This is a genomic window from Photobacterium sp. SP02, assembly GCF_038519165.1.
Taxonomy (GTDB): domain Bacteria; phylum Pseudomonadota; class Gammaproteobacteria; order Enterobacterales; family Vibrionaceae; genus Photobacterium; species Photobacterium halotolerans.
In genome coordinates this window covers 1-57,671 of sequence record NZ_JASJOJ010000006.1, presented here as the reverse complement: position 1 = coordinate 57,671, position 57,671 = coordinate 1, and the positions used below count along the sequence as shown (strand labels likewise).

The following is a 57,671-nucleotide window of genomic DNA, read 5'->3' as shown; positions in this document are numbered from 1 at the left end:
CAGCCAGCACAGTGTCGACATGACTAAGACGGAGCAGGGTTAACAATTGTTGCGGCACGCCTTGCAGCACCAGATGACGTCCTGCCTGAGTGAGTTCCCGGTGCAAATGCAGCAGCATAACCATACCCGCAGAGTCTACCCGAGTCAGGTCAGACAGTTCGATCGTGACCTTAGCATCTTGTGGCATCCATTCACGTCTTTGCTGCCAAAAGGCTGGCACTGTGTCACGTTCCAGCACTCCTGACAAGCGGTAATGGCCATTTTCCTGCACCTGCCAATGGACGGCGGGATTCCCCATGGTCATTTTTCCTCAGGTTTGATTGGCTTAGCCGCCAGAGCACGTAAATCCTGCGTGACCTTGTCGACACCCTGCGTGCGCAGTTGCCCGCTCCATTCACTCTGCTTGGTTGAAATCATACTGACCCCTTCGGCCACCATGTCGTAACCTTGCCACTCATTGGTCTGCTTATTCTTACGCAGTTTGAAATCCAGACGAATCGGCGGACGTTGCGCATCCAGAATATCGACACGGATAGACACGATAGAACTGCTGGCTGGCACCGACTTAACCGGCTCCATCCGGATCGCCTGATCCGTGTACTGAGTCAGTACCTGAGCATAAGAGGCGACCAGATAATCAGTAAATGCATTCACAAAGTTATTGCGCTGCTCTTTGGTTGTCTGCTTCAACTGCGGCCCGAGCACTTTATAAGCGGCATAACGGGTGTTGATATAAGGCAGCAGTTCCTGACGGACCACAGTGCGTAAATAATCAGGGTTACGCTGAATCTGGGCCTGCTCAGACTTAAGACGGGCAAATGTCTGTTGCGACACGGCCTGCATCAGTTTATAAGGGTCGGTTTTATCTACGGTAGCGGCGCTGGCAAAGAGCGGTATACACGCTATCGTCAGGCATAAAATCTTCAAAAATTTCATTGTACTCTTCCTTATTTTTCGCCGTCGTTACCGATGCTGTACAGCACCTGGCCAATCATGTCTTCCAGCACCAGTGCCGATTTGGTGTCTTCAATGAAGTCACCGTCATCCAGCATCACAATACCTTCGTCAACAAAGCCCGGAGACAGCCCGAGGTACTGCTCGCCCAGTAAGCCTGAAGTAAGAATGGCAGCGGAACTGGTTTCTGGAAAGTAACCGTATTTTTTCTCAATCGCGAGTGTCACTACGGGGACATAAGACTCTGTATCGAGCGTGATATTGCTCACCGTGCCTATGGTCACACCACCCACTTTGACCGGTGAACGGACCTTCAGCCCGCCAATATTATCAAACCGAGCCTTCAGGTCGTAAGATTCAGAATTACCGAAGCTTTTCACATCCGCCACTTGGAACACCAGCACCAGCAGCGCCACAATCCCTGCTAAGACGAAGCTGCCGACCCAAAGTTCTAATTGTCTGTTCTGTTGCATGATTAATTCCCAAACATGAGTGCTGTCAGCACAAAATCTAAACCTAATACCGCCAATGAAGAATTCACCACTGTCCGGGTGGTTGCCCGGCTGATACCTTCGGATGTCGGTACGGCATCAAAACCATTAAAAATAGCAATCCAGGTGACGGTGACGGCAAAACACAGCGACTTTATCAGGCTGTTGCCTATGTCATAGCCCAGCTCTACCGATGACTGCATCACTGACCAGAAGCTGCCGTAATCAATGCCTTTCCAGTTCACACCCACCAGTTGGCCGCCCCAGATGCCAACCGCAATAAAGAGCATTGTCAGCAGCGGCATCGAAATAACGCCCGCCCAAAAACGTGGCGCGACCACACGGCGCAGCGGGTCAACAGCCATCATTTCCATGCTTGAAATCTGCTCAGTGGCTCTCATCAAGCCAATTTCGGCGGTCAGGGCCGAACCGGCCCGGCCGGCAAACAGCAAGGCAGTCACCACAGGTCCCAGCTCCCGCAACAGCGACAGTGCCACCATCTGGCCCAGACTGGTTTCTGCACCAAAATCCACCAGCACAATAAATCCCTGCAGGCTCAGTACCATACCGATAAATAAGCCTGACACCATAATGATGGCGACGGAGAGCACCCCAACCGAATAAAGCTGCTTTAACAACAATGGAAACATTTTGGCGGGTTGCGGCTTGCTCACCAAGGCGCCGGATAACAGCAAGGTCGCCCGCCCCATGGTACGGCAACTGGACAGCGTACTGTGTCCCATCCGCACGATAAAATCCGTTAACATAATATGGAATTACCTTTCTATTTCGCGAGAGCCCGCAAACTCGTACTGAGTTAGCGGTTACGACGAGAGCTGGCTGAAAAGATCCTGCTCCAGTGCTGGTGCAGGGTAATTGAACGGCACAGGACCGTCAGCGTTTCCATCGAGAAACTGGCGAACTTTCTCATCGGGATTCGCATTGAGCTCATCCGGGGTACCGCTGCCAATGATTTTACCACCGGACAGTAAATACACATGATCAGCAATACTCATCACTTCGGGCACATCGTGTGACACGATCACTGAGGTAATGCTCAGGGCCTCGTTCAGGCTATGGATCAGCTTGACCAGCACCCCCATGGTAATGGGATCCTGCCCGACAAAAGGTTCGTCATACATGATAAGATCGGGATCCAATGCTATCGCCCGTGCCAGCGCTGCGCGACGTGCCATACCACCGGACAGTTCACTGGGCATCAAGTTCGCCGCTCCCCGTAGCCCGACGGCTTCGAGTTTGAGCAGCACTAAAGTACGCAGCAAATCTTCAGGCAGATCGGTGTGCTCGCGCAAAGGAAACGCCACATTGTCAAACACTGTCATGTCGGTAAACAGCGCTCCGGACTGAAAAAGCATACTCATCCGCTTGCGCGCCCGGTACAAGTCGCTGCGCGATAAAGCCGGGATATTTTTATCGTCAAACCAGATCTCCCCCTGATCCGGCATAATTTGCCCGCCGATCAGACGAAGCAGGGTCGTTTTACCAATGCCGGACGGCCCCATGATGGCAGTGATCTTGCCTTTCGGGACCTCCAGTGACACATCATCGAAGATTTTGCGTTCACCCCGGGAAAACGTCAGGTTGTTAATTCGAATTAGCGCTTCGGTTGCTGTCATAACCTTCCTAAATACCCTTGCATCCGTGATTCATCCGGAATGCACGTCGATACAAGCATAATTGAATGTAATTAATTAGTTATATTGCATGTGGTTGATCATAGGTAGATTCCCTGACCAACTCAAGGTAATACCTGTCAGCTCGTTGTGATTTTTCGTTCTTTGCCGTTGCCCGGATGGCACAGACCCGGCTCAGGTTATGAACCTTGTTTTTTATAACATAAAAGTCCTGAATGAAACCAATCCCGCTGTGTATTCAGTGCCACAAACACACTCACTTTGCATCAGTGGCCCATTTCCCATATAAAGATCACAGCAGCCAAAGCAAATACTCTCGGCTTTTCCTTCCATTTTCGTCAGTGAAACGTCAAAATTACCCCCTTAAAAACCAGCTCATTGAAAAATCTATAAGGGTTAATAATGCTTGAAGCCATCTTGTTACTCGGTATCGGACTTGCGTTACTGGTATGGAGTGCGGATCGACTTGTCTTTGGAGCAGCAGCCTTAGCAAGGAATTTAGGGGTTGCCCCGCTCATTATCGGTATGACCATATTGGCGATGGGCTCTTCCGCACCGGAAATGATGGTCTCTGCCACTGCCGCGCTGGCAGGAAAAACGGACACCGCCGTTGGTAACGTGCTGGGCTCGAACATTGCAAATATTGCGTTAATCCTGGGTTTAACCGCTCTTATCAAGCCTTTATCCATCAGTTCCGGCATCATTCGCCGTGAACTCCCGCTAATGATGGTGGTCACACTGATTGCCGGTGTATTGCTGTGGGACAGTTATTTAGGCTTTTTTGAAGGCGTCTTACTGGTTGTTCTGTTTGTTATTTTTATTCTGGCGATGCTGAAAATCAGCCGCAGCGGGAATAATGGCGCTCAGGACATACTGCTGGAAGAGCAGGAATCTGAAATTCCCCAGGGCGTCAGCAATATGGCGGCGTCCGTATGGATTGTGATTGGATTGCTATTGCTGCCTTATGCGGCCAACATGCTGGTTGATTCTGCCGTGACTATTGCCAAATACTTCGGCATGAGCGATCTGGTTATCGGCCTGACGATTATTGCCGTCGGTACCAGCCTGCCGGAACTGGCCGCCTCGATTGCCAGCATCCACAAAGGCGAAGACGACATGGCTGTGGGTAACATCATAGGTTCCAATGTCTTCAATATTCTGGCTGTGATGGGACTGCCTGGCCTGCTCAACCCGTCGGTGATCAGTCCACTGGCGATGGGCCGTGACTTTTATGTGATGCTGGGCATCTCTGTCCTGCTGGTGCTGATGGCACTGGGTAAACGCCGTCGTATCAACCGCCTGGAAGGCTTGATTCTGATTTTATGCTTTGTCGCCTATCAGAGCTATCTGCTTTATAATATGGCGGCTTAACCGAGAGCGAAACTATGCCTGATTCCTTTGACTACGGCCAGATTGGCCGGCGCGTGATTGACATTGAAGCGGCAGCCCTCAGAGGCCTGTCGCAATATATCAATGGCAGTTTCAGTGAAGCCTGTCAGCTCATCAGCCGCTGTCAGGGAAAAGTGATCGTCATGGGGATGGGCAAATCCGGCCATATCGGCTGTAAGATTGCCGCCACCCTTGCCAGCACAGGCACGCCGGCATTTTTTGTCCATCCCGGAGAAGCCAGTCACGGCGATCTGGGCATGCTGGATAAGCGTGATATCGTGCTGGCCATTTCCAATTCCGGTGAAGCCGGTGAAATCCTGACGCTATTGCCTGTGATTAAACGCCAGGGCATTGCTTTAATCAGCATGACAGGCAAGCCCGAATCCACCATGGCACGGCTGGCTCAGGTGCATTTGCAAATCACAGTCAATCAGGAAGCCTGCCCGCTCAACCTTGCCCCCACCTCCAGTACCACGGCCACTCTGGCCATGGGGGATGCGCTGGCCATTGCGCTGATGGAAGCGCGCGGTTTTACTGCTGACGATTTTGCTCTCTCCCACCCCGGCGGCGCGCTGGGTCGTAAATTGCTGCTGCGTATTGCCGATGTGATGCACAGCGGCGAGCGCCTGCCCGTGATCCATCAGGATGCCAGCATCAAAGATGCCCTGCTCGAAGTCTCCCGCCAGGGGCTGGGGATGACGGCCATCGTTGACGATAATCAAAAGCTAAGTGGCATTTTTACCGATGGTGACCTTCGCCGCTTGCTCGACAAACGCATTGATATCCATCAGACACGCATTGGGGAAGTCATGTCTGCGAACCCGGCAACCATTTCCTCTCAGGTACTGGCCGCCGAAGGACTTAAACTGATGGAAGAACGAAAAATTAACGGCCTGCTGGTTGTCGATGACCAACAGCTGGTAGGTGCTCTGAATATGCATGACCTGCTCAGAGCCGGAGTAATGTAATGACAACACAAATGCAATCCACCCTGTACGGCCCGGTCCCGCAGCACCTTTTTCAGCTGGCGAAAGACATACGCCTGCTGATCTGCGATGTTGATGGCGTGTTTTCCGATGGCCGTATTTACATGGGTAACAACGGCGAAGAGCTGAAAACCTTTCATACTCGCGACGGCTATGGCATCAAATCCCTGATGGCCGGCGGGGTCGAGGTGGCCATTATCACTGGCCGCCGCTCGCAGATTGTTGAAAACCGTATGTCGGCGCTGGGCATCCGGCACATTTATCAGGGTCAGGACAACAAACTGGCCGCTTATCAGGATATCGTCGATAAACTGGGCATTGCAGCTGAACATACGGCCTATATTGGCGATGATCTCATTGACTGGCCTGTGATGGCCGAAGTGGGACTGTCCGTTTGCGTCGCCGACGGCCACCCGCTGCTGTCACAGCGTGCCAGCCTGACCACCCGCACCAAAGGCGGCTATGGCGCGGTACGCGAAGTCTGCGATCTGATCCTTGAGGCGCGCGGCGAACTGGATCAGCATAAGGGCCTGAGTATATGACGTTAAACCGGTTACTCTGTGCGCTGCTGGTCATACTGTGTGCATGGACCGGTTACTATCTGCTGCAAAAGCACTGGCAGCAGGACACCCTGACCGCGCCGGATAACGAAAAGCCAATCTTTACCGGAACCGGGGTGAAAAATACCTCGTACAACGAGGCGGGCATTCGCAGCTACCGCATCGAATCAGACACGCTGGAGTATTTCAACCTCAGTGGTAATACCGAATTCAAGCAGCCTGTGATCTGGGTCTACAAAGAGGGTAAAGAAAGTGAATGGCGCATCAGTGCAAATCACGCCACACTAGATAAAGAACACATTCTGCAGATGTCTGGTAATGTGCGGATCTTCAATCTGTTACCTGACTCCGCCATTAATGCGATAAAAACAGATACACTGCGATTAGATTTAATCAGCAAAGATTTCGACACCCCCGATCCGGTCACTATTACCGGCAGTGCCTTTCAGAACGAAGGCATTGGGATGAAAGGGAACATGGAACGCAGTGTGGCGACCCTGATGAATAATGTGAAAGGTAGATATGAAGCTTTGCAAAATTAGCGCCCTGCTGTGCCTGGTAGTCAGCACCTCTGGCTGGGCATTAAGCAACGATACCGAGCAGCCGATATATATCAACTCGGACAGCCAGGAGCTGGACATCCAGAAAAACGTGGTGACCTTCACCGGCAACGTCTCGCTGCGTCAGGGCAGTATTGATATCCGTGCCGACAAAATCATAGTCACTCGCCAGACTCAGAATGGCGATCAGCAGACGATCGATGCCTATGGCTCACCGGCCACGTTTTATCAAAAGATGGATGACGGCAAACCGATCAACGGCTCTGCCATGCAAATGCGCTATGAAACGGCAAGCGAATTTCTCAAGATGACAGACAAAGCCGTGCTGGTTCAGGAAGGCAGCGAAATTAAGGGCAAAACCATCAGTTACAAGATTGATGAGCAGAAGCTGGTGGCGACCAGTGGTGATCAACAACGCGTGACCACCATACTGCAGCCGAACCAGATCAAACAAAAACAATAAATAAGAGAACGAATGTCAAAGTTAACCGCAACCCATCTGGCGAAAAGCTACAACGGCCGCAAAGTCGTTTCCGATGTCAGCCTGGAAGTGGAATCTGGCAAGATTGTCGGTCTGCTTGGCCCGAACGGTGCCGGCAAAACCACGTCGTTTTATATGATTGTTGGTCTGGTCGCCCGTGATGAAGGCCAGATCACCATTGACGGCCACGACATCAGCCTGCAACCCATGCATAACCGCGCCCGGATGGGAATTGGTTATCTGCCGCAGGAAGCGTCTATCTTCCGCAAGCTGAGTGTGCATGACAACCTGATGGCGGTTCTGCAAACCCGCTCAGATCTGAGCAAAGCCGAGCGCCAAGACAAGCTTGAGGAGCTGCTGGATGAGTTCCATATTCAGCATATTCGCAACAGTCAGGGCATGGCATTGTCAGGCGGTGAGCGGCGCCGAGTGGAGATCGCCCGTGCACTGGCGGCAAACCCTAAGTTTATTCTGCTGGATGAACCGTTTGCCGGGGTCGACCCCATCTCAGTGATCGACATCAAGAAGATCATCGAGCACCTCAGAGATCGCGGCCTGGGCGTGTTAATCACAGACCACAACGTACGCGAAACGCTGGACGTTTGTGAGCACGCTTATATCGTCAGCCAGGGACAGCTGATTGCTCACGGTACACCGTCTGATGTCCTCAATGACGAACACGTGAAACGCGTCTATCTGGGAGACCAGTTCCGTCTATAGTTATAGATAAAAGGACACAACCGAGGTAAGCTGCCAAGGCTGGTCGAAGGTTTTGATTCGACTGGCCTAAAGACCCCAAAACAAGCGATTCATACAATAATCACAAGGTGTCTGTACACGCATGAAAACTTCGCTCCAGCTCAAGCTTGGCCAACAATTGGCAATGACGCCGCAACTGCAACAGGCCATTCGTCTGCTGCAACTTTCTACCCTGGATCTGCAACAGGAAATCCAGGAGGCCTTAGATGCCAACCCCCTGCTGGAGCTTGACGAAAGCCACCCGGATGGCGACACCCCGTCGTCTGATGCTGATGACATCCACGCCGACGGCAAAAACGATGCCGCAGAGCAATACGAGGACATCAGCAGCGATTCCTTTGATACTTCCGATGTTATCGAACAGCGCGAAATGCCGGCCGAACTGCCCGTTGATACCACCTGGGACGATGTCTACAGCGCCGGTACCGGCAGTGCCGGGATTGCGCCGGATGACGACATGCCAGTCTATCAGGGTGAGACCACAGAAACCCTGCAGGATTACCTGATGTGGCAGCTGGAACTGGCGCCGTTCAGCGACACCGACCGTGCCATTGCTTTTGCCATCATTGATGCCGTGGATGAGAAAGGCTATCTCACCTGCACCTGCGACGATATTCTGGAAAGCATGGGCGATGAAAATGTCGAGCTTGATGAAGTCGAAGCCGTCCTCAAGCGCGTCCAGCAATTTGATCCGCTGGGCGTGGCGTCACGGGATCTGCGCGAGTGCCTGCTGCTGCAGCTGGCCACCTATCCGGAAGATACGCCCTGGCTTAACGAAGCGAAAATGGTGCTGATTGAGCACCTGGATTTGCTGGGCAACCGCGACTATCGTCAGCTGATGCGCGACACTAAGCTCAAAGAAGATGAGCTGAAAAATGTCATGGCGCTGATCCACACGCTGGAGCCCCGCCCGGGCAACCGCGTGGTGGCCTCGGAAACCGAGTACGTCATTCCTGACGTTTCTGTGTTCAAGGATAAAGGCAAATGGGTGGTGACGATCAACCCGGACAGTGTGCCGCGCCTTCGCGTCAACCAACAATACGCCGCGATGAGCAAACAAACGCGCAACAGTGCCGACAGCCAGTTTATCCGTAGCCACCTTCAGGATGCCAAATGGCTGATCAAGAGCCTGGAGAGCCGCAACGATACCCTGCTGAAAGTGGCACGCTGCATTGTTGAACATCAGCAAGATTTTTTTGAATACGGTGAGGAAGCCATGAAACCTATGGTCCTCAACGATATTGCCCTGGCCGTTGAAATGCACGAATCAACGATCTCCCGGGTGACCACCCAGAAATTTATGCATACCCCACGCGGTATTTTTGAGTTGAAGTACTTCTTCTCAAGCCATGTCAGTACGGATAACGGCGGAGAATGCTCCTCCACGGCTATTCGCGCGCTGGTGAAGAAATTGGTTGCGGCTGAAAATCAGGCCAAACCCTTGAGTGATAGCAAAATTGCGACATTACTGGCGGATCAAGGCATCATGGTGGCTAGACGTACCATAGCCAAATACCGTGAATCGCTGGGTATCCCGCCGTCAAGCCAAAGAAAGCGCCTGCTCTGATTGCCGGCGATTAAGGAGGAAGATGTCTATGCAAATTAATCTCACTGGTCACCACATTGAAATTACCCCTGCCCTGCGTGAGTATGTGACAACAAAGTTCGATAAGCTGGAACGCTTTTTCGACAAAATTAATAACGTCCATGTTGTACTGAATGTAGAAAAAATGCAGCAGATTGCCGAGGCGACACTGCACATTAACGCGGGAGAAATCCACGCGAAAGCAGATTCTGAAAATATGTATGCGGCAATTGATCAATTAACTGATAAACTGGTCCGTCAACTGAACAAACATAAAGACAAACTCAATAGTCATTAACATGCAACTGAGTCGAGTATTAAGCCTGGACTGCACCAAGAGTGCAGTCCACTGCTCCAGTAAAAAACGTGCGCTGGAAATCATCAGCGAAATTGCTGGCCAACATTTAAACCAGAACCCTCAACCACTGTTCGAGTGTATGCTCAACCGTGAAAAAATGGGGAGTACAGGTATTGGTAATGGTATTGCCATTCCCCATGGTCGTGTCACCGACAGCGAACAAGCGATTGCGGTGCTGATCCAGTGTCAGCAGCCTATCCAGTTCGATGCGATTGACAATCAACCCGTCGATCTGCTTTTTGCGCTTCTGGTGCCGGATGCCCAGTGCAAAGAACACCTGAAGACGCTCTCCAGCATGGCAGAAAAGCTCAGCGATAAAGCGGTTCTCAAGCAGCTCAGGGCTGCGAAAAGTGATGAAGAGCTTTACCAGATCATGACCTCAGAGCCGTCATAACAGCCATCAGGAAGGGTTTGTCATGAAATTGATGATAGTCAGCGGCCGCTCAGGCTCAGGTAAATCAGTGGCGCTCAGGGTACTGGAAGATCTCGGCTATTACTGTGTAGATAATCTGCCGGTACATCTGCTTTCTGATCTTATCCAAACCCTGGATCCTCATACCCAGAAAGTGGCGGTCAGCGTTGATGTCCGTAACATGCCGGCCGATCATGATATTACCAGTTCAGTACTGGAAGCTGTCCGCCAGCAGGCTGATGTCAACCTGCTGTTTCTCGATGCCGACGACAACACCCTGGTCAAGCGCTACAGCGAAACACGGCGATTGCATCCGCTCTCACGGCAGAACATGAGCCTGGAAGAAGCAATTCAGGCCGAAAGCGCCTGGCTGGCAAACCTCAAAGAAGCCGCCGATCTGGTGCTGGACACCACTCAACTGTCCATCCATGATCTCAGTGAAACCGTGCGGGCCCGAGTACTGGGACGCCAGGCCCGCGAGCTGGTGATGGTGTTCGAGTCCTTTGGTTTCAAACATGGCTTACCGACTGATGCCGATTACGTGTTTGATGTCCGCTTCTTGCCCAATCCTCACTGGGTGCCTGAACTCAAGCCGCAAACCGGCCTCGACACTGAGGTGCAGGACTATCTGGCGAGTCACCATGAAGTCAGTCAGCTGATTTACCAGATCCGGCACTTTCTGGAAAGCTGGCTGCCTCTGCTTGAGAAAAACAACCGCAGTTACGTCACTGTTGCCATCGGCTGTACCGGCGGTCAGCACCGCTCTGTGTACGTGGCCCAGCAACTGGCGGATTATTTCCGCCTGCGGGGACAACAGGTTCAGGTTCGTCATCGTACCCTGGAAAAGCAAGGTCATCTGAAGCATTGAGCATGAATACTGTCAGCCGGGAACTCTTCATTAAAAACCGCCTTGGCCTGCATGCCAGGGCGGCCATTAAACTGGTCGAACTGGCCCAGAGTTTTGATGCCATTATCACAGTCACTAACCAAGACAAGTCCGCGACTGCCGACAGTGTGATGGGGTTATTGATGCTGGAGTCGGCACAAGGCCAGAAGATCATCGTCAGCGCCGAAGGGGGCGATGCCAGCGTCGCACTGGAAGCGGTCGCCTCGCTGATCGAAAACGGTTTTGATGAAGATAACTGATACCCGGCCCGGGCGCTCAATCGCCCGCCTCCTGAAAGGTTCTGAGCCTATCTTGCCTGTATCCGTCCCGAACAACGACAAAACACCCGGCAACCGACGATAAATCACCGTTTTCGAAGCTCATCCTCCCTTTCTTACAGCCAGGTGAAATCTTAGCAAGATCTCAGATCCAGTGAGACAAAGCCTGCGCTATTACGTTAATATTCAGCTTATTGCGCCATTTCCCGGCTGCCACTGTCGCAACAGAGCTGGGTGTATTCACGAAGCAAGGTAGTTCTCTCTATGGCGGACGTTTTCGAGCAAGATCAAACCCACCAGACACTGCAGCAGGTTAACCAGGCCCTGGATCGAGGGATGTTCGTTCACGTCCGGCGAATGTTGCAGGATATGGAGCCTGAGGATATCGCCCACCTGCTTGAAGCCTGTCCGCCGAAAGAGCGCCAGGTCCTGTGGCAACTGACCGATCCTGAAGAGCAGGGTGAGATCCTCGACGAACTGTCTGAAGATGTAAAAGACGGTATCGTGGCCATGATGGCGCCGGAAAAACTGGCGGCCGTCACCGAAGGCATGGAAAGTGATGACGTGGCTTACGTGCTGCGCAGCCTGCCTGACAACCGTTTCCGTGAAGTACTGGCGCAAATGGATGCCGCGGATCGCCATCGCGTCGAGCTGGCGATGGCCTATCCGGAGGAAAGCGCCGGCGGTATCATGAGTACCGACTTCGTGACCATCCGCGGCGATGTCACCGCCGATGTGGTCCTGCGCTATCTGCGCATGCGCGGCGAGCTTCCAGAAGCCACAGATACCCTCTATGTGGTTGACGAGCACAATGTGCTGATTGGCCACCTTTCACTGGCCACGCTGATCACCACTCAGCCTGACGTACAAATTCATGAGGTGATGGACGATCCGGATGAAGCCATCAATGTCGAGATGGACGACAGTGAAGTGGCCAATCTGTTTGAGCGCCGTAACTGGCTCTCGGCCCCTGTGGTCGATGCCAGCAACCAGCTGGTCGGCCGGATCACCATTGATGATGTGGTCGATATCATCCGGGAAGATGCCGAACACTCCATGATGAGTATGGCCGGTATGGACGACGATGAAGATACCTTCGCGCCTGTCATGAAATCGGCCCGCCGGCGCAGCATCTGGCTGGGCGTGAATGTCCTGGCCGCGCTGGCCGCCGCCTCTGTCTCCAACATGTTTGAAGACACGCTCGATAAAATGGCCGCCATCGCCGTTCTGATGACGATAGTGCCCTCGATGGGCGGGGTTGCCGGCAACCAGACTGTCGCCCTGGTGATCCGCGGTCTGGCCGTCGGCCATATCGGCGATTCGAACACCCGCTGGCTGCTCAGTAAAGAAGCCCGGGTAGGTTTGATCAACGGTCTCTTGTGGGCCGGGATCATTGGCGGCGTGGTGGTTCTGTGGAAAGGCAACCTGATGCTCGGCGCCATTATCGCCGGTGCTATGCTGACCAACCTGCTGATCGCCGGTATCGCGGGGGTCGGAGTGCCTATAATTCTGAAGAAACTCAATGTCGACCCGGCGCTCGCGGGCGGCATGGCGTTAACGACCATTACCGATATTATCGGCCTGTCGGTGTTTCTCGGCTTGGCGACTGTGTTTCTCACCTGATAATGCACAAACAAAAAAGGTCTGGCATCGGGCCTGACCTTTTTTTATCTCTCACACTCTGTGAGTGTAATTACTCACCGGCAATTTTCATCGATTCCAACAGCATAGAGCCGGTCTGAATCTGGCTGCGGGTTTCAGTGTCTGTCCCGATAGCCACAATATTTGCCATCATGTCTTTCAGATTTCCGGCAATGGTTACTTCACTGACCGGGTATTGGATCACGCCATTTTCAACCCAGAAACCGGCAGCACCGCGGGAGTAATCACCGGTCACGATATTCACGCCCTGCCCCATCAGCTCTGTCACCAGGAACCCGGTATCCAGTTTGCGCAGCATGGCATTGAAATCCTCACCGGTACTGGATACCTGCCAGTTGTGGATACCACCGGCATGGCCGGTCGGCTGACGCCCCAGCTTGCGGGCGGCATAACTGGTCATCAGATAGGTTTTCAGTACCCCATCCTGAATGATTTCCCTGTCATGGGTGGCCAGACCTTCGCTGTCAAATGGTGTACTGGCCAGGCCACGCAGCAGGTGCGGGCGCTCGCTGATGTTGAGCCAGGACGGGAAGATCTGCTCATCGAGCATATCCAGCAGGAATGTTGACTTGCGGTATAAATTCGACCCGCTGATCCCCATCACCAGGTGACCGAACAAGCCGGTCGCAACATCGGAGGCAAACATCACAGGGGCCTGACGGGTTGATAGCTTCTGCGGATCAATCCGGCTGACAGTACGTTCTGCCGCCAGCTGGCCGACTTTCTCCGGTGTCCACAAATCGCTGGTACGCCGGGCCAGGGTATAGCTGTAGTCGCGCTCCATGTCGCCATTCTTACCCTCGGCAATCACGCAACAGCTGATACTGTGGCGACTGCTCGGATAGCTGGCCAGCATACCGTGCGTATTACCATACACCCGGATACCGTAGTGACTGTCGTAGCTGGCACCGTCACTCTGCTTGATGCGGCTGTCAGCATCCAGCGCAGCCTGCTCGGCGGCAATCGCGATAGAAGCGGCATGATCCGGCTCAGGTTCATCCGGGTAGAAAAGATCCAAGTCCGGGATGTTTTTGGCCATCAGCTCAGCCGGTCCCGGACCACCGAAGGGATCTTCCGAGGTATGACGCGCGATTTCCAGCGCCGCTGCCACGGTTTGTGCAATCGCCGCTTCACTCAAGTCTGAGGTTGACGCGCTGCCCTTGCGCTGGCCGCGGTAGACAGTAATCCCCATCGCGCCATCGCTGTTAAATTCGACATTCTCAACCTCACACAAGTGAGTAGAGACACTGATCCCTGTGGATTTATTAATCGCCACTTCAGCTGCATCAGCCTGCTGACCAGCAAGCTCAAGTGCACGGGCGACTGCCTGTTCCAGCTCGCTACGCTGCTGGGCGACTTGTTGTTTCACATCCATAGTCATACTTTATTTACACGGTTTCCCTAAGGATAACACTCAAGGCAATTAAAATGCGCCCAAATTCAACTTGAAGCTGATAAAATAGAGACATTGAAGTCTGTCATGAGCCTGATATGAGCCGTAAAAATAAAAAAGCCCCATGGGAAGAGGAAGAAGAAATCATCTGGGTGAGTAAATCCGAGATGAAACGTGACATGGAAGCCCTGCAAAAGCTGGGCGAAGAGCTGGTCAAGCTCAAGCCCGGTGCATTAGCGAAAATCCCGCTGAGCGACGAGCTTCGCATGGCAATCAAAGACGCCCAGCGATTTAAGCAGGAAGCCTATCGCCGCCAGCTGCAGTTTATCGGTAAGCAGATGCGCAACATTGAGCTCGAACCGATTCAGGCGGCGCTGGACAAGCTGAATAACAAACATGCCCAGGTCACGGCTCAGCTGCACAAGCTGGAGTCCTTGCGTGACCGCATGATTGATGACGGCGATAGCGTGATCAATGAAGTGATGGAAGCCCATCCGGATGCTGACCGCCAGCAACTGCGTCAGCTGGTGCGCATGGCCGTTAAAGAAAAAGCCGCCAACAAGCCGGCCAAAGCCTACCGCGAAATCTTTCAGGTACTGAAAGCGCTCTATATCAAAGACTGATCAGCGCTCAATAATCAAAAATGCCAGCAAACGCTGGCATTTTTATTGGCGTCAGTCAGCACAGATGCGCTTACTGAGTGCCGCCGACTGTCATCGACGCCAGCTTCAGGGTTGGCTGCCCGACACCGACAGGTATGCTTTGTCCAGCTTTGCCGCAGACGCCCACCCCACGGTCAAGTTCCAGATCGTTACCGACCATAGAGACTTTCTGCATCGCTTCAATGCCGCTGCCGATTAAGGTCGCACCTTTAATCGGACGGGTAATTTTACCCTTCTCAATCAGATAAGCTTCCGACGCGGAGAACACAAATTTACCGGACGTGATGTCGACCTGACCGCCGCCAAAATTCGGCGCGTAGATCCCGCTCTCAACACTGGCGATGATCTCTTCCGGCGTATGTTCGCCCGGCAGCATGTAGGTATTGGTCATGCGGGGCATCGGCAGGTGCGCATAAGACTCACGACGACCATTACCGGTTGGCGCTACTCCCATCAGGCGGGCATTAAGCTTATCTTGCATATAGCCTTTGAGCTTGCCGCCTTCCACCAGCACATTGTACTGGCCCTGAGTGCCTTCATCATCAATGCTCAGCGAGCCGCGCCGATCTGCCAGCGTGCCGTCATCCACTATGGTACACAGGCTTGAGGTCACCTGCTGCCCCATCTGGCCCGAGAACATGGACGAGCCCTTGCGGTTGAAATCGCCTTCCAGGCCATGGCCGACGGCTTCATGCAGCAAGACGCCCGGCCAGCCTGCCCCGAGCACTACCGGCATAGTACCGGCAGGGGCCGGATCGGCATCTATGTTGACCAGTGCCTGGCGCAGCGCTTCATCAGCATATTGCAAGGCGACTGACTTGCCGTCGTTTTCAGTCATAAAGTACTGATAACCGAACCGGCCACCGCCGCCCGCACTGCCGCTTTCGCGTTTGCCTTTCTTCTCGATCAGCACGCTGACAGAAAAACGCACCAAGGGACGAATATCAGCCGCATAAGTGCCGTCTATCGCGGCGACCAGCACCTGCTCATAGACACCGTTAATACTGACCGAAACTTCTTTCACCAAGGGCTCTTTGGCACGGATATAGGCATCCACTTCCTGCAGCAGGGCAATTTTTTCCTGACGCTCCAGGCTCTCCAGCGGATTGATCCCGGCATAGACAGGTTTTACCGGCGATGAGGCAAAGGCCTGTACCTTGCCAGAGCCGCCACTGCGGGTAATACCGCGCGCCGCTTTGGCGCTCTGAGTCAGTGCCAGCTTACTGATTTGATCTGAGTAGGCAAAACCGGTTTTTTCACCGGATACCGCACGAACGCCCACACCACGGTCGATATTAAAGGAACCGTCTTTGATGATACTGTCTTCCAGCACCAGTGATTCGTGCCAGCTGGACTGAAAATAAATATCGCCATAATCTACGTCCCGGGCGGCCATCAGCCCCAGAATCTGGCTGAGATCGTCACGCTCAAGCCCGGATTGGGCCAGCATGGTCTGTTCTACGGTTTCCAGCATCATTGCCTTACTCTTCTGTGTTGCACTGCTGCACCTGAAAACGGCTATGTTGCAGCAATGGCATATTCATTCGTATCTGTGCGCTCAGACCCAGATCGATATCTGCGGTGATCACACCTGTACCCTGCTCCTGGCAGGCGACGACTTGTCCCCACGGATCAATAATCATCGAGTGACCCCAGGTTTCCCGCCCCTGGTTATGCTCACCCCACTGCGCGGCAGCGACAATCCAGCACTGGGTTTCAATGGCGCGTGCGCGCAGCAGTATGTCCCAGTGCGCTTTGCCGGTGACTTTGGTAAACGCTGCCGGCACCACTATGATATCGGCCCCCTGTGTCCGCAATGCGCTGTACAGCTGTGGGAAGCGGACATCATAACAGATCGACAGTCCAATGTTGCCGAAAGGTGTTTCCACCACCTTAACCGCCTCTCCCGGCCGGAAGGTGTCCGACTCGCGATAGCTGTGGTGACGGTCGGCGACCTCCACATCGAACATGTGCAATTTATCGTAATGGGCCTGCAGCTGGCCCTGATCGTCGAACAGCAAGGCGGTGGTCGACATGCTGCCGTCTTCACGCCGGATAGGCATAGATCCTATCAGTAACCAGATGCCCAGCTGGCGGGACAGTGCGGCGAGCTGGCGTTGCAGTACACCTTCACCCAGGGGTTCGGCATGCTGTTCGTAGTCAGCCCGGGTACCGAAAATCAGGCAGTTTTCGGGCGTGACGATCAGTTTCGCTCCCTGCAGTTGCAGCCCCTTCAACTTCTTTTTCAGCTGTTGCAGATTCAGTTCAGGATCAGGACCGGAATTCATCTGTACTACACCCACTCTAGCCATCACGCACTCCATTACAAATTGATTTTCTTGTTATTATTACCTCAGCTTCACCACTCAGGCAAAGCCGGAAACACCTTGTTTATTATTGCTCAACCTGCTGCTTCAGGGCGGCAGGCACCTTAAACTCACCGGTAAAGCGCGATTGCTCTGTGACTGTGGGTGACTCTATCGGGCCGCTGACGACATAGTTAATCTGGGTAAAGACATCCACCACAGGCGACAGGGCGGTCGAAATCGCAAACACCACTATGGCCGTCTGCGGTGCGACGGCAAACGCTGTCAGCACCGGGATACCGGATGTCAGATCAGGAATAAATTTCACTCTGGCATTCACTGTCTCATTAACCAGATTAGCACTTCCCTGAATGTACATATCGCCCGCCAGTGCTTTCATTTCCACATCGTCCGTTTCAAAGCGGCCATTTTCGATCCGTCCGGACCCTTTGATGTAGTCAAACGCCAGCCCGTCATCAAACACCCCGGTAAAGTCGAGCTGCATCTTGCGCATGATAGAATCGAGGCTGAATAGCCCCAGAATCCGGCCTGCACCGCCCACATCACGGATCACCCCTTTACCGGTTTCGGTCTTGAGCTCACCGGTCAGGGTTTCACGGTGCATCGACCATGGCGCCCCCTGCCACTGAATTGAGGCGTAGCTGGTAAAGCGGGCATCCTGGATCCCGCCTGAGATGCCCAGCCGCCCCATAAGCTCCGAGCTGTCTTCACCGGCGATATCAAAGGCGACCTGAGTTTCATTCTGGTACTGATTCATGGTCCAGTGACCATCCAGGCTCAGTGACGTGGTGCCGGAATCCAGCTGCAGCTCTTCCAGAATCAGCGTCTGGGCATCGCGTCGCAATCGGCCGCTTAATGCGCCCAGCCGGTATCCCTGCAGCCACAAGTCTTTGACCTTGACGTTCATCTGCGGCAGGTAAGCCATCATATTACGGTCAAAATCCGTGACCGGCGGAATGGCTCGCTGCGGCACGTATCTATGCTCAGCCGACAGGGTTTCCAGCGGCTTTTTATCTTCCGGTAAATTGAGGTGAAGCTGCTCTAGGTTCACCGTCAGGGGTTTATAGTCGGGCCAGAAAAGCTCGCCGCTGACTTCGCGGCTGCCGAGCACCGCATGCCACTGCGATGGCTGCTTGCGTACCGCCAAGTCCAGATTGTGCCAGTTGAGCCCTGCCAGCTTAAGCTGCTGGATGCTGGCATTGATCCTTGTGGGTAATGGCAGTTCAATACCGGTTTGGGCTGCCGGTCTGCTCTGCTGCTTGTCAATGATCTCTTGTGCTAGGCTGTCCCATGCATCGGCATCAATGCTGTTGGCCTGAATACGAATCCCGTGCCCTTTTGCCGGCAGTTTGCGTCGTTCGGCCAGGCCGACTGTCAGTTCGCTGCGTACAATCCGCGGTTGTGACTGCAAGGCGATCTCAGCCCGGTACTGGGCATCTGGCACGGTAAGGCTGGCTTCCAGCCGGGAAGTGTTGCCGGAAGCCGTCAGCACCGCACTGGTGGGACTTTGTGGTGTAAAGGCCAGCGGATAAGGCAGCTCACTGCGGACAGCGGCTAACGGCGCCTGAAGAAAGACCTGATATTTCAGTCCGGTATCATGCAGCAGTACCCCGACATTACCGTGCCACCTGGCACTGCCGTGCAGTCTGGCCAGCAGCGGATCCTGCAAGCGATGCTGCAGCGAGGCAAGCTGCCAGAACCCGGCCAGATCCACATTGACCTGGTAACCGGCTTCGGCGTTCTCGCCGTCAAAGCTGACGGTCAGGGGCTGGCCGAGCCAATAGCCGGTTACGCCGTCCGCCGTTATCTGGTCATTATCAAAATGAATGGTGCCTTTAACCTGAGTAAGAGGCAGCGACAGGCTTTCGATGGTCACCCGGTTACTGTCAAGACTGGCCTCTCCCTGCGCTTTCACCTCGCCGCCACTAAAGGGAATATCCAACTGCAGCTTGGCGGCCACAGGTCCGTCAACATTCACCGCCGACAGCGCCGCCCCGACCGAGTCCACCAGTGGCGTTGCCATCATATAATCGCGAACCTGCTCGCCTTCTGCGCTGACATCAATGGCCAGTTTCAGGTGGCCATCCGGGTGCAGCCAGGCATCGCCGACGACCCGATCAGCCACAGCGTCTTTGGTCTTGGCATGGCTGGCATTGATCAGCATGCGATCATTGCGGAAATTCAGCTTCAAATCGATGTCGGTCAGCTCAGGCCAGGCGGTATCGAAACTGAAACGCCCATTCTTAAGCGGCACGCTGATTTCAAAATTACCGTCTTGGCTGGCATAAGGAAATGCAGGCAGATCGCCAAACCACAGTAGCTGAGCATGCTCAGACTGCCCGCCACGAATGGCGGCGGAAAGATAATCCGTCAGTTCCTGCCCCAGCGCCGGGCGGGGCAAATAGCGCCAGGCCGCGCCGGCATCTTTGACTTTGGTTTCGCCGTAAAAAGACAGCCAGGAAGGGGCCGCTTTCGGGAAATCAAGCCGGAACTGCCCGTTCGCACTCAGATGCGGTGTGGTTAGCGACAGCTCATCGCTCCACACACGCCATCCCTGCCCATCCCTTTGCCAGTAAGCCCGGACATCGGCCTGCTCAATCGCCATCGGTGCCTGGAAGACTTTGTCATAGTCCAGGGTTTGCTTGCCGACATTGAGCGCGATCTCGCCCTGCTGCCCGTCACCGGCAATATTGGCATGCAAAGATGCAAAGGCTGGCAGATACATCCACTGCCTGTTCGAGACCCCATCCAGTTCAAAAGAAAAACGGGGGGGCGCCAGTCCCTGTCCGGCCAGACGGAGATCGCGTACCAAACCGGCAGGCTGCAGTGACTCAATGGCTTGTCGGCCTGTGTTGTCTTCCGGCAGCAAACTGGCTAACGGCGCCAGTCTGGCCAGATCAAGACTGCTGACAGCCAGCTGCCAATGGCCCTGGGACACAGTGTCTTGTGGTGATAACGGCTCAGCCGCCGCCTGAGCATTTTGCTGCGGCGCCAGCCAGTTAGCGGAGAAATCAAGACGCGGCCAGGCTTTCTGATCTGTTGCCAGTACCAGTTTATGGCTGTCCAGTCGCCATCCGCTGCCGGCGTCTCGCTGCTCAGGGTTCAGAGTCAGCATGCCACGCAGCAATGCCAGCTCGTGTTTGCGCCCGTTTTCCTGCCAGCGCACATAGGAGTCCAGAAAACGGACTTTACTGTTACTGAGCTGACCATTGTCGAGAGTCAGCCAAGCTTCCGCATTCAGCTGGCTGTCGGTGATTTTTTCCCCGCCCAGCACAGACTGATTGAGCCAGGGGGTCATTGACAGGTTTTTCGCCCGCGCATAAATGGTGCCGGATAAATGCGGCAACCCGTGATTGGCAGACAAATTGGCCATCACATTGAGCTGATTGAGATTTGTGCCGGGAATACTGACAATACCTTCCGCCAGGTGCATGTCGCCCTGACGATCCCACTTCAGCTCTTTCACCGCCACCGGCTGGCGATGACCCGCAGGTGAGCTCACCACAAGGGTGGCATCATGAAGGGAGAATGTCCCCAACTGAACAAACAGCAGTTGTTCCAGCCGGTTGACATCTAAGGGTTTATCCGTCTCAGCAGGACGGTCGCTGGCCGGAAGCTGGGTGAGATCCAGCGTGAGTCCGGTCAGTTTGATATCACGAAAAACCGGCTTGAGGTTCAGCACAGAACGCCACAGATCGACGTCAAAGTCGACCTCGCCGACCTGCACCATATCCTTACTGCTCTGGCCGATACTGACACCGTGCAGCGCCATGACCGGGCCAAGATTATGCCAGCGGCCCTCAACCAGCTCGACACTGATCTGCATATTGGCTTGCGCCGAGAGCCACTGCGTAATCGAAGCGCGGTAATCGTTCAATTGCGGCAGCAGCAAGCGCAACGAGGTGATTAACACTGCGCCGATGACCAGCAGAGTGAGCAACGTCCATTTCAGAACGCGGGTCAGATTTATCAGCACAGATAACACGCCATTGCCTCAGGGTTTACATCATTACGACGTCAAACTGTTCTTGGTTATACAAAGGTTCAATTTTGACCTCAACCTGCTTACCGATGAAGACTTCCAGTTCTGCCAGCGCGTGGTATTCCTCGCCGGCCAGTGTCTCGGCCACCGCAGGGGAAACATAAGCGACAAAACGATCGGCATCATAAGCCCGGTTAACCCGGGTGATCTCACGCAGAATTTCATAGCAGACGCTGTCGACCGTTTTCACCGTCCCGCGCCCTTCACAGGTTGGACAAGTCCCGCACAGCACATGTTCAATGCTTTCACGGGTCCGCTTACGGGTCATTTCCACCAGCCCAAGCTGGGTAAAACCGTTGATATTGGTTTTCACTCTGTCATACGACAGCGCCTGTTCCAGTGCCGTCAGCACCCGGCGCCTGTGCTCTTCAGAGGCCATATCGATAAAATCAATAATGATAATCCCGCCAAGGTTGCGCAGGCGTAACTGGCGGGCAATTGCTTTGGTGGCTTCAATATTGGTATTGAAGATGGTCTCTTCCAGATTACGACGGCCGACAAACGCGCCGGTATTGATATCGACCGTTGTCATGGCTTCGGTCTGATCGATAATCAGATAACCGCCGGATTTCAGCTCCACTTTGCGATCCAGCGAACGCTGAATTTCATTTTCCGTATCGTACAGATCGAAAATCGGCTGATCGCCTGTGTAGCGAACCAGCTTGTTGCTCAGTTCTGGCACGAACTCGTCGGTAAATTCTTTTAAATTCTCGAAAGCCAGGCGGGAATCGACGTAAATAGAATCCAGTTCTGTGCCGACAAAATCGCGCAGAATACGCTGTGCCAGTCCAAGCTCACCGTACAGCATCGACTTACTTTTGTATTTTCCACGACGTTCCAGCACTTTTCGCCACAGATGCTTAAGAAATGCTGCATCCTGCGCCACTTCGACCGATGACGCCCCTTCCGCAGCGGTGCGGATAATAAAGCCGCCCAGCTCATCACAGTGTTTGGTCACCAGATTTTTCAGGCGCTCACGCTCGCGCTCACTTTCAATCCGCTGCGATACGCCGACATGGCTGGCACCTGGCATGAAAACCAGGTAACGGGATGGCAGGGTGACATCCGTCGTCAGGCGGGCGCCTTTGGTTCCCAGCGGATCTTTCACCACCTGCACCACCAGATCCTGCCCCTGGCGCACCAGTTCAGAAATATCCCTTACCTGAAACTGCTGTTTCTCATTTTCAGCCACGCATTCGGTATGGGGAACAATATCGGAGGCATGAAGAAAGGCCGCTTTATCCAGCCCGATATCAACAAAGGCTGCCTGCATGCCAGGCAGTACACGGCTCACTTTCCCTTTATAAATATTGCCAACAATGCCACGCTTGGATTCACGCTCAATATGGATTTCCTGGAGGTTGCCCCCTTCAATCATCGCCACACGGGTTTCACTGGGTGTCACATTGATAAGCAGCTCGGTACTCATGGATGCCTCTGTTAATTTAATTGGCTATAAATTCTCGGATCAGCGCATCGGTTTCCAGCAGCGGCAAGCCGACAACTGCATGGTAACTTCCTTCGATACGGGCAATGAATTTCCCGCCAATCCCCTGAATGGCATAACTGCCGGCTTTGTCTTTGGGTTCACCGCTTTGCCAGTAGTCCTGAATGTCCTGGCTGGTCAGAGACCGGAACCAGACATCCGTCACAACCAGCTCTGTACGCTGACGCGCTTGCGTAGCGACAGTGACAGCCGTCATCACCTGATGGCTTCGTCCGGATAATAACATGAGCATCTCACAGCTGTGCGCGAAATCCCTCGGCTTTTCAAGAATCTGCCCGTCTACTACCACTATAGTGTCTGAACCGAGTACCGGCGTCTGGCCGTCAGTTACCCTCACCCCGGCCATGGCTTTGTCCAGCGACAGCCGCTGAACATAGGCTTCCGGGGTTTCTCCAGCCTGATGCTGTTCTTCGACGTCGAGCGACAGGATATCGAAAGTGTAACCGAGTTGAGAGAGCAGTTCTTTGCGACGGGGTGAACCGGATGCCAGATACAGTGTTGTCATCTTGATCTTACCTAGAAAGACGATAGCACCGGGGCTTGTCATGCGAGCCGTATCACACAGTGCTATCCGAAGGGGACTGACGTCCCCTATCGTATTGAGAACTTACGGCGAATGCGCCGCAAAAACAGGAACAACCACGGCCAGAGGAGGAAGTTGAGTAACACGGCCCACAACCGGGTGGGATCAAATTCAATTTCGACCACCAGGTATTCTGCCCAGAACTCCACCAGCTTGCCGGCCAGCGACAGCAAAGCGACTATCATGGCCTGCTGCCATAAGGATAAATTGCGCATCACCTGAAAGTTCAGGGCCACTATGTAGCACAGCACTGACATGGTCAGGCCGCGAATGCCCAGAGTGGAACCCAGCAGCAGATCCCAGATCAGTCCCAGTATCAATGCCGTGCCGACATTGACCCGGTGTGGCAACGCCAGCACCCAGTAAAACGCCACTAACATGACCCAGGACGGGCGGAAGGCTTCCAGCTGTCCGGGCCAGGGAGCGGCCTGCAAAATCAGCGCAACCACAAACGACAACCAGATCAGCACAATGCCATTGGCTCGACTATCAACCATTGACCGGATCTCCTGTGGTGACGGTATGCCTTTCTCTGTCTGTCGGCCAGACCAGCAGTAAATAGCGCAAGCGGTCAAACTGCACCGTTGGCAAGGCTTTGATTTGCGCAAACGGGCGCTTATTATCGAACGAAAACTCTGTCACCCTGCCGACCGGGTATCCTTCCGGATAGCGGCCACCCAGACCTGAGGTCACCAGTAAGTCGCCCACTTTGATATCGGTACTGCTGGGTACGTGTTCGAGCTGGATCTGATCCTGCTCGCCACTGCCTGAGGCAATTACCCGGATATCGTTGCGCACCACCTGCACCGGAATCGCATGGGTGGGATCAATCAGCAGCAGGACACGGCTGTTATGGGCACCGACATAGGAAATCTGGCCCACGATACCTTTGTCATTGATCACCGGCTGGCCTTCATACACGCCATCGACACGGCCTTTATCTATCATGACCTGATGGCTGTAAGGGTCGGAGTCGACAGCCATCACCTCTGCCACCATTTTACGTTCGTCACGCACAAACGGTGATCCCAGCAGCTCACGAAGACGCTGGTTTTCCTGCTGCAATTGGTCAAGCAACAGCACGTCGCTTTGCAGTACCAGAAGGTCGCGCTTAAGCGCTTTGTTTTCTGCCAGTAATCGCTGATGAGAACTCAGCTGACTGAAAAGGCCATCCAGAATTTCGCGCGGAAGGTTCGCCGCGTATTGCAAAGGGGCAACCGCAGAGTTAAGGACATACCGGACCTGGGCGAAAGCATCAAGACGGCTGTCGGCCAGCATAAGGCCGGCCGACAGTAACATGGCAAGAAACAGGCGCAATTGCAGAGAAGGGCCTCTGCCAAAGATAGGTTTCATGTAACACTATGACCTGTTTGGATGTTTGCCGGGGTAGACATTACTCTTCGCTGAATAAATCGCCACCGTGCATGTCGATCATTTCCAGCGCTTTACCGCCACCGCGCGCCACACAGGTCAGCGGATCTTCAGCAACCACCACAGGGATACCGGTTTCTTCGGTCAGTAAACGGTCCAGATCACGCAGCAGTGCACCACCGCCTGTCAGCACCATACCGCGCTCTGAGATATCCGAAGCCAGTTCCGGCGGACACTGTTCCAGTGCCACCATCACAGCAGACACAATACCTGTCAGCGGCTCTTGCAGGGCTTCTAGAATCTCATTGGAATTCAGGGTAAAGCTGCGTGGCACACCTTCAGCCAGGTTACGGCCGCGCACTTCAATTTCGCGCACTTCATCACCCGGATACGCAGAGCCTATCTCGTGTTTGATGCGCTCAGCGGTTGCTTCACCAATCAGGCTGCCGTAGTTACGGCGAACATAATTGATAATCGCTTCATCGAAACGGTCACCACCGATACGTACGGAAGAGGAATACACCACGCCATTCAGAGAGATAACGGCAACTTCAGTTGTACCACCACCGATATCGATCACCATGGAGCCTGTCGCTTCAGACACCGGCAGACCGGCACCAATGGCCGCCGCCATAGGTTCATCAATCAGGTACACTTCACGGGCACCGGCACCTTGTGCCGATTCACGGATAGCACGACGCTCAACCTGAGTAGAACCACAAGGCACAGCCACCAGCACACGTGGGCTTGGGCGCAGTACACTGTTATCGTGAACTTGCTTGATAAAATGCTGCAGCATTTTCTCTGTGACATAAAAATCTGCAATCACGCCGTCTTTCATCGGGCGGATAGCAGCGATATTACCAGGCGTACGCCCCAGCATTTGTTTTGCTTCGTGGCCAACGGCCGCGACACTTTTAGTGGCACCCGCACGATCCTGGCGAATGGCGACCACTGAAGGTTCATCAAGTACGATACCCTGCCCTTTGACATAAATCAGGGTATTGGCAGTACCCAGGTCAATGGACAGGTCATTGGAAAACATGCCACGAAGTTTTTTAAACATAGTTTTCGGCTAATCCTGCAAGCTCAAATTTCGTAAAAATTGCGCCTAAATGTATCAAGTGGCAGGTAGCGAGACAAGATAAGCTTTGTCAAACCTGCCACAGATCCTCATTTTTAGGGATTGTTACGCTTTCGTGTGTGCTTTTGCTTCGAATTGTGCTCTGCCCGCTCATTACCATGCCCCTGAGACATACCAGACAAATATGAAGTAAGTAGAGCATAAAGCCATGCTGTATCCGTTCAGACTGACTTGGCCGTCACCGTTCCGGTTCCGCATAGTAACGCCAGCTTTCGACGAACTGGTATCGGCTAACTGGTCTCGACGAACCGGTACCGGCTAATTGATACCGATGAACTGGTTCATATTCCTTTCACCGCGGTAAATCACCCTGTCATTGCCACGGTAAACCCCAAAAGTCACCAGCGCTGAGGGATTTTCGTCACCCTGACCCCGCCAGTTGTACAGCAACCAGGACTGGGATTCGCTGCCGGCATGGGTGCCGGATCCTGAGTCAGTGACAGGATTCTCGCCTGTGATGGCAGCAGGCATGTCGGCCACCAGTTTTTGCCAGAAGCGTACCTGTTCACTGGACACGCCCTCAGTGGCATAAAGATCGCCCGACGTCGAGCGCCCATCCTGCACCTTGATATCACCAACAGATGCGGTGATCGCATTCGTGGTCGGATTCGTGATGCCCTGTTTGAAATACAGTTGGCCATTGAATACCGAGTTGTTATCGTCGTCATTGGTGACGAACTGGCCTGCATTCCAGTACTCCAACAGCACAGGAATATTGATTTTTTCACCTTGCCGGCCCACAGCATCTTCCAGCCGCATCCGGCCGTAACGGGCGTGAATATCACCAACCAGCGCGGCGGCGGTTTCCGGCGTGGCGCCGTCCTGCTCATAGACACTCAGCGGTTTAGCTGAAAAATCGCTGCAACCCCGGGTCGCGCAATCATGTCGAGATTCGACAACCAGACCAAAATCCACCGGGTACGGGCCGTCGGGTTCGGTCACGTTGACGCTGCTAACCACACGTAGCAATGCCAGCGTATCGGTCGTGATCGTTTGGAGCGCTTTATCCCAGTTTTGATAGCTCAGTCGCTCGGACAACCGGCTGGTCAGGTTGTTCGCTTCGCTTCCTGCCGCCCCCGCATTCACGGCGCGTAACTGCAGCGATTCTTGATAATCGTCGGCAAAATAGCCGTAGTTTTGGGTTAACTCGCCCTGTCTGTTTTTCGCCTCGACGGTGGCAGACAAGGAGAATGGCTGTCCCATATAGGTAAAGTTGCCGTAAGCATCACTGACCACACTTTCTTTGATCGAGAAATATGCCGGATAGAAGCGTCCCAGCTGTCCGACACCCTGCTCCACTGTCATGCCGAGATAATCGGCATCGGCCTGAAGCCACAGACTGCCGACTTCGCTCCAGCTCAGATCGCCAATAGTCCAGCCCGCAGCCGCTTCTGAGCGTGTAAATTCGTGGTACAGCGTGCCTTCCAGCTTACCCGCAGATACGCCATCGCCCGTTGGCGAAGCCGGTTTATCGGGGATAGAAAGTTGAACTGGTGCCGCCCCCCCTGAAACCGAATAATAATTCGGTGTTGTTAATTGATTGCACCAGGCTGAGGTGGTGGTCCGGATATCATTGATATCATCACCGCTTTGATCCGCCACCACGGCATCTTCCGTCCAGATCACAGGTTTAAAGGTGACTGAGAATTTGTCACCCGCCGCCGCAAAGCCCGGTCCGCCGCTGGCGGTGCCGGAGAAATCTACTTCATCTTCGCTAATGTCACAGAGTGCAAACGTATAAGGTCGGGACAGCAATACCGCTTTGCCGTTTAAGCCGGACCAGTCCCCCTGATGATCGTCGCAGTCCGTTGCTCCGGCCGGACAATCTTCCGGCTGCCACTCGTTATCAACCAGCTCCACACTGATTTCGCCCGCGTCGTTATACTGCACAGGTACTGTCGCCCGGCCCTTGGTAAAACTCAGCGTTGCCGTTACATTGCTGGCCTCAGTCACTGCCTGCCCATTGATCAACAGCGGACGCGTCCCTGTATTCGGCCGGATATAATCCAGGCCGCTAAAGCGCAGCGATTTGGTTTCACTGTCGGCCTTGCCATAATCTTCAATGACCTCACATTGAGCACCATTTGAGGCAACGGCTTCAATCAATAACGAATCCGGTTTACCGGCAATCAGCTCTTTCGCAGTCCCGCCGTTAATGCGAAAACCGTACGGCGCAAAACGATAAGGGCCGGCATCAGCAGTCAGTAATTGATTACCCGGTGTCAGAACCGAGGCCGCAACCTGAATATCACCGACCAAATGACTTTGCAGATACAAAGTCACTGCCCCGCCATTAATAGGAATAGCAGATGAGCTGGCCTCACAGCTGCCGTTTTCGGATGCCGCCCAGCACACCTCACCGTTTGATGTGGAGGCCGGTGACACATTCAGGTTCCCCACAAAAGAGGTATCTATGGTCCCGTTTTTCAGCACAGTGAAATCGACCGGGATACGCTCGCAGGTCAGGCCATAGGCGGTACTCGGAGAAATCACCAGTTCGTAGTTGTCGTTGGGGGTCACATCCTCACAAACCCCCTCCGCAGAGACATTACTGGTTTTGCTCATGAAGACATTTTTCGCGATCACAGCCCCCGTTATGGTTGCAGGAATCTGAGATAGATCGCTGTTCCAGCTAAAATCGGAATCCAACGTGACGTTATTTTCGGAATAAACCAGTCCGTTAAAAGATGCCAAGCCTGTAATATGAATGCTCGCATCACCGCCAACCCCTGCAAGTAAAAAGTCTTCAGGGATGCCGTTATGATTAATAAGCGCCTGATTATTGATTTGAAGTCGATTAACATACAGTTTTACTTTCGCGCCAGTGACAACATCAAGCACAGCCGAACCGTTTAGAGTCAGTTGTTTTATCCAATAAGTACCACTGCTGAAACGTATCACTGTCTGACTACTTCCGGCTTCCATTCCTCCATAATTACCCGGAGCGATATCATGCACTTGATTGTCATAATAAGATTTGTATCCATTCCCGGGATCGGGTTCAGGGAATGAATCAGGCATAGGAATCGGGTCGACAATCAGGTTAGGGTCAATCTGACATTTCCAGCTTTGCCCCTTTGCCGTGCATGAATGGTCAGACAAACCACTGCCATCATTAATGGCTGCAAATCCCAATTTAAAATCTGCCTTATTACCCCGGATAAAAGCATTATTGTAAATATCAATTCTTCCAGACGATGAATGCGATTGTACTGGTGCACCAAAATATTCACACACTGGGTTTGAGGGTTCAGGTAACTCAGGTGCAGCCTCATCAAGCGTACAGGACATTTCCTGAACGGCCGTCCCTTGGACCTGAATCGGGACGCTTTTTATTGATGATAAGTCCGCAGACGTAGTGCTTATTTTGCGCCAAATGACGGGCTTAGTGCCTGCTTCATAAAGATAATAAGTCAGCATCCCCTGTTTATTGCCTGTTTGCTCATACGCCAACCAAATGTAGTAATCACCACCCGCAACTGTTTTCGTGTCTTTGATGATCGAATTTATTGTGGGGTCATTACTCCAGAGCGCCAGTTCACGTGTTCCATTCTTTTTCGCGCCATAAATAGTTTCTTTTAATTGCGCGTTTTCAATTTGGTAAGCGACATTAAATCGGCTGTCTGTTCGAAGTTCACTGCATTGCTCACCAGAAGCCCAGGCATACTGAAATGAAAACAATAACCATAAAATGATTAGCCGCCAGACTTTACTCATGCTCCAAATCCTTCGCCCAAAGTTCCTGAGTTCGAGTCACAGCATGAGGACCGCTGCCGCAACTGGCGGTACTTACCAGCATGTAAGTGTTTACTGACCCGGCATGTGAGGATTGGCAGGTGGTGGCTGCGCGGCAGCCGTTGATCCCGGCAGGTGCGAAGGTGTAAGCCGTACCGGTGTCAGGATGGTGGCGATTGCAGATATCGACCGCGGGATCACTGGCTGTGCCAGCCAGCGGAAAAAGCTGCCTCATCATGTCTTCATTGGCGGAATGGGCGGTAAACCAGGCGCGGGTCGACAGTACTTCGCGGGTGGTGATGTCCTGGCCGGAACCCGCCACCCGCAACATGGCGGCTGCCATGGCGGCCATGACAACGATAACGAAAATGGCGACGATCAGCGCGCTGCCCTGTTGCTTTGAATGCCGTCGGCTATAAGACATTGATCACCTGCACGCTCTGGCTGTAGTCCGACGATTCTTGACTGACAGGATCGCTAAAGGTCAGCGCAAGATGAATCAGACCATTGCTGTTCAGGCCGGCCCCTGACACAGCGACATTGAAATGGCTGAGCGTATTGGTCAGCGTATAGCCGGTACCATTATTTACCCGCCGTACCAGACTATCGCCAACCTGGCAAAAAGCCACCTGGTCGGAAAACAGATACAGGCGCTGTCCCGGTGAGCGATCGCCCAGCCACTGGGACAATTGCAGACTGGCCGTGGGATCTGCCGCGGTCGGGGTTTTCGTCAGCGCTCCAACGACTATGCTTGCGTCTTCATCAGCCTGATAATCACTGGCACTGACAAATCCGACAGCCGCGCGGTTGCCGTTAACACCACTGTTCCATAAAGCAATTTGCTGTGAGTCAGGCGGCACCAGCACCTCAAGCACAAGATCTACAGGATCTACAGGATCAGGCTCATTCAGGTAAGCGGCGGTTAACAGCACAGGATAAAACGACAGACACCCGCTGCTAAAACTGACGCTGTTTGGCGCCGCATGGCGAATTTCCCGGGTAAGACGCTCAATCACAAAGCGCGCCTCAGATTGTAAACGTTCTCTATCTATAGTGTCGGAATAGCCCCGGGCGCCCAGTTGCAAGTAGGCACCGATGCCCAGCGAAATAAATGCCAGAATCACCAGTGCCATGATCATTTCTATCAGGGTGAATCCTTTGGACGGCCGCATCAGTAGTTACTCCTGAACGCAGTGAACGGGTAGTCACCGTAGCGGCTGGTCCTGACCAGCACATCAATGCGTTTCTGGCTGCTGACAGCCGTTGCGGCACCATTGAAAGCGTTGTTTTCATAGCGCACACTGATTTCAAGATAAATATTGCGGTAATCGCTCTGCTCAGCAGCAGACACTGTAACGAGATCCTGCAATGCCCCGCGGCGAGGCAGGCTGCTGCCGTTGCACTGTGTCACACTGCCCCAGCAACCGATAAAGTCATCCACGTCATCGGCAGCGCCGACATTCAGTAAACCGCTGTTAACTTCGCCAGCATCCGCGCCCAGATTGTCCGGCGCGCTGCACACATACACCTCTTCTCCGCAACGGATCACGCTGTCGTTAAAGGGATCCGAAGCTTCATCAAATTTGCGCGATAACACCTCATTCAGCACGCCCTGGCCGATGGCCGCGGCTCTGGCCTGATAATGCGGTACGGCGGACTGTTCAGCCTGAGGAAATAAAAAGCTGGTCAGCGTCACCATAGCAATCGCCATAATGACAATGGCGATAATGCCTTCAATCAGGGTAAAGCCCTGTTGTTGGCGATAGGTTTTCTGATAGCAAATTTTCGAACGGCAGGGCTTACGGGCAGGCATGGATATAACCCTCCCGGTTGATACAGATTGAGGCGCTCTGGACGTTACGCGAGACAAAGGTTATCTGACACTCTGTAGTACAAAGCGGTGTCTTGTTCCCGCTGCCATCCTGCTGATAGGGGCGTCCCAGTAAATCGAACCGCACCTCGCCCGGCAGATCGCCGGTCACCGTAATATCGTCGTCGGCTTCAGTGATAGCACGGCCAGAGAAAGTGGTGTCGGCGCAGGCGGGCGGGCCAAAATAATCCGATGCCACCAGTAAAGACAGGCAGGGATTCAGATCGCCCTGATCATTGATATTGCTCATCGCTCGCAATTGAATCTGACGAGCCAGACTGATGGCCTGATCGCGGGCCAGGTAAGCATCAAAACTGCTGCGGCCAATCAAACGTGACGCGGCCGTCACACTGAGGATCCCCAGCAGTATGATCACCAAAATCAGTTCAATTAACGTAAAGCCACGTTGTCGGCCAGCGCTCAAATGGCGAGCCATGCATTCACCCAAAACGCCCTGTCAAAGAAAGAAAAGGGGCAGGAGTCCGCCCCTCTGAAAGCCTAAATACTTTTATGATTCAGATTTGATTTGTATTAGTCAACTTCGCAACCATCACCATCAACAACTTCGGCCGTTGCTGGGGTATTGGCGTCAGTCGCTTCGGTATACAGAACATAACATCCTTGCGTTTCACGGCCTTCAAACGTATAGATAATCTGAGTATCCGTCAAAGCCTCTTCCGGTACATCGCTGGTATCTGCCGAAGTAATCGCAGTCCAGTCACCCGATTCAAACGCGGCACCAATGCCATTGGCCGCTGCTGTTGGATAACCGAAAATGGCCTGCACACCATCGACATCCACTGCTTCGTCACTAGTTTCATTACCACGCACTGCAGCCTTACCGTAAACAATGCCTGACGCACCTACAATTGCGCCTCGCAGGCCCTGCAGTGCAGAGTTACGTGCATCATCCTGCAGGTTCAAAAAGCGCGGCGCGGCGGTCACAGCCAGAATGCCGAGAATCACGATTACCACTACCAATTCAATCAGGGTAAAACCACCTTGACGTTTCATAACTGACTCCTAAATATTGCGATCAATGTTAATATCAACCCGACCCAAAGCCGGTATGTAAGTAAAATAATGGCCGGCTGTTATGGCTTTCTTACCGGTCCAAAAATCACTGGCCGAAGCCAGCTGGTAATAACGACAAAACCGGTTACCACTGGTTGCACCGACTTCGACGAAATACTGATATTGCCCAGAGCCCGCCTCACTCGCATCAGTGGTTGACGGCGGTGGGTTTTGTAACAGGTTGTCCATTAACGCCAGGCAATCCTGCTCGGATAATTGTTCCAGTTGCGAACTTCCCTGTCCCTGCAGCGCGAAAGGATATCCCTCTCTGCCGCCTGTTTTTGCTGCGGTCAGGTTAAACAGGGTGCCGTCGTAATTGACCCAGTGTCGGTGCTGGGTGCCTGGCTTGCCATCGGCTTCCCATTGCGCACGGGCAGACAATACCGCGGTCGAAAAGCTCCCCGCCATGCCCTGAAGGGCGGCCGCTTTGGCCTCGTCGGCAATATCGATATAACGGGGTACCACCACAACGGCCAGAATACTGACCACCACCACTACAATGACCAGTTCGATCAACGATAAGCCGGTTTGCCTGTTCGGATACTGAGTCATAACCTGCCAAAAACATGACGAACGGGCGTCAAAATGATGTAAGTGGTCATTCTCGCATTATCATAAAAAAATACCAGTGGAAATAATCGGGTTATTGCACATTTTCCTAATATTTACGGTGGTTTAGACTCAGCATATAAAGCATTTAAATGACAAAAATATCACTAAAAAACGTTATTCTCGTACTGAGTGCTAACTCATCAGCCTGCATTAAGCCCCGCGCGCGACATCAAGTAAATTCCACATCGGCAGGAATATTCCCAGCGCCAGAATCAGCACCATGCCGGCGACAACCGCCAATAAAAACGGCTCGATTCTGGCGGTCAGTGTTTTCAGATCGTAATCCACTTCGCGGTCATAAAAATCCGAGACTTCGTGTAACAGTTCATCGACCTGACCAGTTTCTTCACCGACCGCAATCATCTGCAACACCAGTGGGGTAAAAATGCCGCTTTGACTGGCTGTTTGCGTAATACTGCTGCCGCCTTCAATGCCGTTTTTCATTTCGACCAGGCGATTTTCCAGAAAGCGGTTTTCAAGCGCTTCCGCCGATAACTGGATCGCCTGATTCAGGGGCACACCGGCACGAATCATCAGCGCAAAGGTCCGGGCAAAGCGTGACAGCTGGGCCCGGTTAATGATATCGCCCACAACCGGCACTTTCAGGCGCCAGTAGTCCCATTTTTCCTGGCCTTCCGGGGTGCGCTGCCAGGCTTTCAGACCAATCCAGCTCACCACACAGCCGCCAAGCAGCAAGGGCCAGTAGCTCAGCATAAAATCAGAGGTGCCGATTAAAATACGGGTAGGCAATGGCAGTTCGACGCCAAACCGGCTGAACATGGCGGCAAATTGCGGGATCACTTTGGTATTGAGCACTATCATTGCCAGCAAAATCGCACTGAGCACAAAAGACGGGTAACGCATGGCCGATTTGATCCGGCGCCGGGTTTCCAGTTCCTGTTCGTAATACTGCGCCAGTTGCAGCAGGGCATCTTCCAGGCGGCCGGTATTCTCCCCCACATGGATCATCGACACGAACAGCTCGGAAAACACCCTGGGATGCATTTTCATCGCCTGCGACAATGCACGGCCGTTGGTCAGCTCCACCGTCACGGCATCAATGGTCGATTGCAGCAACGGGTGGCTGGTACTCTGCTCCAGCCCTTTCATGGCCCGCAGCAGCGGCACACCGGCTTTGGTCAGGCTGTACAGCTGGCGACACAGGATCACCATAGCTTCCAGCGGCACATTGCGCTGCAACAGGCCGCTGAGGGTCAGCGAACTGTCACTCCGGCCACGGCGGATATCCACAGGAATAATTCCCTGGCGCATCAGCTGATCGGCGGCGGCCTCCGCGGTTGGCGCGTCGAGCTTGCCTTTCTTCAGTTGCCCCTGGCTGCCCCGTCCCCGGTAATCAAACGTCGGCATCAGCGGGGCTCCGTGGACGCCGGTACGGTGTCAAATTCCGGCATCAGGTAATCCCCTTCGCTCAGCTGCAGCACTTCTTCCAGGCTGGTGCGCCCTGCCAGCGCGAGCGCCATGGCGGATTCAATCAGCGGCTGGTAGCCCTCGGAAGCGCGTGCCAGCTGCGCAAACCCCATTGCATCATTGGCGCGCAGGGCATCCATCATTGCCGGGGTCATTTCCAGTAATTCAAACACACCGATACGGCCTTTATAGCCGGTCAGGTTACAGCTCTGACAGCCTCTGCCCTGGCTGAATGTCTGGTCGGCCGAGGACGGAAAACAGGCCTTGAGCCACTGCAGCTCGGCAGCATCCGGCGTCACCTCATGGCTGCAGTCCTGACAGATCCGGCGGACCAGGCGCTGAGCCAGCACCGCCCGCACCGCACTGGCCACCAGATAACCGGGCGCTGCCATGTCCATCATCCTCAGGGCGCTGTCTACCGCATCATTGGTATGCAGTGTCGACAGCACCAGGTGGCCGGTGAGCGCAGAACGCAGACCAATTTCCACCGTTTCCTGATCCCGCATTTCCCCGACCAGAATAATATCCGGATCCTGACGCAGAAAAGTCCGCAGTATGCCGGAAAACGTCAGGCCAATTTTGGTATTCACCTGCACCTGATTCACCCGCGGCAGCCGGTATTCCACCGGATCTTCGGCTGTGATCAGCTTTTTGCCGGGTTTGTTCAGCTCGCTCAGTGCGCCATAAAGGGTGGTCGTTTTACCCGAGCCGGTCGGCCCGGTGACCAAAATCATGCCGTGAGGGCGTTTTAGCTGACGGCGGAAGCGGGCAAGAATATCGGCCGGCATGCCAATCTCATCCAAACTCAAAATACCGGCAGACTGATCCAGCAGACGCATGACGACAGATTCACCGTACTGCACCGGCATGGTAGAGACACGCACATCCACAGAGTGGCCGCGCACCGTCACATTAAAGCGGCCATCCTGCGGCAAGCGTTTTTCAGAAATATCCAGTCCGCTCATCAGTTTAAGGCGCAGCACCAAAGCAGAGGCAATGGCAGATTCGTTCAGCAGGGTTTCATGGAGCACGCCATCGATACGCTGACGAATCCGCAGTACGCTGGCATCGGGTTCAATATGGATATCCGAGGCACCCACCTGAATGGCATCTTCGAACAGGGAATTGATCAGCTTGACGACTGTCACTTCCTCGTTATCGTAATTATCGACACTGAAGCTGAAATCGCTGTTCGCCTGATGCTCGGCATGCAGCTGCTCGGCAAAAGAGGCAATTTCCTTGGTACGACGATAATAACGGTCAAACGAGGCAATCAGCTGGTGTTCCGGGGCAATCACCAGCTCAACCCGGAACTGATGCAGCTGGTTCAGCACCGCTTCCTGGGCCGCCAGGTCGGCCGGATCGCTCATGGCCACCCGTACTGTGTCACCCCGGTGGCTGATCACCAGCGCCCTCAGACGACGGGCATGCACTTCCGGTAACAGGCCAACGGCTTCACTGTCGACCGCCACCCGGTTCAGATCGATCAGCGGGATATCCAGCTGACGGGACAGGAAGGCCAGCAGTTGCTGCTCGCCCAAAAACCCCATGCTGATCAGGGTATCACCCAGTTTACGGCCGGTACTGCGTTGATGATCCAGTGCCAGATCAAGCTGCTCCTGGCGGACTATGCCTTCTTCAACCAGCAGATCGCCCAGACGTTTGCGTAACCTCAGCTGCATCTGTTCAGCCCTCCTGTGTCTTTAATGCGGCAAGACGCTGGCGGATGAACTGCTGTGACTGGCCGGAAACCTGTCCCAGTTTCAGCGCCTGCGTGTAGGCTGCAACGGCTTTGGCGTTGTCCTGACTGCGGTCAAGGGCAATCCCCAGCCCCAGCCACCAGCGTCCGTCGAACGGCTCGGCATCCACCAGGCGTTGATAACTGCTCAGCGCCAGCGGCTGATTGTTGAGCTGCTGAGCCAGCGCACCGCGCAAGGCCAGAAACTCGCTGCCAGGCTGCGGCGGCAATTCGCTGAGCACATCCAGCGCCACTTCCGGTTGCGATTCCTGGGTCAGCAGCTTGGCCATCGTCAGGCGCAAGTCCTGCTGATCGGGCTGTTTGGCCAGTCCCCGCTGCAGTGTCAACATCGCACGTCTGACATCCCCCCGGCCGTAGTACAGTGCTGACAAACGCTGGCGGGCATCAATCCAGGCGGGCTGATATTCCAGCGCCGATTTCAGGTAATTAGTGGCTTTGAGCGTGTCCCCTTCCGCTAAGGCTTTCATGGCCTTATCGTAATCAGTCCGGGCAAGCTGCTCTGGCGACAGGGCAATGCTTTCGATAGACAAGCCGGATTCACCCTCTTCAACGAGTTCGGCCATTGCCGTGGCTGTGCCGGTTGTTTGGCTCTCAGTGTCGTCAGTGACCGCCTTAACCGCCGCCGGTGCCGTTTGCGCAGCACGCACAGGGGCAGCAGCGCGGGAGACGGCTGGCACCGCAGCCGGTTTAACCACAGGTGCGGCATCTGGCTGACTGGCGATCGGCGCCACTGGCGCTTTTTTCACAACGGGCAGTACAGTGGCTTTGGCTGGGCCGGCCGCTGCAGGTTGGCTGTCTGGCTGCTGAGTAACCGGTGCTGTCTCGGCAGCGGGTCTGGCCTTGGCGTGCAGAAAATCCGCGACCGGATCCGGCCCCGGTTTCAAAGCCGCCGAGGAAGATAACTGTTCTGCTTTTACCCGCGTAATCTCAGCCGCTGAGCGGCTCTCGGCGCGACTGTGCCCGAACCACCAGCCTGTGGCGCCTGCCGTTACTGTGATCAGCAATCCGGCAAGCAGCCAGCGCGGCCACAAGGCCTTAGGCAGAGGTTTGACCCGGACAGGCTTCAGCTCTGGTGTCTCCTGCGGTACCTGGCTCTGGCTCAAACTATTGAGCATTTTATTGACTTCACTCATGCTCAGCTCCATCCCCATAACACAGGGTAGTGCCAGCGCGGCTGGCGCGCGGTTTGTGTATCTGTGATCGCTGCCTGCACCGCTTTGCGGCTGACAGCGTCATCACCCGCACTGCAGGCAACGATCAAGGCTTTATGGCACAACTGATTGACCAGCCTGGGGATACCGCCACTGGCGTGCCAGATCTCTTTCTGCCGGGCCAACGGCATTACCCCTGGCTCTCCGCCCGCTTTGCTCAGCCGATGCTCGATATAGGAGGCGGTTTCTGCCATATCCAACGGCCGCAGCACTGCACGAAAGGTAATGCGCTGGCGGAACTGGCGCAGTTGCGGGGAAGCCAGTCGCTCATCCAGCTCAGGCTGGCCAAGTAGCACAATATGCAAGAGTTTTTCCTGTTCCGTTTCCAGATTGCCCAGCAGCCGTAAGGCTTCCAGCGCCTCATCAGGCAGCGCCTGGGCTTCATCTAACAACACCACGACAGTACGTCCGCCGCGCTTGCGTTCGATCAGTGACTGGTGCAGCGATTCGGTCAGTGTCAGGCCGTCACCGTCGGGCTGCAATCCCAGCTCCTTAGCCAGCGCCGCCCGTAGTTCCCGCCCGCTCATGGCCGGGGTCGGCAGATAAGCCAGGTCATACCGGGCAGGCAGCTGCCGGACCAGCATCCGGCAGACCAGGGTTTTCCCTGTCCCGACTTCCCCCGAGATCTGGATAAACCCTTCCCCCATCGCCAGAGCAGACAGGGTCATTTTGATCGCTTCCAAATGCGGCGGCAGTGCATGAAACAGCCCGGTATCCGGCGTTAACCGGAAAGGGAACTGTTCAAATCCGAAGTGCGACAGATACATGGGTTTATCCTTGGTCCGGGAACCATTTCTCAACCAGCGCCCGTGAGCGTTCAATTTCCTGCTGCCAGGTCTGATCGCCCACCACTGTGGGTTTAAGCAAAATCACCAGCTCGGTTTTGGTCTGAACTTTATTGATGTTGCGGAACAAATAGCCAAGGCCGGGAATATCGCCAAGCAAAGGGACTTTGGTCTGCTGATCTTTCAGCGACGATTTCATCAGACCGCCAATCACCACCACATCACCGCTGCTGGCATGAATCACGGAATCAGACTCACGCACTGAGCTTCGGGCCAGCGGCAGGCTGTAGGTGCCAAAGGTGTCACCCAGGGCAATTTCCTTCACTTCCTCCGTGACTTCGACCACAGTGGGGTGAACATGGAGCAGGACGCCGCCGTCATCATCAATCTGGGGTGTCACATCAAGAGAAATACCCGAGAAGAAAGGCGTCAGCACCACTTCCGGCGATGCCACACCGCCATCTGTCACCGCTTCCCCGCCATCCACTTCGGTAACGAAATACTGATCGCCGCCGACTTTGATGACCGCTTTCTGGTTATTGGCGGCAGTCACCCGCGGGCTGGACAGCACATTCAGATCGCCCTGCGTTTGCAGGAAACTCAGTACTGCCGAGAAATTACCATCTGAGATGGTGATATTGGTTTGTCCGCCCAGCAAATTGGCAATCTCGCTGCCACCGGGCAAATTACCTGGCCCGGTGCGGCCGAAAATAATGCCGGTACCGCCTATGGTTTTGGTAATGTTGCTCCAGTTAATACCCTGCTGGTAACTGTCGTTGAGGGTCACTTCCATGATCTTGGCCTCCAGCACCACCTGACGCTGAAGACGCTTTTTCGACACGCCGAGAAACTCACGCACTTCGCGCAGTTCATTCGGAAACGCTTTCACTGTCAGCAGGCTGGCCTGCGGCGACACCACAATACTGCGCCCTTGCCCCGTTCCTATCATGGCCTGAACCGCCTTTTGCAGCTGGCCCCAGAAATCACTGTCGGAACGCGTTTCAATCCGGGTCCCGCCCGTGGAGTACGATGAGCGATCACCGCTATTACTGCCACGGTTACGGTTGTCGTCATAGTCGTCGTTGCTGGTATTGCGGCGATTGTCCGACTGATTGTCGATACTGTTATCCGGGCTGCTGATTGAGCCTGTGGTCAGGGATGTTAGAGAGAGGCCACGCCGCTGCAACTGCAGGTAATCCACCGGGATCACTTCCGTGCGCAATGTGGCTGGGAACACCTGAATAATGTTGCCCTTGCGCTGGATATCATAACCGTAGATATCCGACGCCACGTTCAGTACTTCATCTAAGGTCACATCCTGCAGGCTGAGCGTGACCCGGCCGCTGACCTCAGGATGGATCACCATATTAAACGCCGTGCCCCGTGCCAGACTCGAGAAAAAGGCGCGGGCGTCCACAGCGCGGGCATTGACACGAAAGCGCCGCTCGTAAGCACTGCTGCTGCCATAGCCGGAACGGCTCAAACTGGGCATCAGATCAGCGCTGACTGCCGATGGCAAGTCAGTCAGAGGCCGGCTCTGAGCCTCATTTTTAGCCTGATTCAAGGCTTGCTGCACCTCAACCGGTTTATTGTGCCCCATGTTTGCAGAGCAGGCCGCCAGCAAGGTTGTTGCCATCCCAATTAACAATAAGCGCATGTCAGAATTCACTTTTATTATTCATTGATTGTTATTTCTTCGCTATACAGAGCCAGACGCCACTGCCGGCTACCGCGCTGGAGAATGACGGTATCGCCGTCGACGGCTTTCAGGGTATAACCGCTGATCGCCTCACCCGGCAAAACCACCTGGCTATTTAAAATAACGCTGCACTGATCCTGTTCCGGACAAACGATCCCTTCCAGTGAAGGCAGGCGCTGTGTCACTGTTTTCTTTACCGATGGCGCCTGCCACCCCAGCGGGGCGGTCGGATCGCTTTCGGCCAGGGCTGCTGTGCTGAACAGGGCAAGCAGCAGAGAAATGCATTGTCTAACCACCGATAAAGTCCTTACTTTCACCCAGCGTGTATACATCCAGCTGTATATCGGAGAGCGGGTATTTATCTACCTGATAATCCAGGCTTCGCCAATAATATTTCACCGGCAGCGCTTCTAGCTGCTGCAAATAATTCACCAAATCAAAGTAACGGCCACGCAAGGTCAACCGGACAGGGTGAATGTAATAACCGGCATCCTCACCGTTTATCAGCTGCGCTGGCGGCAGAGATTCCAGCGACACCAGCGTCAGACGCTGAGAGTGCTGCAGCACCTGATCCATCAAAGCGGCCATCTGGACCGGGGTTACCAGGCTGGCAACACGTTCTTTGAGCTCTGTGTCCAGCCGGGCGTTACTGTCTTGCAACTGGCGGATTTGTTCATCCAGCACCTGATCGGGATCAGCGCTCAGCTGCCGCTGAATCCGGATCAGATCACCGTCGTTTTTGATCATGCTGGCCAGTACCGATTGCTGCTGCCTTGTCACCGATGTCAGGGATTGCTGGATGGGCTCCAGTAAAAACTGATAACCGGCCAGTATCAGCATCAGCCAGCCCGTTACGGCCACCAGCCACTGTTCGCGCCGGTTAAGCTGCTCAAACCGGGTAACGAGAGATGCCCAAAGGTTCATGGTCTTGTCTCTGTGCTGCGTTGCGCATGCAACATAAAGGTCACTCTGTTTTCTTCATTTCTGCCAAGCGACATGACTTCAAAGCGGCGATCGGCCAGCTGGGGATATTGTGCAAAACTCTGCAGCCAGCCGGGTACCGCATTGGGATGCCTGGCCACGCCTTCCAGATCCAGTTGCTGGCCCTGTACGTGGATGCGGCTCACTGAAATATCCTGACTGGCAGCCTGCGCCAGTTGCTGCAACATAGTGGCATAGCCGGCTTGCAGGCTGTTATCGTGCATGGCAATTGCCCTGAGCGTGGCCTGTTTGGCCGCGAGGTGCTGTTCCAGCTCGCCGCTCAGTTTGACTTTTAATTCACTCGGCAGATGACGGGCCAGCGCGGCTTTGGCGTTATCCAGTTCAGTCTGTTTTTGCGTCAGCCGGGCTTGCTGCTGTGCCAGCAATTGCATGGCCCTGTATTCCTGCCAGCTTTGCCAACCCGCCAGCGATGCGATCACCACAGCCCCCACCGCCCAGCCAGCGACTAGATTAGGCAGGGTGAGCCAGTTCGATTGCGGTTTCAGGCTGTCACTGTACAGATTGAGCAATGGCTGCTGCAGCTGAGCGGCCCAGGCAACACGGGTATCAAAATCCGTCAGTTCGGCGGGCGCGCCGCTGACTGTCGCGACCGGCACATTGAGCCGCTGCCGCAATGCGTCGGCCAGTTGCTCATTATCATCACTGTCACAGCTGACCAGCACCTGGGCTATCGGGGCATCACGCAGTTGGGCACTCAGGAAATCGAGGGAGCGCTGCAGTTCAAGCGCCAGTCCGTCTATCTGCAGATCAGCCGGTTCCAGGCCGGTCAGAGGCTGAGAAAAACCGCGCAGCTGACGCTGAAAACACATCACCTGCTGTTTGAAGGCGGTCAGGTGCAGACCGGAATGCTGACGGGAATGGAGGATCAGCTGGCTCTGTTTTTCAGCCGTCACCTGACCCAGCACCACTTCATCCACAGTGATCAGCTCAGGCTCACAGCCATTGGCCAGGCAAGCCAGTACCAGTTGCTGTACCACAGAACGCTGTGCCACCAGCACTTGCAGTCTGTCTTTGATTGGCTCTGCAAACCCGTCAGCGACCAGGTTAGCGGGAGGTTCAGTCACCAGATCTTTGACCAGAAACGGTAAGGCACTGGCCAGTTCATGACGGGGTAAGGCCGGCTTATCAATGACCAGGCTTTGATATAAGCCATGGCCGAGTACCAAACGAATTCTGCAGCCGTTTAACTGGTGTGTGTTGATCAATTGCGCGATGGCAGTCGTCCAGCTTTCACGTGAAGCCACCTCCACACTGTCACTGAGCCAACCATTTCCGTCTTCTGTGAGACAGACGAGTGTCAGTTTCCCTTCGAAAACAGCAAAACTGGCCACTTTACTGACAGTTTTCCGGCTTAGGAGCTTTTTCATCAGCATGGTAATAACCCGTTTTACTTTTTTATTAGTTTTAACCCGCTTGTACTTTTACATTCGTTAAAGACATGCTATTGACCATTATTGTCAATAATTTGACCCATGATACTGACAGGAATTTATGGTGTATAGAGAAAATCCTGTAAAAAATGTAAGGATTCCACTTAGATAACATTATCTGCGCTTTTTGCTACTCATTTGACTCACGCTCATCTCCGGGGCAAAAAAGCGCCCCTGCCCGCCATTAATCCCCAGTTGCTGCAGCACCTGCCATTCCCTGTCGTTTTCAACCCCGACAGCAATTACCTCGACACCGGAATTGGCGCAGGCGCCCAGCATACTCCGGACAAATAACTGATTTTCCTGTCGCTGATCTATCTCACGGATCAGGCTTCGGTGCAGCTTGATATACTGGACGTTGACATCCTTGATATAGTGCGTGCTGACTATGGTTCTTCCGGCCTGATCCACCCCCAGCCGGCAGCCAAGGCCCGTCACCATTTTGAGAAAGGTGCGCACGGCATCAATATGGCGTGACAGATTCCGCTCCGGCACTTCAATGCTCAGCCGTTTCAGTACAGGTCTGGGTGTCTGCAGCAGTTCGTCCCGGAACCAGCGGATAAACCCTTTATCCAGCAGAGATTCGATACTGACATTAATCGCAAAGTTATCCAGCGTCGGGCCATTTTTGAGCAGATCCAGCGCCTGGCTGATGACCTGTTTATCCATACGCACATTGAATCCCACCTGCTCAACCGCAGGCAGAAAACGGGAAGCTTTGATCATCTCACCGTTTTCGTCATTGATCCTCGCCAATAATTCACGATGCAGCGGTACTTGCTCCCCGGAGAGATAGGCGGGCTGCTGATACAGGGCAGGGCCGCCCTGACTAAAGACCGCATCCAGCAGCGTCCGCCAGCGCACGCTGCCCCGGGTATCTTCTCCCAGCACATCCTTCTGGAAGGCGTACCAGCTGTTCGTGCCCTGCAATTGCGCACTGCGCAGCGCCATGTCGGCCTCATCCATGATGCGGCCACGCCGCTCGCCACTGGCAAAATAGGTCATGCCGATATGACACCAGTTCTCGCGCTGCAACGGCGCGGACGGTGTCAGCCGCTCCAGCCCTTTCAGCAGCTGATTTACAAACTGATTGACCTCCTTGCTGGGCTGTTGCAGCAGCATGATGGCAAATTCGGCGTCAAAATAGCGCGACAGCACGCTGTCCGGATAGCGCTGGACCATATTCGACAGCACCATGCCGACATCCTGAATCAGTTCATCGGCCACAACCTTGCCCTTCGCCAGCAGCAATTCTTCCCAGTCGGCGATACGGATCAAAATAACTGCGCCATGGTTATCCTGATCCTGAACCACAGATTGCAGACGGCTGTCGAACAATACCCGATTGGCCGAGCCCGTCAGTTGATCCAGGAAGGTGTGGGTGCGAATGAAGGTATCAAAGCGGCTGCGCTCTTGTCTGGCATCTTTCAGCTCTGAGATCAGCTTGTCCAAGGCCAGACTTGCCGTATCCGGCCATTCCAGATCGGTGCCTTTGGCAAAATCATCCAGCTTACCGGCCAGCAGCATTCTTCCGCGCTCTTCGAGAAGCTCTGAGCCCTGTAGCTGCCGCTTGAGCCAGTTTACGCCCCATATCAGGCCGGCAATAATGATCATGATCGCCAGACTGATAGAAGACATCGCCCCCAGCGAATAGGTTAATTCGGTATAAGGTGGCACCGACTGGATACTGACAGAGTAACCGGGGTTCAGGGTCAGCGGATATTCAGAATGATAAAGAATGTTGGGATCATCGATTTTCTGTAATCCCTGAAACTGATAGACAGAGCCGGCATCGTTGCTGACGTCCAGCGACACCACGTTACTGGCTTTGAGTAATTTCGGCAGCCAGCGGGCCAGGGATTGCGATCCTTGCGGATCGGCCATTTCCTGATCGATAACGTCAACCACGCCGCCCAGATAATGATGCAGATAATCCTGCCCGAGCTGACGAAAACTGACAGCACCGCCAATGAAAATGACAAACATGGCGCAAATGACAATTAGGGTCACGAAAGCAACCAGTCGATTGGTCAGCTTCATCCCTGAGGCTTTTCTCATGCAAGGTCCAACTTTATCTGAAAAACAATTCCAAACCGCCTGGCTCTGTGGTCAACTCTGATACAGACAACAATAAAAACCAAAACGCCTGTTTATACTGGAAAATACCATCGGCTCTCAAACACTGCAGTGCTCAGACCGACACTTTCCTTACTTGGCTCACCGCCCAGGCAGCATGCAACCCCCAAAGCGGAGAGATATGGACTGGATCACCTGCACCAAAAGTTTTGTCGCCGTGGTTGAGCAGGGCTCCCTGGCTCAGGCCGCAAGCGCCCTCAACACCTCAAGTTCAGCCCTGTCCAAGCGGCTGTCATGGTTAGAAAAACAACTGGGTGTTCAGCTTCTTAAACGCACGACACGTAACCTGACCGTCACAGACGCCGGCAAGGTGTTTTATCGGCGCAGTGTCCATTTACTTGATGACTGGCATCAGATACTGGCAGAAACCACCTCCACCTACGGTGAAGTTCAGGGTGTGCTGCGCATTGGTGCCCCACTGGCGACAGGCAGCCGGGTCCTGGTCCATTATCTGGCCGAGTTCTTACAGACCTATCCCAATATCCAGGTCGAGCTGCACACTGTGACCCCGGGCCAATTGCCGGATCTCAACCTGGATGTTTTTATCAGCCGCGAGCTGACCGATTTCAACTCCACCAGCTATATTGCCACTAAACTCTTTAGTTTTCAGGCGGGCTTCTACGCCTCACCCAGTTACCTGGAAGACAGGCCCGCTATCGAAACCCCGGAGCAACTGGCGCTGCATAACTGCTTGTTATTCGGCAGTCATGGCCATGAGCAAGAGCATGTCTTTGAAAATAACCGCCGCCTGCGTTTGCGGGGCAATTTTACCACCCAGAACCCGGAAGCCCTGGTCGCGGCTGCAGTGGCTGGAATGGGGTTAATTCTGGTGGGTGAGAATACGGTCAAACGCGAGCTCAGCAATGGCCTGCTGATCCCCGTGTTACCTGAGCTGAAACAACCGTTAAATGCCGCCTATGCCTACTATCCTAAGCTCAACTACAACCACACCAAAACCAAGCTGTTTATTGATTTTATTAAGCAGAAGGCCTCGCCCGGCCATACGCTTCAGTCAGCCAGCCCCCACTCTCTGTAATCCGCATCGTGCCGTTATTGGCTATCAGGCAATAAAAAAGCAGCGTTGAACGCTGCTTTTTTTAAGAAACCGTAAACCATGGATCAGAACGGAATGTCGTCGTCGAAATCCATCGGCGGCTCATTGTACTGAGGCTGGGCTTGTTTAGGCGCAGACTGCTGCTGAGGCGCATAGTTTTGCTGTTGTGACTGCTGAGCCGGTTGCTGAGGTTGTCCCCAACCGCCCTGCTGCTGCTGGCCACCCATAGGGGCACCCTGACCCTGGCCACCGGCACGGCCGCCCAGCATTTGCATCACACCGTTGAAGCCTTGAACAACCACTTCGGTCGTGAAGCGGTCCTGACCGCTTTGATCCTGCCACTTACGGGTTTGCAGCTGACCTTCAATGTAAACTTGAGAGCCTTTACGCAAGTACTCACCAGCCACTTCAGCCAGCTTGCCGAACAAGGCAACACGGTGCCATTCTGTTTTTTCTCGCTGTTCGCCGGTGGCTTTATCACGCCAGCTTTCAGAAGTCGCGATGGTAATATTTGCGACTGCACCGCCGTTCGGCATATAACGGATTTCAGGATCTTGTCCTAAGTTACCTACCAGGATAACTTTATTTACGCCACGACTGGCCATAGTTCACTCCAGGTTTTCGCTGTTGAGGCTGCCAATCATGACACCCTTCACTCATTCAAAGTTTATACTTAATCGCCGAGTTTAACATGGGCTGCCCTCTGAGTCATAGGGCTACGTCATGCTTCCCATGTCTAGACCGGACGCATAAAAGACGATCAAAGCACTGTGTTTTTGTACAGTCAAGTCTTTTAAGCCCCTCAGGGCTATGCAATAATGCCAATCCTATTTATTCAAGCGCTGATGACTGCAACTATGGATAAGATCGAAGTCAGGGGTGCACGCACCCACAACCTTAAAAACATTAACCTGACTATCCCCCGGGATAAGCTGATTGTTATCACAGGTTTATCAGGTTCCGGTAAGTCTTCTCTGGCATTCGACACCCTGTATGCCGAAGGTCAGCGCCGTTACGTCGAATCACTGTCGGCCTACGCCCGCCAGTTTCTGTCGCTGATGGAAAAACCGGACGTCGACCATATTGAAGGCCTGTCGCCTGCCATCTCAATTGAACAGAAATCGACCTCACACAACCCGCGCTCGACGGTCGGTACCATTACCGAAATCTATGACTACCTGCGCTTGCTGTATGCCCGTGTCGGCGAACCACGCTGCCCGACTCACGATGTGCCCCTCGCCGCGCAAACCGTCAGCCAGATGGTCGACAAAGTGCTGACACTGCCGGAAGGCAGTAAGCTGATGCTGCTGGCTCCTATCGTCAAAGAGCGTAAGGGCGAGCACCTGAAAACCTTAGCCAACCTGTCGGCGCAAGGCTATATCCGGGCCCGGATCGACGGCGAAGTCTGCGATCTGTCCGATCCGCCGACACTGGAATTACACAAAAAGCACACCATAGAAGTGGTGGTGGATCGCTTTAAAGTGCGTGATGACCTCCAGCAGCGGCTGGCTGAATCGTTTGAAACCGCGCTGGAGCTGTCAGGCGGCACAGTTGTCGTCAGCGCCATGGATGACAATGACATGGCCGAGCTGATTTTCTCGGCCAACTTCGCCTGCCCGCATTGCGGTTACAGCATGCGTGAGCTGGAACCGCGCCTGTTTTCCTTCAATAACCCGGCCGGTGCCTGCGGCACATGCGACGGACTGGGGGTGCAACAGTATTTCGACCCCTCCCGGGTGATCCAAAACGAGGACCTGAGTCTGGCTGGCGGCGCCATCCGGGGCTGGGACAAGCGCAATTACTACTACTTTCAGATGCTGACGTCGCTGGCTGAACATTACGATTTTGATGTTGAAGCCCCGTTCAGCAGCCTGCCAAAAAAAGTACAGAACGTATTGCTGCAGGGGTCCGGCACCACAAATATTGAATTTAAATACATTAATGATCGCGGTGATGTGACCGTTCGCCGTCACCCGTTTGAAGGCATACTGAATAACATGGAACGCCGCTACCGGGAAACCGAGTCCAATGCGGTACGCGAAGAGCTGGTGAAATACATTTCCACCAAGCCTTGCGCCAGCTGTCACGGTTCGCGGCTGCGCCAAGAAGCACGTCATGTCTTCATCGACAGCACTAACCTGCCGGCGATCAGTGAAATGAGCATCAGCCAGGCGCTGACCTTCTTTACCGAGCTGACACTAGAAGGACAGCGTGCGCAGATTGCCGATAAAATCCTCAAAGAAATCAATGACAGGCTGACCTTCCTGGTCAATGTGGGCCTCAACTATCTCAACCTGTCGCGCAGTGCGGAAACACTGTCCGGCGGTGAAGCTCAGCGCATCCGCCTGGCCAGCCAGATTGGCGCCGGCCTGGTCGGCGTGATGTATGTGCTCGATGAGCCTTCCATCGGCCTCCACCAGCGGGATAACGAACGCCTGCTGAGCACCCTGACCCGGCTGCGCGATCTGGGTAACACTGTACTGGTGGTCGAACACGACGAAGACGCGATCCGCAGTGCCGATTACATCATCGATATCGGCCCGGGTGCCGGTGTGCACGGCGGGCAGATCATCGCCGAAGGCACCATGGAAGATATTCTGAACTCGGAAGATTCCCTGACCGGCCAATACCTGAGTGGCAAGAAACAAATTGCAGTACCTGTTGAACGTGTGCCTGTTGATCCGGCAAAAACGGTGCTGCTCACGGGCGCCACGGGCAATAACCTGAAAAAAGTCGATGTGTCGATTCCGGTTGGCTTGCTGACCTGTGTGACCGGGGTATCCGGCTCAGGCAAGTCCACCCTGATCAACGACACTTTCTTCAAAATTGCTCACCATAAACTCAACGGGGCCACCACAGGCGAACCGTCACCTTATGAGGATATTCAGGGGCTGGAGCACTTCGATAAAGTCATCGACATCGATCAGAGCCCGATTGGCCGAACGCCGCGTTCTAACCCGGCAACTTACACCGGCATTTTCACCCCCATCAGGGAGCTGTTCTCGGGCACTCAGGAGTCTCGCTCACGGGGCTATAAACCGGGCCGCTTCAGCTTCAACGTCAAAGGCGGCCGCTGTGAAGCCTGTCAGGGCGACGGGGTGATCAAAGTGGAAATGCACTTCCTGCCCGATGTTTACGTGCCCTGTGATAGCTGTAAGGGTAAACGCTACAATCGTGAGACCCTGGAAGTGAAATACAAAGGCCAGTCTATTGATGAAGTGCTGGAAATGACAGTGGAAGATGCGCGGGTATTTTTTGATCCTGTGCCAGCCATTGCCCGAAAACTGCAAACCCTGATGGATGTCGGACTATCCTATATCCGCCTGGGGCAAGCGGCGACCACGCTGTCTGGCGGCGAAGCGCAGCGGGTGAAACTGGCGCGCGAACTGTCCAAACGCGATACAGGCAAAACCCTGTATATTCTCGATGAACCGACAACGGGCTTGCACTTCCATGATATCCAGCAGTTACTGAGTGTCCTGCACCGACTGCGTGATCACGGTAATACCATAGTGGTGATTGAGCATAACCTGGACGTCATTAAAACCGCTGACTGGATCATTGATCTGGGGCCGGAAGGTGGCAGCGGTGGCGGCGAGATCATTGCAACAGGTACCCCGGAACAGGTTGCCGGGGTCGCCGGCTCGCATACGGCCCGCTTCCTCAAACCCCTGCTGCCCGCATTAACAGCAAAGCAGCAGGCATAATTACACACATGCGCTCTGTCAGGCTGAATGCTCAGCCTGACTTTTTGTCTATTTGCCGAGGGACCGGACACCGTGACCGTCATTCAACTAAGGGGCACCAGACTGGCCGCTGCCACCATCAGTAAACCACTGACGCGGCCTTTTATTCTGGCGCTGACTTTTCTGTTTCTGCTGTCGATGCATTATTTTCAGCATAATCAGGGAGGAGCCGGCCTGGAGTTACCCTTTAATGTCAGCAGCTGGATCCCTTTCAGCTTTGCCATTGCGATTGGCCTGCTGGAGATCAGCCGACAGAAAATCTTGCGTTATTCCCGCCTGACGCTGGTTCTCCTGAGCTGCTGCGTGATGCTGTCTGTCCCCATGCTCTTCCCGGAAGCGCGACCGGAAGTCGCCATCAACCGGATCATTACCCTCTGGGCTGGCTGGTTGTTTTTTGTGGCGCTGCAGCAGTTTGCTTTCAGCCAGACACAGCGCCAGCAAATACTCTGGCTGCTCTTAAAAGCGGTCTGGCTGCAAGCCGCGCTGGCCTGGTATCAGTTTCTGTGGATCTCACCGGACAATGGCATTGGCTATAACACGGATCTCAACCGGCCCTACGGTATTTTTCAGCAGCCCAACGTAATGGCCAGCTTCCTGGCCACCGGGCTCGTTCTTTCGGCTTACCTGCTGGCACGGCAGCCGATGGTTCAGGGCCGCTGGACCCTTTCCCACCTCGGTCTTCAGTTAACGCCTGTCGCTGTGATCCCCATGCTGTTCGTGCTCAGCTCGCGGACCGGCTGGATTGCCAGTGTGGCGGGGGTTTTGCTTATCCTGCCCTACCTGATACAGTTTGCCGCCCGGGTACAATGGCGAGTATGGCTGATGATGCTGGTCATGGGATTAAGCGTGACCTGGAATCTGACCAGCAGCCTGAACTGGAATCCGCAGCCGGGCAGAGTATCGCTGGAAAGTGCCCGCTCAGTCATCTACCCGCAAGCGCTGGACATGTTCCTGCATGCTCCGGTCTCGGGCGTCGGCTATGGCAATTTTGAGCCCGCTTATCTGATGCAGACAGCGCAAGCGCATCAGGCTGATCCTGACTCGCCCTATGGTTTACCCGGGCTGGATCACCCTCATAACGAACTGCTGTTCTGGGCCAGTGAAGGGGGCATTTTACCTGTTCTGGCACTGCTGATTGCGGCAGCGGCGGTGCTGGCCAAAATTCGTCGTGCGCCGGCCAACACCCAGCTGGCTCTGGTCGCGCTCCTGTTTCCAATTACGCTGCATACCCAGCTCGAATACCCCTTCTACCACTCTCTGATCCACTGGATTATTTTTGTGTTCCTGCTCTATTGGGTGGATGCCTTGAGTGCGAAATATTTCAAACAGACACTGCGATTTTATAAACCCTTCAGAATCAGCGCCATGCTGTTGCCTGTTGTCGTCAGTCTCTTTATGGCCACCACCTTATATTCAGGCGCCATGCTGACCCGCTTTGAATCATCGACGCCGCCCGATTTAACTGCCCTGGATAAGGTCAATAACACCTGGGCCTGGCATAACCGGTTTGAATGGGATTTTTATCAGACCCAGTTGAAAATGGGCATTCAGCAGAATAACCCTGAGTTGCTGACAAGCTTCATCCACTGGGCCAACCATAAAGCCAAAGAACTGCCCAGGCCGATTCTGTATCAGTTTCTGATCACTGCCCATCAGGCATTGGCAAACACCTATCAAGCTGAGCAGGTTCGCCAGGAAGCCAGGTATCTTTTCCCGGGGGTCGATTTCAGCGATGACGCCTTACCTCAGCTATACAAGCCAAAAACCGTGACGGCCTCGCCGCAGATAGCACAAGCTGAAGCACAAGCAAACAACGGCTGAGCCTTCCCCCCAAAAAAGAAGCGGCTGCCCCAGAGGCAACCGCTTATTCCTGCGCTGATACTTATTTCAGCACCTCTTCCAGTGATTTCAGGCACAGCGCAATATTCTCTTTACGCGCACCGTATCCCATCAGCCCAATGCGCCAGGCTTTTCCGGCCAGAGCCCCCAGGCCGGCACCGATTTCCAGATTATAGTCTTCCAGCAGGCTCTGACGCACTTTCGCATCATCAGCGCCGTCAGGAATATAAACCGCATTGAGTTGCGGCAAACGGCTTTTCTCATCCACCACAAAGCGGATTCCCATAGCTTCCAGCCCCGCGCGCAATAATTGGTGCATCTCGGCATGGCGCTGCCACGCCTTTTCCAGCCCTTCATGTTGCAAGCGAACCAGCGCTTCGTGCAAGGCATACAAGCTGTTAACCGGAGCAGTATGGTGGTAGCTGCGCTTACCTTCACCGCTCCAGTAGGCCAGTACCAGGCTCTGGTCAAGGAACCAGCTTTGTACCGGCGTCTTACGCTGCTGAATTTTCTCAACCGCCCGCGGCGAAAAAGTCAGCGGCGACAAACCGGGTACGCAGGACAAGCACTTCTGACTGCCGGAATACACGGCATCCAGTTGCCATTCGTCGACTTTCAGCGGCACCCCGCCCAGCGAAGTGACAGCATCAACAATCGTCAGGCAGTCATAGTCACGGGCTAAGCGGGATAAGGTTTCCGCATCGCTCAGTGCACCGGTTGAAGTTTCCGCGTGCACAAACGCCAGTATTTTCGCATCAGGATGAGCTTTGAGTGCGGCTTCAACGGCTTGCGGATCAACCGGCTCTCCCCATTCATTATCCACCAGCACAGCTTCACCGCCGCAGCGCACAACATTTTCCCGCATCCGCTCGCCGAAAACCCCGTTACGGCAGACGATCACCTTCTCGCCCGGCTCAACCAGATTGACGAAACAGGCTTCCATTCCCGCACTGCCCGGCGCAGATACCGCTATAGTAAATGGGTTGGTGGTCTGAAATGCATACTGGAGCAGTTGCTTAAGCTCATCCATCATTCCGATGAACAGCGGGTCAAGATGGCCGACAGTCGGGCGGCTGAGCGCCTGCAACACCTGTGGATAAATGTCCGACGGGCCGGGTCCCATCAGTATGCGTTGAGGCGGGTAAAAACTTTGAATTGTCATCAGGCTTCTCCATCTGCACAGACACATAAGTTACTTATAATTCAGTGCATTAATTATTGTTGGCAACAGTAGCTTTCGCAGGGCATTCCTAGCGAGCATAACAGAACCACCCGTACCTGAAACCAGGCAGGCAAATTTATGCAAAGTCAGTAACAATCTTGACACAGAAAAATGCATTCAAGCATTGACAAAGCCCCCCCTCTCATATTCAATAAGGGCAATTTTTGTTCACCCTGAGAAAGCTCATTTTTCAGGTGAAAACGGAAGAGGCGCGTTATCCAGGTATCTATGCGGCGGGGCCCCACCCCAAAGCACCATAGAGAGGGGGAGCAACGCCGAGATACGGTAAGACAGGGGGCTTGCCGTATCGGCTTTGAAGGTTGAATCCTTCTGGCTGTCACCTGCATCATCCAGTGCAGGTGGAGAGCTTCTGGTAGCAGCAGTCTTAGTACGTCTCGCCTAATGGCTCTTCTGACACTCAAGTCGGAAAGATTCCCCAAATTTTGCCCCATGTTTACGCTTTGTTAAGTGGGAGATCACATTGAGCCCTGTAATTTCTTCTTCAGCGTTGAACGCTGAAATCACAGTCGCAAAATTTGGCGGCACTAGTGTGGCTGATTTCGTTGCAATGAGCCGCAGTGCTAAGATAGTTATCAATAATCCGACAACCAAACTGGTGTTGATCAGTGCGTGTTCCGGTGTGACTAATATTTTAGTCGAACTGGCCAACGGCGTAGCCGATGCCGAACACCGACATAGCCTGATGGAGCGTCTTCGCGCTATTCACCACAGCGTGCTGGCGGATTTACAGCAGCCTGAAGCGGTTGCGGGTAACATTGATGAACTGCTCGATCAGGTCGGCGAACTGGCTATAAAAGCCGCAGAACACAAGTCGGCAGAGCTGACAGATCAGCTGGTTGCCAACGGTGAGTTGCTGTCTACCCACCTGTTTACGCAAATCATGCGTGAAATGGGCGCCGACGCGTTGCGTTACGATATCCGTGACGTGCTGCGTACTGACAGCCGCTTTGGTAAAGCCAGCCCTGAGCAGGAAATGATACGTCAGCTGACAGAGGAAAAGCTGTTACCTCTGCTGCAGGATAAGATTGTTGTTTCTCAGGGTTTCATCGGTAGTGATGAGCAAGGTCGCACCACCACGCTTGGCCGCGGTGGCAGTGATTACAGTGCCGCCCTCATGGCTGAGGCGGTGGATGCCGGCACACTGGAAATCTGGACTGACGTCCCTGGTATGTACACCACAGATCCGCGTATTGCGCCGAAAGCCACGCCAATCAAAGAAATCAGCTTCAGCGAAGCCTCTGAGATGGCGAACTTTGGTGCCAAGATCTTGCATCCATCGACACTGATCCCGGCCGTTCGCCGTCAGATCCCTGTGTTTGTTGGATCGTCCAGGGCACCAGAACAGGGCGGCACCTGGATCCGTAAGTCTGTTACCGAAGCACCGCTGTTCCGTGCGCTGGCACTGCGTTCGAACCAGACGCTGATCACTCTGACCAGCCTGAACATGTTCCATGCTTATGGCTTCCTGGCCGAAGTCTTCCGGATTCTGGCTGAACATAAAGTCTCTGTTGATCTGATTTCGACTTCTGAAGTCAGCGTCTCTCTGACCATGGATCAGACAGACACTGGCGGCGGCGCACCCACGCTGCCTCCGGGAGCGCATGCCGCACTCAGCGAGCTGTGCCGTGTTGAGATTGAACAGGATCTGTGCCTGATCTCTCTGATTGGTAACCGCATGAGCCAGACTGCCGGTTCAGTCAGTACCGTGTTTGACACGCTGGACGAGTACAAGCTGCGCATGATTTGCTACGGCGCCAGCCCGCACAATCTGTGCTTCCTGGTCAAAACCGAGCATGCCATGCCGATTGCTCAGAATCTGCACCGTAAGATTTTTGAGTAATTTCACCTCCAATTCCTGTAAAAAAGGCGCTCAATGAGGGCCTTTTTTTTACCATTAAGACATTGTTTTTAAGTTGTTTTTACTTATGCAGTGACCATATAACGTCCACAGCATGTCTTAAATTGAGCTAGCCACATGATTAAAAATTTTGCCTATCACTTACTCTTGAGGCGAAAGCAACCACTTAAATCGCCCAAAGTTAAAACTGAGTTTACATAAATGTATTTTTTCATCATTACATAACTCATATCTATAATTTATATACAGCTATACTATTTAAAATGATGACAATGAGATGTTTACAATATGCATACCTCACTAAGCAGCAAAGCTGTAAGGGATAATAGACATGAGTTAATAATTAAGGCTATCAAACTAGGATATAAACTACTATTTTCATCTCTGTTATTATCACTCCTAGTTCTGATAGGATACGTTTTTAATGTAGATTTTTTTTATCGTCACTTTTCCTTAGATCTGGCAGTTCATAGGTTAACGTTAATTTGTACTTTACTAACATCAACTTCATTCATTTTAATTGCATACCATAAAAACAAGCTAGTGCAATTAATATCAACTTCTGTTTTTATTTTAACTGCCATTAGATTGTTTGACTATTTACTTGGCCCTCAATTTATTTTTAACAACCTTCCTTATTATATTGCTGATATTTTCAATTTAATTTTTGACATGCATGAAGAAAAAAACATAATGGGATTGAATACTACTATTATGTTTTTATTATTATCACTATCATCATTGATGAGAACTTTAAATAAACCAAATGCATCACAAATATTCGGCTTTTTATCTTTAAGCATTCCAACAATTTCTATTACTGGTTATGTTTTTAACCTTTCAGAGTTTTATGGGAGTATGTCTCCAGTCACAACAGTTTATGGCTTGATAATTTCTATAGGTGTGCTGTGCATTTCCGCGCACAAAGGGGCAATTAAAGCAATGCTACTTCCAACCTTTGGAGGGCGCCTAGCAAGGTATTTAAGTATCATAGGCTATTCATATTGTTTTGGTCTTGGTTACTTAGCTATAAAGTCCATTGATGAATTTGGCAACACCAGTTTATTCGGTGCATATGTGGTTGCCATGTGTTGGTTCATTATTTTAATACTTGCAGTAAGTGCTTTAACTTATGAAAAAGAAGATAAGAGCAGGCGTTTTATGGAAAAGTATTTATTGCAACTATCAAGAGAAGATCCTCTAACTGCACTTTATAATAGAAGAGGTTTTTATGAAGAAATAGGAAAAGAGATAAAGCGAAGAAAGCGAAAAGAGAGCAATGCTTGCTTTATAATTATTGATATTGATTCTTTTAAAAAAATCAATGATCAGTTTGGTCATGGAGTTGGCGATGAAATACTGAAATTAATTGCAAACATAATTAAGAACAATCTGAGATCGACAGATATTATCTGTCGATTAGGTGGGGAGGAGTTTGCAGTAATGCTACCGGACACCGACATACAAGAGTGTTGTGAAATTTCTGAACGTATAAGAGCGAAAGTACGAGGAACTAATGTAAAGAGTAAAATTCGATTTAACTCGCCAGAATTTGTATCAATATCTATTGGATGCTCTCTACTTCCATCAAGCAGTTCAAATGTAAATGAGACATTAGAAAAAGCTGACAAAGCCCTTTATGAAGCAAAAATAAAAGGAAGAAATAGAGTTTGCATTTATGATGACTCGTTGAAAAAAAAGTCAGGCCCAATTTAATGGGCCTGTGAATATTTAATTTTTATTTTTTCTTATACACGTCGAGAATATGTTTCGAGAGGGAGTATATGGAATATTGTAAACATGTCAATAGTTGCACAGGCATAAAAATGAAATCCTGACTGAGTATTCAAGAACACCCGAAACCCCTTACCAGACCTGACTTAGAAAAAAACGCCGACATTTTTATGACGGCGGAATTCATAAATTTATGAATCAAGTTGACTAAGCTTATTCAAATATATTATATCTGGGTCACAACTCAAATTGCGAGACAACACACTCATCTGACCAATATTTGTTACCCTTACTCAAATAAATATTTATATTAATAGGGCATCCTTTATCCATCCACTCTTCTTTAGCTACTTCCTTCTAGTTGTTGCATTCTTTGCTTTCACCACCCGGCCACCTTTTGCGAAGCGGTAGCCTTTCTTCAGTGTGCCGTTACTTTTCAGTCCTGTCTTAGCCATGCTTTTTCCCCAGTTGTACGTTCGTTTCCAGTATTGTTAGCCGCTTGTCCTGCTTGTACAGCACGATGAGCAGCGCGATCATAGTGGGCGGTAAGCCCATTGCCGTGAGTTGTTGCAGTATCTCTATCAAGTGGGTTTCCCTCTGAATTTGTGTGAGAAGAATTCCAGCAGGTAGCGCACCATAGAGCGCATCCCCAGCACGTCGACGACGATAGCCCCGACCACGTACCAGTAAGGCTCTGGAATGCTGCTGAGCGCCTGAAAACCTGCATCCACGTACACCGCATAGTTAGGCCAGAAACACAGCATCAGGGGCGTGAAGACAACCAGTAAGATAAATTCATCTTTCCAGCCCCGGCCCTTGATGCTCAGCTCGTCCAGATTGGCCGCTTTCTCGTCCCCGTATTCCAGCCGTTTTAACCTGGCGGCGTGTTTGGCCTGCTCCAGCTCGTCTTTGCGCTTCAGGGCTTCGGCCTTGTTGCGGCTGTGCTGCTGCCATGCCGTCACCCCACCCGTGATCAGATTCAATAATGCACCGAGCATCAATCCCCCTTATGCCGCCTGAATGCCCGCATTGAGCATCTTGGCGCTGTAAGGCTGCGTGCCGTTCTCATGGCGGATAATCAGGGGCACCATGTCCATGGTTTCCGCTTCTGACAGTGAGGTGTCAGGGGACACGCCCAGCGCCCCGGCGACGTGGTTCACATAGGCGCTGGTGTCATTTTCCACTGGCGGCGCCCAGCGGTTGATGATGCCGCGCACTGTGGTCAAGCCGTGCAGGTTGCGGTACGTTTTCAGCGTCCGGGCCAGTGCCCGGATGCCGTTTTCCGGTCTGTCGAAGATGACAAAGCGGCCATCGTTACCGACGCGGCCACGCCATGCGGTGCCGTTGTCCTCAATATTGCCCGGATTGTTGTTACGGATGCCTCGCGGCTTATACATCGTCATTGCTGCTA

The 57,671-nt window shown here is 53.4% G+C and carries 53 protein-coding genes and 1 riboswitch (1 of these 54 running past the window's edge); of the genes, 18 read left to right on the top strand and 35 right to left on the bottom strand.

The window, feature by feature from the left end:
- The 5 genes in view from P0Y67_RS04380 to mlaF are tightly spaced (at most 57 nt apart) and all read right to left on the bottom strand, a layout consistent with a single transcriptional unit that may run on beyond the window.
- A protein-coding gene (locus P0Y67_RS04380; RefSeq protein WP_337112748.1) for an STAS domain-containing protein crosses the window boundary here: on the bottom strand, window positions 1-298 show its 5' portion. It extends 14 nt beyond the left edge of the window; the window shows 298 of its 312 coding nt (coding positions 1-298); its start codon is at window positions 296-298; its stop codon lies off the left edge, out of view.
- 2 nt (window positions 299-300) lie between these two features.
- Window positions 301-936, bottom strand: coding sequence for a phospholipid-binding protein MlaC (gene mlaC, locus P0Y67_RS04375; RefSeq protein ID WP_342390890.1), 636 nt, complete (start codon window positions 934-936; stop codon window positions 301-303).
- Window positions 937-947: 11 nt separating this feature from the next.
- Window positions 948-1,427 carry an outer membrane lipid asymmetry maintenance protein MlaD gene (gene mlaD, locus P0Y67_RS04370; RefSeq protein WP_161444784.1) on the bottom strand — a complete coding sequence of 160 codons (480 nt, stop codon included), beginning with the start codon at window positions 1,425-1,427 and terminating at the stop codon, window positions 948-950.
- Between the two features lie 2 nt (window positions 1,428-1,429).
- Window positions 1,430-2,212, bottom strand: coding sequence for a lipid asymmetry maintenance ABC transporter permease subunit MlaE (mlaE, locus tag P0Y67_RS04365; protein WP_161444786.1), 783 nt, complete (start codon window positions 2,210-2,212; stop codon window positions 1,430-1,432).
- A gap of 57 nt (window positions 2,213-2,269) precedes the next feature.
- On the bottom strand, window positions 2,270-3,082 hold the full coding sequence (gene mlaF, locus P0Y67_RS04360) for a phospholipid ABC transporter ATP-binding protein MlaF (protein WP_342390889.1): 813 nt from the start codon (window positions 3,080-3,082) through the stop codon (window positions 2,270-2,272).
- A gap of 420 nt (window positions 3,083-3,502) precedes the next feature.
- Between mlaF and P0Y67_RS04355 the strand changes: the two genes are divergently transcribed.
- From P0Y67_RS04355 to mgtE, 12 genes are all read left to right on the top strand, one after another.
- Window positions 3,503-4,471, top strand: a complete 969-nt coding sequence (locus P0Y67_RS04355) for a calcium/sodium antiporter (RefSeq protein WP_161456015.1) — start codon at window positions 3,503-3,505, stop codon at window positions 4,469-4,471.
- 14 nt (window positions 4,472-4,485) lie between these two features.
- On the top strand, window positions 4,486-5,457 hold the full coding sequence (gene kdsD, locus P0Y67_RS04350; protein WP_161444002.1) for an arabinose-5-phosphate isomerase KdsD: 972 nt from the start codon (window positions 4,486-4,488) through the stop codon (window positions 5,455-5,457).
- On the top strand, window positions 5,457-6,017 hold the full coding sequence (gene kdsC, locus P0Y67_RS04345) for a 3-deoxy-manno-octulosonate-8-phosphatase KdsC (protein WP_342390888.1): 561 nt from the start codon (window positions 5,457-5,459) through the stop codon (window positions 6,015-6,017). Before kdsD ends, kdsC begins: the two co-directional genes overlap by 1 nt.
- Complete coding sequence (gene lptC / locus P0Y67_RS04340) at window positions 6,014-6,577, top strand: LPS export ABC transporter periplasmic protein LptC (RefSeq protein ID WP_342390887.1); 564 nt, start codon at window positions 6,014-6,016, stop codon at window positions 6,575-6,577. Before kdsC ends, lptC begins: the two co-directional genes overlap by 4 nt.
- Window positions 6,558-7,058 carry a lipopolysaccharide transport periplasmic protein LptA gene (lptA, locus tag P0Y67_RS04335; RefSeq protein ID WP_027253711.1) on the top strand — a complete coding sequence of 167 codons (501 nt, stop codon included), beginning with the start codon at window positions 6,558-6,560 and terminating at the stop codon, window positions 7,056-7,058. The genes lptC and lptA overlap by 20 nt, the downstream gene beginning before the upstream one ends.
- Before the next feature lie 12 nt (window positions 7,059-7,070).
- Window positions 7,071-7,796 carry an LPS export ABC transporter ATP-binding protein gene (gene lptB, locus P0Y67_RS04330; RefSeq protein WP_027253712.1) on the top strand — a complete coding sequence of 242 codons (726 nt, stop codon included), beginning with the start codon at window positions 7,071-7,073 and terminating at the stop codon, window positions 7,794-7,796.
- Between the two features lie 121 nt (window positions 7,797-7,917).
- Window positions 7,918-9,402 carry an RNA polymerase factor sigma-54 gene (gene rpoN, locus P0Y67_RS04325; RefSeq protein WP_342390886.1) on the top strand — a complete coding sequence of 495 codons (1,485 nt, stop codon included), beginning with the start codon at window positions 7,918-7,920 and terminating at the stop codon, window positions 9,400-9,402.
- A 28-nt stretch (window positions 9,403-9,430) separates the two neighbouring features.
- Window positions 9,431-9,718, top strand: coding sequence for a ribosome hibernation promoting factor (hpf, locus tag P0Y67_RS04320; RefSeq protein ID WP_027253714.1), 288 nt, complete (start codon window positions 9,431-9,433; stop codon window positions 9,716-9,718).
- 1 nt (window position 9,719) lies between these two features.
- Window positions 9,720-10,172 (top strand): PTS IIA-like nitrogen regulatory protein PtsN, encoded by a 453-nt coding sequence (gene ptsN, locus P0Y67_RS04315; protein ID WP_120513426.1) that lies wholly within the window; start codon window positions 9,720-9,722, stop codon window positions 10,170-10,172.
- A 22-nt stretch (window positions 10,173-10,194) separates the two neighbouring features.
- Window positions 10,195-11,058: an RNase adapter RapZ gene (gene rapZ, locus P0Y67_RS04310; protein WP_342390885.1), complete on the top strand. Its 864-nt coding sequence runs from the start codon at window positions 10,195-10,197 to the stop codon at window positions 11,056-11,058.
- 2 nt (window positions 11,059-11,060) lie between these two features.
- A complete protein-coding gene (locus tag P0Y67_RS04305) occupies window positions 11,061-11,336 on the top strand; it encodes an HPr family phosphocarrier protein (protein ID WP_192015851.1) in 276 nt (91 codons plus the stop codon).
- Window positions 11,337-11,618: 282 nt separating this feature from the next.
- A complete protein-coding gene (gene mgtE, locus P0Y67_RS04300; RefSeq protein WP_337112738.1) occupies window positions 11,619-12,977 on the top strand; it encodes a magnesium transporter in 1,359 nt (452 codons plus the stop codon).
- Between the two features lie 70 nt (window positions 12,978-13,047).
- Here mgtE and pmbA read toward each other — a convergent pair whose 3' ends face one another.
- Window positions 13,048-14,391: a metalloprotease PmbA gene (pmbA, locus tag P0Y67_RS04295; protein WP_342390884.1), complete on the bottom strand. Its 1,344-nt coding sequence runs from the start codon at window positions 14,389-14,391 to the stop codon at window positions 13,048-13,050.
- 116 nt (window positions 14,392-14,507) lie between these two features.
- On the opposite strand from pmbA, the gene yjgA reads away from it, so the two are divergent.
- A complete protein-coding gene (gene yjgA / locus P0Y67_RS04290) occupies window positions 14,508-15,032 on the top strand; it encodes a ribosome biogenesis factor YjgA (protein WP_192015854.1) in 525 nt (174 codons plus the stop codon).
- A gap of 70 nt (window positions 15,033-15,102) precedes the next feature.
- On the opposite strand, the gene tldD is transcribed toward yjgA, so the two are convergent.
- The 24 genes from tldD to csrD all read right to left on the bottom strand — a co-directional run bounded on the left by tldD (window position 15,103) and on the right by csrD (window position 44,708).
- On the bottom strand, window positions 15,103-16,548 hold the full coding sequence (gene tldD / locus P0Y67_RS04285) for a metalloprotease TldD (RefSeq protein WP_342390883.1): 1,446 nt from the start codon (window positions 16,546-16,548) through the stop codon (window positions 15,103-15,105).
- A 4-nt stretch (window positions 16,549-16,552) separates the two neighbouring features.
- Entirely contained in the window at window positions 16,553-17,383 is an 831-nt protein-coding gene (locus P0Y67_RS04280) for a carbon-nitrogen hydrolase family protein (protein ID WP_342390882.1), read from the bottom strand.
- Between the two features lie 82 nt (window positions 17,384-17,465).
- Window positions 17,466-21,374 carry a YhdP family protein gene (locus P0Y67_RS04275; RefSeq protein ID WP_342390881.1) on the bottom strand — a complete coding sequence of 1,303 codons (3,909 nt, stop codon included), beginning with the start codon at window positions 21,372-21,374 and terminating at the stop codon, window positions 17,466-17,468.
- A gap of 25 nt (window positions 21,375-21,399) precedes the next feature.
- Window positions 21,400-22,869: a ribonuclease G gene (gene rng, locus P0Y67_RS04270; protein WP_342390880.1), complete on the bottom strand. Its 1,470-nt coding sequence runs from the start codon at window positions 22,867-22,869 to the stop codon at window positions 21,400-21,402.
- Between the two features lie 16 nt (window positions 22,870-22,885).
- Window positions 22,886-23,452 carry a Maf family protein gene (locus P0Y67_RS04265; RefSeq protein ID WP_342390879.1) on the bottom strand — a complete coding sequence of 189 codons (567 nt, stop codon included), beginning with the start codon at window positions 23,450-23,452 and terminating at the stop codon, window positions 22,886-22,888.
- A gap of 86 nt (window positions 23,453-23,538) precedes the next feature.
- Window positions 23,539-24,027 carry a rod shape-determining protein MreD gene (mreD, locus tag P0Y67_RS04260; protein ID WP_342390878.1) on the bottom strand — a complete coding sequence of 163 codons (489 nt, stop codon included), beginning with the start codon at window positions 24,025-24,027 and terminating at the stop codon, window positions 23,539-23,541.
- A complete protein-coding gene (mreC, locus tag P0Y67_RS04255; protein ID WP_027253727.1) occupies window positions 24,020-24,883 on the bottom strand; it encodes a rod shape-determining protein MreC in 864 nt (287 codons plus the stop codon). The genes mreD and mreC overlap by 8 nt, the downstream gene beginning before the upstream one ends.
- Window positions 24,884-24,923: 40 nt before the next feature.
- A complete protein-coding gene (gene mreB / locus P0Y67_RS04250) occupies window positions 24,924-25,967 on the bottom strand; it encodes a rod shape-determining protein MreB (RefSeq protein ID WP_027253728.1) in 1,044 nt (347 codons plus the stop codon).
- A gap of 336 nt (window positions 25,968-26,303) precedes the next feature.
- Complete coding sequence (locus P0Y67_RS04245) at window positions 26,304-29,762, bottom strand: DUF6701 domain-containing protein (protein ID WP_342390877.1); 3,459 nt, start codon at window positions 29,760-29,762, stop codon at window positions 26,304-26,306.
- The gene (locus tag P0Y67_RS04240) at window positions 29,755-30,204 is read right to left on the bottom strand and encodes a hypothetical protein (RefSeq protein WP_342390876.1); all 450 of its coding nucleotides are present in this window, start codon (window positions 30,202-30,204) and stop codon (window positions 29,755-29,757) included. Before P0Y67_RS04240 ends, P0Y67_RS04245 begins: the two co-directional genes overlap by 8 nt.
- Window positions 30,194-30,952 (bottom strand): PilW family protein, encoded by a 759-nt coding sequence (locus P0Y67_RS04235; protein WP_342390875.1) that lies wholly within the window; start codon window positions 30,950-30,952, stop codon window positions 30,194-30,196. The genes P0Y67_RS04240 and P0Y67_RS04235 overlap by 11 nt, the downstream gene beginning before the upstream one ends.
- Window positions 30,952-31,593, bottom strand: a complete 642-nt coding sequence (locus P0Y67_RS04230; RefSeq protein ID WP_342390874.1) for a prepilin-type N-terminal cleavage/methylation domain-containing protein — start codon at window positions 31,591-31,593, stop codon at window positions 30,952-30,954. Before P0Y67_RS04230 ends, P0Y67_RS04235 begins: the two co-directional genes overlap by 1 nt.
- Window positions 31,580-32,086 carry a prepilin-type N-terminal cleavage/methylation domain-containing protein gene (locus P0Y67_RS04225; protein ID WP_342390873.1) on the bottom strand — a complete coding sequence of 169 codons (507 nt, stop codon included), beginning with the start codon at window positions 32,084-32,086 and terminating at the stop codon, window positions 31,580-31,582. Before P0Y67_RS04225 ends, P0Y67_RS04230 begins: the two co-directional genes overlap by 14 nt.
- Window positions 32,087-32,181: 95 nt before the next feature.
- A complete protein-coding gene (locus P0Y67_RS04220; RefSeq protein ID WP_342390872.1) occupies window positions 32,182-32,664 on the bottom strand; it encodes a type II secretion system protein in 483 nt (160 codons plus the stop codon).
- A 9-nt stretch (window positions 32,665-32,673) separates the two neighbouring features.
- Window positions 32,674-33,276 carry a prepilin-type N-terminal cleavage/methylation domain-containing protein gene (locus P0Y67_RS04215; RefSeq protein WP_342390871.1) on the bottom strand — a complete coding sequence of 201 codons (603 nt, stop codon included), beginning with the start codon at window positions 33,274-33,276 and terminating at the stop codon, window positions 32,674-32,676.
- A 210-nt stretch (window positions 33,277-33,486) separates the two neighbouring features.
- Entirely contained in the window at window positions 33,487-34,704 is a 1,218-nt protein-coding gene (locus P0Y67_RS04210; protein WP_027253736.1) for a type II secretion system F family protein, read from the bottom strand.
- Window positions 34,704-36,446 (bottom strand): GspE/PulE family protein, encoded by a 1,743-nt coding sequence (locus tag P0Y67_RS04205; protein ID WP_342390870.1) that lies wholly within the window; start codon window positions 36,444-36,446, stop codon window positions 34,704-34,706. Before P0Y67_RS04205 ends, P0Y67_RS04210 begins: the two co-directional genes overlap by 1 nt.
- 4 nt (window positions 36,447-36,450) lie before the next feature.
- Window positions 36,451-37,656 carry a tetratricopeptide repeat protein gene (locus P0Y67_RS04200; protein WP_342390869.1) on the bottom strand — a complete coding sequence of 402 codons (1,206 nt, stop codon included), beginning with the start codon at window positions 37,654-37,656 and terminating at the stop codon, window positions 36,451-36,453.
- 2 nt (window positions 37,657-37,658) lie between these two features.
- Window positions 37,659-38,501, bottom strand: coding sequence for an ExeA family protein (locus P0Y67_RS04195; protein ID WP_342390868.1), 843 nt, complete (start codon window positions 38,499-38,501; stop codon window positions 37,659-37,661).
- 4 nt (window positions 38,502-38,505) lie between these two features.
- Window positions 38,506-40,176 carry a pilus (MSHA type) biogenesis protein MshL gene (gene mshL / locus P0Y67_RS04190; RefSeq protein ID WP_342390867.1) on the bottom strand — a complete coding sequence of 557 codons (1,671 nt, stop codon included), beginning with the start codon at window positions 40,174-40,176 and terminating at the stop codon, window positions 38,506-38,508.
- A gap of 17 nt (window positions 40,177-40,193) precedes the next feature.
- Window positions 40,194-40,514, bottom strand: coding sequence for an MSHA biogenesis protein MshK (locus P0Y67_RS04185; RefSeq protein WP_342390866.1), 321 nt, complete (start codon window positions 40,512-40,514; stop codon window positions 40,194-40,196).
- The gene (gene gspM, locus P0Y67_RS04180; RefSeq protein WP_342390865.1) at window positions 40,507-41,142 is read right to left on the bottom strand and encodes a type II secretion system protein GspM; all 636 of its coding nucleotides are present in this window, start codon (window positions 41,140-41,142) and stop codon (window positions 40,507-40,509) included. Before gspM ends, P0Y67_RS04185 begins: the two co-directional genes overlap by 8 nt.
- Window positions 41,139-42,587: a PilN domain-containing protein gene (locus P0Y67_RS04175; protein WP_342390864.1), complete on the bottom strand. Its 1,449-nt coding sequence runs from the start codon at window positions 42,585-42,587 to the stop codon at window positions 41,139-41,141. The genes gspM and P0Y67_RS04175 overlap by 4 nt, the downstream gene beginning before the upstream one ends.
- Before the next feature lie 177 nt (window positions 42,588-42,764).
- Window positions 42,765-44,708 (bottom strand): RNase E specificity factor CsrD, encoded by a 1,944-nt coding sequence (gene csrD, locus P0Y67_RS04170; protein WP_342390863.1) that lies wholly within the window; start codon window positions 44,706-44,708, stop codon window positions 42,765-42,767.
- 199 nt (window positions 44,709-44,907) lie between these two features.
- Here csrD and P0Y67_RS04165 point away from each other — a divergent pair, with 199 nt between their 5' ends.
- The gene (locus P0Y67_RS04165) at window positions 44,908-45,822 is read left to right on the top strand and encodes a LysR family transcriptional regulator (protein WP_342390862.1); all 915 of its coding nucleotides are present in this window, start codon (window positions 44,908-44,910) and stop codon (window positions 45,820-45,822) included.
- 83 nt (window positions 45,823-45,905) lie between these two features.
- On the opposite strand, the gene P0Y67_RS04160 is transcribed toward P0Y67_RS04165, so the two are convergent.
- Window positions 45,906-46,445 (bottom strand): single-stranded DNA-binding protein, encoded by a 540-nt coding sequence (locus tag P0Y67_RS04160; RefSeq protein ID WP_337112707.1) that lies wholly within the window; start codon window positions 46,443-46,445, stop codon window positions 45,906-45,908.
- A gap of 252 nt (window positions 46,446-46,697) precedes the next feature.
- On the opposite strand from P0Y67_RS04160, the gene uvrA reads away from it, so the two are divergent.
- The gene (gene uvrA / locus P0Y67_RS04155; RefSeq protein ID WP_342390861.1) at window positions 46,698-49,547 is read left to right on the top strand and encodes an excinuclease ABC subunit UvrA; all 2,850 of its coding nucleotides are present in this window, start codon (window positions 46,698-46,700) and stop codon (window positions 49,545-49,547) included.
- A 72-nt stretch (window positions 49,548-49,619) separates the two neighbouring features.
- Window positions 49,620-51,407 (top strand): PglL family O-oligosaccharyltransferase, encoded by a 1,788-nt coding sequence (locus tag P0Y67_RS04150; RefSeq protein ID WP_342390860.1) that lies wholly within the window; start codon window positions 49,620-49,622, stop codon window positions 51,405-51,407.
- A gap of 61 nt (window positions 51,408-51,468) precedes the next feature.
- Here the strand turns inward: P0Y67_RS04150 and P0Y67_RS04145 are convergent, their stop codons facing one another.
- Entirely contained in the window at window positions 51,469-52,587 is a 1,119-nt protein-coding gene (locus P0Y67_RS04145) for a pyridoxal-phosphate-dependent aminotransferase family protein (protein WP_342390859.1), read from the bottom strand.
- Between the two features lie 256 nt (window positions 52,588-52,843).
- Window positions 52,844-53,025: riboswitch (Lysine riboswitch) on the top strand.
- Window positions 53,026-53,128: 103 nt separating this feature from the next.
- Here P0Y67_RS04145 and lysC point away from each other — a divergent pair.
- A complete protein-coding gene (gene lysC, locus P0Y67_RS04140; protein WP_342390858.1) occupies window positions 53,129-54,508 on the top strand; it encodes a lysine-sensitive aspartokinase 3 in 1,380 nt (459 codons plus the stop codon).
- Between the two features lie 306 nt (window positions 54,509-54,814).
- Window positions 54,815-56,242, top strand: coding sequence for a GGDEF domain-containing protein (locus tag P0Y67_RS04135; RefSeq protein ID WP_342390857.1), 1,428 nt, complete (start codon window positions 54,815-54,817; stop codon window positions 56,240-56,242).
- Window positions 56,243-56,707: 465 nt separating this feature from the next.
- Here P0Y67_RS04135 and P0Y67_RS04130 read toward each other — a convergent pair whose 3' ends face one another.
- The 3 genes from P0Y67_RS04130 to P0Y67_RS04120 all read right to left on the bottom strand — a co-directional run.
- Window positions 56,708-56,845, bottom strand: a complete 138-nt coding sequence (locus P0Y67_RS04130; RefSeq protein WP_155804952.1) for a hypothetical protein — start codon at window positions 56,843-56,845, stop codon at window positions 56,708-56,710.
- Window positions 56,842-57,258, bottom strand: coding sequence for a hypothetical protein (locus tag P0Y67_RS04125; protein ID WP_342390856.1), 417 nt, complete (start codon window positions 57,256-57,258; stop codon window positions 56,842-56,844). The genes P0Y67_RS04130 and P0Y67_RS04125 overlap by 4 nt, the downstream gene beginning before the upstream one ends.
- Window positions 57,259-57,267: 9 nt before the next feature.
- On the bottom strand, window positions 57,268-57,671 hold a 404-nt coding region (locus P0Y67_RS04120), incomplete at its 5' end, for a structural protein P5 (RefSeq protein ID WP_446728794.1).

Excerpts from the sequence above, each read along its gene's own strand:
- mlaE (WP_161444786.1), bottom strand. The coding sequence starts at position 2,212 with ATGTTAACGGATTTTATCGTGCGGATGGGACACAGTACGCTGTCCAGT.
- P0Y67_RS04305 (WP_192015851.1), top strand. The coding sequence starts at position 11,061 with ATGAATACTGTCAGCCGGGAACTCTTCATTAAAAACCGCCTTGGCCTG.
- P0Y67_RS04165 (WP_342390862.1), top strand. The coding sequence starts at position 44,908 with ATGGACTGGATCACCTGCACCAAAAGTTTTGTCGCCGTGGTTGAGCAG.
- P0Y67_RS04210 (WP_027253736.1), bottom strand. The coding sequence starts at position 34,704 with ATGCCGACGTTTGATTACCGGGGACGGGGCAGCCAGGGGCAACTGAAG.
- P0Y67_RS04220 (WP_342390872.1), bottom strand. The coding sequence starts at position 32,664 with ATGAAACGTCAAGGTGGTTTTACCCTGATTGAATTGGTAGTGGTAATC.
- lptA (WP_027253711.1), top strand. The coding sequence starts at position 6,558 with ATGAAGCTTTGCAAAATTAGCGCCCTGCTGTGCCTGGTAGTCAGCACC.
- gspM (WP_342390865.1), bottom strand. The coding sequence starts at position 41,142 with ATGAACCTTTGGGCATCTCTCGTTACCCGGTTTGAGCAGCTTAACCGG.
- P0Y67_RS04205 (WP_342390870.1), bottom strand. The coding sequence starts at position 36,446 with ATGCAGCTGAGGTTACGCAAACGTCTGGGCGATCTGCTGGTTGAAGAA.
- P0Y67_RS04195 (WP_342390868.1), bottom strand. The coding sequence starts at position 38,501 with ATGTATCTGTCGCACTTCGGATTTGAACAGTTCCCTTTCCGGTTAACG.
- hpf (WP_027253714.1), top strand. The coding sequence starts at position 9,431 with ATGCAAATTAATCTCACTGGTCACCACATTGAAATTACCCCTGCCCTG.
- P0Y67_RS04230 (WP_342390874.1), bottom strand. The coding sequence starts at position 31,593 with ATGCCTGCCCGTAAGCCCTGCCGTTCGAAAATTTGCTATCAGAAAACC.
- mlaD (WP_161444784.1), bottom strand. The coding sequence starts at position 1,427 with ATGCAACAGAACAGACAATTAGAACTTTGGGTCGGCAGCTTCGTCTTA.
- mshL (WP_342390867.1), bottom strand. The coding sequence starts at position 40,176 with ATGCGCTTATTGTTAATTGGGATGGCAACAACCTTGCTGGCGGCCTGC.
- P0Y67_RS04235 (WP_342390875.1), bottom strand. The coding sequence starts at position 30,952 with ATGCGGCCGTCCAAAGGATTCACCCTGATAGAAATGATCATGGCACTG.
- P0Y67_RS04175 (WP_342390864.1), bottom strand. The coding sequence starts at position 42,587 with ATGAAAAAGCTCCTAAGCCGGAAAACTGTCAGTAAAGTGGCCAGTTTT.
- kdsC (WP_342390888.1), top strand. The coding sequence starts at position 5,457 with ATGACAACACAAATGCAATCCACCCTGTACGGCCCGGTCCCGCAGCAC.
- P0Y67_RS04160 (WP_337112707.1), bottom strand. The coding sequence starts at position 46,445 with ATGGCCAGTCGTGGCGTAAATAAAGTTATCCTGGTAGGTAACTTAGGA.
- tldD (WP_342390883.1), bottom strand. The coding sequence starts at position 16,548 with ATGATGCTGGAAACCGTAGAACAGACCATGCTGGCCCAATCCGGGCTT.
- mreB (WP_027253728.1), bottom strand. The coding sequence starts at position 25,967 with ATGTTTAAAAAACTTCGTGGCATGTTTTCCAATGACCTGTCCATTGAC.
- P0Y67_RS04145 (WP_342390859.1), bottom strand. The coding sequence starts at position 52,587 with ATGACAATTCAAAGTTTTTACCCGCCTCAACGCATACTGATGGGACCC.
- P0Y67_RS04355 (WP_161456015.1), top strand. The coding sequence starts at position 3,503 with ATGCTTGAAGCCATCTTGTTACTCGGTATCGGACTTGCGTTACTGGTA.
- P0Y67_RS04265 (WP_342390879.1), bottom strand. The coding sequence starts at position 23,452 with ATGACAACACTGTATCTGGCATCCGGTTCACCCCGTCGCAAAGAACTG.
- rapZ (WP_342390885.1), top strand. The coding sequence starts at position 10,195 with ATGAAATTGATGATAGTCAGCGGCCGCTCAGGCTCAGGTAAATCAGTG.
- lptB (WP_027253712.1), top strand. The coding sequence starts at position 7,071 with ATGTCAAAGTTAACCGCAACCCATCTGGCGAAAAGCTACAACGGCCGC.
- mreD (WP_342390878.1), bottom strand. The coding sequence starts at position 24,027 with ATGGTTGATAGTCGAGCCAATGGCATTGTGCTGATCTGGTTGTCGTTT.
- yjgA (WP_192015854.1), top strand. The coding sequence starts at position 14,508 with ATGAGCCGTAAAAATAAAAAAGCCCCATGGGAAGAGGAAGAAGAAATC.
- rng (WP_342390880.1), bottom strand. The coding sequence starts at position 22,869 with ATGAGTACCGAGCTGCTTATCAATGTGACACCCAGTGAAACCCGTGTG.
- rpoN (WP_342390886.1), top strand. The coding sequence starts at position 7,918 with ATGAAAACTTCGCTCCAGCTCAAGCTTGGCCAACAATTGGCAATGACG.
- pmbA (WP_342390884.1), bottom strand. The coding sequence starts at position 14,391 with ATGGATGTGAAACAACAAGTCGCCCAGCAGCGTAGCGAGCTGGAACAG.
- lptC (WP_342390887.1), top strand. The coding sequence starts at position 6,014 with ATGACGTTAAACCGGTTACTCTGTGCGCTGCTGGTCATACTGTGTGCA.
- mlaC (WP_342390890.1), bottom strand. The coding sequence starts at position 936 with ATGAAATTTTTGAAGATTTTATGCCTGACGATAGCGTGTATACCGCTC.
- mreC (WP_027253727.1), bottom strand. The coding sequence starts at position 24,883 with ATGAAACCTATCTTTGGCAGAGGCCCTTCTCTGCAATTGCGCCTGTTT.
- kdsD (WP_161444002.1), top strand. The coding sequence starts at position 4,486 with ATGCCTGATTCCTTTGACTACGGCCAGATTGGCCGGCGCGTGATTGAC.
- P0Y67_RS04225 (WP_342390873.1), bottom strand. The coding sequence starts at position 32,086 with ATGGCTCGCCATTTGAGCGCTGGCCGACAACGTGGCTTTACGTTAATT.
- mlaF (WP_342390889.1), bottom strand. The coding sequence starts at position 3,082 with ATGACAGCAACCGAAGCGCTAATTCGAATTAACAACCTGACGTTTTCC.
- P0Y67_RS04135 (WP_342390857.1), top strand. The coding sequence starts at position 54,815 with ATGCATACCTCACTAAGCAGCAAAGCTGTAAGGGATAATAGACATGAG.
- ptsN (WP_120513426.1), top strand. The coding sequence starts at position 9,720 with ATGCAACTGAGTCGAGTATTAAGCCTGGACTGCACCAAGAGTGCAGTC.
- P0Y67_RS04200 (WP_342390869.1), bottom strand. The coding sequence starts at position 37,656 with ATGAGTGAAGTCAATAAAATGCTCAATAGTTTGAGCCAGAGCCAGGTA.
- P0Y67_RS04280 (WP_342390882.1), bottom strand. The coding sequence starts at position 17,383 with ATGGCTAGAGTGGGTGTAGTACAGATGAATTCCGGTCCTGATCCTGAA.
- mgtE (WP_337112738.1), top strand. The coding sequence starts at position 11,619 with ATGGCGGACGTTTTCGAGCAAGATCAAACCCACCAGACACTGCAGCAG.
- P0Y67_RS04245 (WP_342390877.1), bottom strand. The coding sequence starts at position 29,762 with ATGAGTAAAGTCTGGCGGCTAATCATTTTATGGTTATTGTTTTCATTT.
- csrD (WP_342390863.1), bottom strand. The coding sequence starts at position 44,708 with ATGAGAAAAGCCTCAGGGATGAAGCTGACCAATCGACTGGTTGCTTTC.
- P0Y67_RS04240 (WP_342390876.1), bottom strand. The coding sequence starts at position 30,204 with ATGTCTTATAGCCGACGGCATTCAAAGCAACAGGGCAGCGCGCTGATC.
- uvrA (WP_342390861.1), top strand. The coding sequence starts at position 46,698 with ATGGATAAGATCGAAGTCAGGGGTGCACGCACCCACAACCTTAAAAAC.
- P0Y67_RS04125 (WP_342390856.1), bottom strand. The coding sequence starts at position 57,258 with ATGCTCGGTGCATTATTGAATCTGATCACGGGTGGGGTGACGGCATGG.
- P0Y67_RS04215 (WP_342390871.1), bottom strand. The coding sequence starts at position 33,276 with ATGACTCAGTATCCGAACAGGCAAACCGGCTTATCGTTGATCGAACTG.